This window comes from Pseudomonas sp. B26(2017) (genome assembly GCF_002113045.1).
Taxonomy (GTDB): domain Bacteria; phylum Pseudomonadota; class Gammaproteobacteria; order Pseudomonadales; family Pseudomonadaceae; genus Aquipseudomonas.
Genome location: NZ_NEJJ01000001.1, coordinates 1 through 57,671, shown reverse-complemented (window position 1 = coordinate 57,671; position 57,671 = coordinate 1). Strand labels below are relative to the sequence as shown.

The 57,671-nt window shown below is 61.7% G+C and carries 45 protein-coding genes and 2 pseudogenes (1 of these 47 running past the window's edge); 11 read left to right on the top strand and 36 right to left on the bottom strand.

Going from position 1 to position 57,671, the window contains the following annotated elements:
• Both CAF79_RS00235 and CAF79_RS00230 read left to right on the top strand, forming a co-directional pair.
• Positions 1 to 506 carry the end of an amidohydrolase family protein gene (locus CAF79_RS00235; RefSeq protein WP_085695900.1) on the top strand. 982 nt of this gene lie to the left of the window's left edge, so only the last 506 of its 1,488 coding nucleotides appear in the window; its start codon lies beyond the left edge, outside the window; the stop codon is at positions 504 to 506.
• 11 nt (positions 507 to 517) lie between these two features.
• Positions 518 to 1,177 (top strand): flavin reductase family protein, encoded by a 660-nt coding sequence (locus CAF79_RS00230; protein ID WP_085695899.1) that lies wholly within the window; start codon positions 518 to 520, stop codon positions 1,175 to 1,177.
• 187 nt (positions 1,178 to 1,364) lie between these two features.
• On the opposite strand, the gene CAF79_RS00225 is transcribed toward CAF79_RS00230, so the two are convergent.
• The 8 genes from CAF79_RS00225 to CAF79_RS00190 form a co-directional block, all read right to left on the bottom strand.
• Positions 1,365 to 2,024 (bottom strand): DUF799 domain-containing protein, encoded by a 660-nt coding sequence (locus CAF79_RS00225; protein WP_085695898.1) that lies wholly within the window; start codon positions 2,022 to 2,024, stop codon positions 1,365 to 1,367.
• Positions 2,021 to 2,383 carry a DUF4810 domain-containing protein gene (locus CAF79_RS00220; protein WP_085695897.1) on the bottom strand — a complete coding sequence of 121 codons (363 nt, stop codon included), beginning with the start codon at positions 2,381 to 2,383 and terminating at the stop codon, positions 2,021 to 2,023. Before CAF79_RS00220 ends, CAF79_RS00225 begins: the two co-directional genes overlap by 4 nt.
• A 29-nt stretch (positions 2,384 to 2,412) precedes the next feature.
• Complete coding sequence (locus tag CAF79_RS00215) at positions 2,413 to 3,099, bottom strand: CsgG/HfaB family protein (RefSeq protein ID WP_170929688.1); 687 nt, start codon at positions 3,097 to 3,099, stop codon at positions 2,413 to 2,415.
• Positions 3,100 to 3,382: 283 nt separating this feature from the next.
• Entirely contained in the window at positions 3,383 to 6,481 is a 3,099-nt protein-coding gene (locus tag CAF79_RS00210; RefSeq protein ID WP_218191874.1) for an error-prone DNA polymerase, read from the bottom strand.
• Entirely contained in the window at positions 6,457 to 7,872 is a 1,416-nt protein-coding gene (locus CAF79_RS00205) for a DNA polymerase Y family protein (protein ID WP_085695895.1), read from the bottom strand. The genes CAF79_RS00210 and CAF79_RS00205 overlap by 25 nt, the downstream gene beginning before the upstream one ends.
• 7 nt (positions 7,873 to 7,879) lie before the next feature.
• Complete coding sequence (gene imuA, locus CAF79_RS00200) at positions 7,880 to 8,497, bottom strand: translesion DNA synthesis-associated protein ImuA (protein WP_085695894.1); 618 nt, start codon at positions 8,495 to 8,497, stop codon at positions 7,880 to 7,882.
• Complete coding sequence (gene lexA, locus CAF79_RS00195) at positions 8,497 to 9,114, bottom strand: transcriptional repressor LexA (protein WP_085695893.1); 618 nt, start codon at positions 9,112 to 9,114, stop codon at positions 8,497 to 8,499. The genes imuA and lexA overlap by 1 nt, the downstream gene beginning before the upstream one ends.
• A 202-nt stretch (positions 9,115 to 9,316) precedes the next feature.
• Complete coding sequence (locus CAF79_RS00190; protein ID WP_085695892.1) at positions 9,317 to 10,234, bottom strand: LysR family transcriptional regulator; 918 nt, start codon at positions 10,232 to 10,234, stop codon at positions 9,317 to 9,319.
• 103 nt (positions 10,235 to 10,337) lie between these two features.
• Between CAF79_RS00190 and CAF79_RS00185 the strand changes: the two genes are divergently transcribed.
• From CAF79_RS00185 to CAF79_RS00175, 3 genes are all read left to right on the top strand, one after another.
• On the top strand, positions 10,338 to 12,092 hold the full coding sequence (locus CAF79_RS00185; protein WP_085695891.1) for an amidohydrolase: 1,755 nt from the start codon (positions 10,338 to 10,340) through the stop codon (positions 12,090 to 12,092).
• Positions 12,093 to 12,243: 151 nt separating this feature from the next.
• Positions 12,244 to 12,981: a TorF family putative porin gene (locus CAF79_RS00180; protein ID WP_085695890.1), complete on the top strand. Its 738-nt coding sequence runs from the start codon at positions 12,244 to 12,246 to the stop codon at positions 12,979 to 12,981.
• A 159-nt stretch (positions 12,982 to 13,140) separates the two neighbouring features.
• Positions 13,141 to 14,799: a phosphoethanolamine transferase gene (locus CAF79_RS00175; protein WP_085695889.1), complete on the top strand. Its 1,659-nt coding sequence runs from the start codon at positions 13,141 to 13,143 to the stop codon at positions 14,797 to 14,799.
• Positions 14,800 to 14,806: 7 nt separating this feature from the next.
• Here CAF79_RS00175 and CAF79_RS00170 read toward each other — a convergent pair.
• The 11 genes and pseudogenes from CAF79_RS00170 to CAF79_RS00120 all read right to left on the bottom strand — a co-directional run.
• A pseudogene (locus CAF79_RS00170) lies at positions 14,807 to 15,076 on the bottom strand (DUF971 domain-containing protein); the annotation flags it as partial.
• Positions 15,073 to 16,035: a HEAT repeat domain-containing protein gene (locus CAF79_RS00165; RefSeq protein ID WP_085695887.1), complete on the bottom strand. Its 963-nt coding sequence runs from the start codon at positions 16,033 to 16,035 to the stop codon at positions 15,073 to 15,075. The pseudogene CAF79_RS00170 and the gene CAF79_RS00165, both read right to left, overlap by 4 nt.
• Positions 16,032 to 16,241 (bottom strand): annotated as a pseudogene (locus tag CAF79_RS00160) (ABC transporter ATP-binding protein); the annotation flags it as partial. The pseudogene CAF79_RS00160 and the gene CAF79_RS00165, both read right to left, overlap by 4 nt.
• Before the next feature lie 5 nt (positions 16,242 to 16,246).
• On the bottom strand, positions 16,247 to 17,020 hold the full coding sequence (locus CAF79_RS00155) for an ABC transporter permease (RefSeq protein WP_085695886.1): 774 nt from the start codon (positions 17,018 to 17,020) through the stop codon (positions 16,247 to 16,249).
• Between the two features lie 125 nt (positions 17,021 to 17,145).
• Complete coding sequence (locus CAF79_RS00150; RefSeq protein WP_085695885.1) at positions 17,146 to 18,549, bottom strand: ABC transporter substrate-binding protein; 1,404 nt, start codon at positions 18,547 to 18,549, stop codon at positions 17,146 to 17,148.
• Between the two features lie 237 nt (positions 18,550 to 18,786).
• Positions 18,787 to 19,032, bottom strand: coding sequence for a ferredoxin family protein (locus CAF79_RS00145; RefSeq protein ID WP_003225615.1), 246 nt, complete (start codon positions 19,030 to 19,032; stop codon positions 18,787 to 18,789).
• A 25-nt stretch (positions 19,033 to 19,057) separates the two neighbouring features.
• Positions 19,058 to 20,788: a fumarate reductase/succinate dehydrogenase flavoprotein subunit gene (locus CAF79_RS00140; protein WP_085695884.1), complete on the bottom strand. Its 1,731-nt coding sequence runs from the start codon at positions 20,786 to 20,788 to the stop codon at positions 19,058 to 19,060.
• Positions 20,785 to 21,552, bottom strand: a complete 768-nt coding sequence (locus tag CAF79_RS00135) for a GntR family transcriptional regulator (RefSeq protein ID WP_085695883.1) — start codon at positions 21,550 to 21,552, stop codon at positions 20,785 to 20,787. Before CAF79_RS00135 ends, CAF79_RS00140 begins: the two co-directional genes overlap by 4 nt.
• 219 nt (positions 21,553 to 21,771) lie before the next feature.
• Positions 21,772 to 22,740, bottom strand: a complete 969-nt coding sequence (locus tag CAF79_RS00130) for a Gfo/Idh/MocA family protein (protein WP_085695882.1) — start codon at positions 22,738 to 22,740, stop codon at positions 21,772 to 21,774.
• A gap of 9 nt (positions 22,741 to 22,749) precedes the next feature.
• On the bottom strand, positions 22,750 to 23,637 hold the full coding sequence (locus CAF79_RS00125) for a Dyp-type peroxidase (protein WP_085695881.1): 888 nt from the start codon (positions 23,635 to 23,637) through the stop codon (positions 22,750 to 22,752).
• 56 nt (positions 23,638 to 23,693) lie between these two features.
• Positions 23,694 to 24,728, bottom strand: coding sequence for an AraC family transcriptional regulator (locus CAF79_RS00120; protein WP_085695880.1), 1,035 nt, complete (start codon positions 24,726 to 24,728; stop codon positions 23,694 to 23,696).
• Between the two features lie 211 nt (positions 24,729 to 24,939).
• Here CAF79_RS00120 and CAF79_RS00115 point away from each other — a divergent pair, with 211 nt between their 5' ends.
• The 3 genes from CAF79_RS00115 (at position 24,940) to CAF79_RS00105 (ending at position 26,609) form a co-directional block, all read left to right on the top strand.
• Entirely contained in the window at positions 24,940 to 25,887 is a 948-nt protein-coding gene (locus CAF79_RS00115) for a transporter (RefSeq protein WP_085695879.1), read from the top strand.
• Between the two features lie 253 nt (positions 25,888 to 26,140).
• Positions 26,141 to 26,335 carry a stability determinant gene (locus CAF79_RS00110; RefSeq protein ID WP_085695878.1) on the top strand — a complete coding sequence of 65 codons (195 nt, stop codon included), beginning with the start codon at positions 26,141 to 26,143 and terminating at the stop codon, positions 26,333 to 26,335.
• The gene (locus CAF79_RS00105) at positions 26,316 to 26,609 is read left to right on the top strand and encodes a type II toxin-antitoxin system RelE/ParE family toxin (RefSeq protein WP_323873466.1); all 294 of its coding nucleotides are present in this window, start codon (positions 26,316 to 26,318) and stop codon (positions 26,607 to 26,609) included. Before CAF79_RS00110 ends, CAF79_RS00105 begins: the two co-directional genes overlap by 20 nt.
• A 50-nt stretch (positions 26,610 to 26,659) precedes the next feature.
• Here CAF79_RS00105 and CAF79_RS00100 read toward each other — a convergent pair whose 3' ends face one another.
• The 9 genes from CAF79_RS00100 to gspG form a co-directional block, all read right to left on the bottom strand.
• Positions 26,660 to 39,172 (bottom strand): filamentous haemagglutinin family protein, encoded by a 12,513-nt coding sequence (locus CAF79_RS00100; RefSeq protein WP_085695876.1) that lies wholly within the window; start codon positions 39,170 to 39,172, stop codon positions 26,660 to 26,662.
• Positions 39,173 to 39,362: 190 nt separating this feature from the next.
• Complete coding sequence (locus tag CAF79_RS00095) at positions 39,363 to 40,472, bottom strand: substrate-binding domain-containing protein (RefSeq protein WP_085695875.1); 1,110 nt, start codon at positions 40,470 to 40,472, stop codon at positions 39,363 to 39,365.
• Positions 40,473 to 40,820: 348 nt separating this feature from the next.
• On the bottom strand, positions 40,821 to 42,032 hold the full coding sequence (gene gspF, locus CAF79_RS00090; protein ID WP_085695874.1) for a type II secretion system inner membrane protein GspF: 1,212 nt from the start codon (positions 42,030 to 42,032) through the stop codon (positions 40,821 to 40,823).
• Positions 42,032 to 43,438, bottom strand: coding sequence for a type II secretion system ATPase GspE (gene gspE, locus CAF79_RS00085; RefSeq protein ID WP_085695873.1), 1,407 nt, complete (start codon positions 43,436 to 43,438; stop codon positions 42,032 to 42,034). Before gspE ends, gspF begins: the two co-directional genes overlap by 1 nt.
• Positions 43,435 to 45,780 carry a type II secretion system secretin GspD gene (gene gspD / locus CAF79_RS00080; protein WP_085695872.1) on the bottom strand — a complete coding sequence of 782 codons (2,346 nt, stop codon included), beginning with the start codon at positions 45,778 to 45,780 and terminating at the stop codon, positions 43,435 to 43,437. Before gspD ends, gspE begins: the two co-directional genes overlap by 4 nt.
• The gene (gene gspM / locus CAF79_RS00075; RefSeq protein WP_085695871.1) at positions 45,777 to 46,322 is read right to left on the bottom strand and encodes a type II secretion system protein GspM; all 546 of its coding nucleotides are present in this window, start codon (positions 46,320 to 46,322) and stop codon (positions 45,777 to 45,779) included. The genes gspD and gspM overlap by 4 nt, the downstream gene beginning before the upstream one ends.
• Positions 46,315 to 47,466 (bottom strand): type II secretion system protein GspL, encoded by a 1,152-nt coding sequence (gspL, locus tag CAF79_RS00070; RefSeq protein WP_085695870.1) that lies wholly within the window; start codon positions 47,464 to 47,466, stop codon positions 46,315 to 46,317. The genes gspM and gspL overlap by 8 nt, the downstream gene beginning before the upstream one ends.
• Positions 47,463 to 48,416: a type II secretion system minor pseudopilin GspK gene (gspK, locus tag CAF79_RS00065; RefSeq protein WP_085695869.1), complete on the bottom strand. Its 954-nt coding sequence runs from the start codon at positions 48,414 to 48,416 to the stop codon at positions 47,463 to 47,465. The genes gspL and gspK overlap by 4 nt, the downstream gene beginning before the upstream one ends.
• Before the next feature lie 8 nt (positions 48,417 to 48,424).
• A complete protein-coding gene (gspG, locus tag CAF79_RS00060; RefSeq protein WP_011334561.1) occupies positions 48,425 to 48,883 on the bottom strand; it encodes a type II secretion system major pseudopilin GspG in 459 nt (152 codons plus the stop codon).
• Positions 48,884 to 49,030: 147 nt separating this feature from the next.
• Here gspG and gspI point away from each other — a divergent pair, with 147 nt between their 5' ends.
• Complete coding sequence (gene gspI, locus CAF79_RS00055; protein WP_085695868.1) at positions 49,031 to 49,411, top strand: type II secretion system minor pseudopilin GspI; 381 nt, start codon at positions 49,031 to 49,033, stop codon at positions 49,409 to 49,411.
• A 68-nt stretch (positions 49,412 to 49,479) separates the two neighbouring features.
• Here the strand turns inward: gspI and CAF79_RS00050 are convergent, their stop codons facing one another.
• The 4 genes from CAF79_RS00050 to CAF79_RS00035 all read right to left on the bottom strand — a co-directional run bounded on the left by CAF79_RS00050 (position 49,480) and on the right by CAF79_RS00035 (position 52,075).
• Positions 49,480 to 49,869, bottom strand: a complete 390-nt coding sequence (locus CAF79_RS00050; RefSeq protein ID WP_085695867.1) for a hypothetical protein — start codon at positions 49,867 to 49,869, stop codon at positions 49,480 to 49,482.
• Positions 49,870 to 49,923: 54 nt separating this feature from the next.
• The gene (locus CAF79_RS00045) at positions 49,924 to 50,304 is read right to left on the bottom strand and encodes a hypothetical protein (RefSeq protein ID WP_085695866.1); all 381 of its coding nucleotides are present in this window, start codon (positions 50,302 to 50,304) and stop codon (positions 49,924 to 49,926) included.
• A gap of 65 nt (positions 50,305 to 50,369) precedes the next feature.
• Complete coding sequence (locus CAF79_RS00040; protein ID WP_085695865.1) at positions 50,370 to 50,753, bottom strand: hypothetical protein; 384 nt, start codon at positions 50,751 to 50,753, stop codon at positions 50,370 to 50,372.
• Positions 50,750 to 52,075, bottom strand: a complete 1,326-nt coding sequence (locus tag CAF79_RS00035) for a hypothetical protein (RefSeq protein WP_085695864.1) — start codon at positions 52,073 to 52,075, stop codon at positions 50,750 to 50,752. Before CAF79_RS00035 ends, CAF79_RS00040 begins: the two co-directional genes overlap by 4 nt.
• A 559-nt stretch (positions 52,076 to 52,634) precedes the next feature.
• On the opposite strand from CAF79_RS00035, the gene CAF79_RS00030 reads away from it, so the two are divergent.
• Positions 52,635 to 52,997: a DUF6124 family protein gene (locus CAF79_RS00030; protein WP_085695863.1), complete on the top strand. Its 363-nt coding sequence runs from the start codon at positions 52,635 to 52,637 to the stop codon at positions 52,995 to 52,997.
• A 105-nt stretch (positions 52,998 to 53,102) separates the two neighbouring features.
• On the opposite strand, the gene CAF79_RS00025 is transcribed toward CAF79_RS00030, so the two are convergent.
• From CAF79_RS00025 to CAF79_RS00010, 4 genes are all read right to left on the bottom strand, one after another.
• The gene (locus tag CAF79_RS00025) at positions 53,103 to 53,489 is read right to left on the bottom strand and encodes a hypothetical protein (RefSeq protein WP_085695862.1); all 387 of its coding nucleotides are present in this window, start codon (positions 53,487 to 53,489) and stop codon (positions 53,103 to 53,105) included.
• An 84-nt stretch (positions 53,490 to 53,573) separates the two neighbouring features.
• On the bottom strand, positions 53,574 to 53,957 hold the full coding sequence (locus tag CAF79_RS00020; RefSeq protein WP_085695861.1) for a hypothetical protein: 384 nt from the start codon (positions 53,955 to 53,957) through the stop codon (positions 53,574 to 53,576).
• Positions 53,954 to 55,102: a hypothetical protein gene (locus CAF79_RS00015; protein WP_085695860.1), complete on the bottom strand. Its 1,149-nt coding sequence runs from the start codon at positions 55,100 to 55,102 to the stop codon at positions 53,954 to 53,956. Before CAF79_RS00015 ends, CAF79_RS00020 begins: the two co-directional genes overlap by 4 nt.
• A 438-nt stretch (positions 55,103 to 55,540) precedes the next feature.
• Complete coding sequence (locus CAF79_RS00010) at positions 55,541 to 56,971, bottom strand: IS1182 family transposase (RefSeq protein WP_085695859.1); 1,431 nt, start codon at positions 56,969 to 56,971, stop codon at positions 55,541 to 55,543.
• A 99-nt stretch (positions 56,972 to 57,070) separates the two neighbouring features.
• Here CAF79_RS00010 and CAF79_RS00005 point away from each other — a divergent pair, with 99 nt between their 5' ends.
• Positions 57,071 to 57,430, top strand: a complete 360-nt coding sequence (locus CAF79_RS00005) for a hypothetical protein (RefSeq protein WP_085695858.1) — start codon at positions 57,071 to 57,073, stop codon at positions 57,428 to 57,430.
• Positions 57,431 to 57,671: the final 241 nt, after the last annotated feature.

The window sequence follows — 57,671 nt, the reverse complement described above, 5'->3', positions numbered from 1 at the left end:
GCACCGACACCTGGCCAGCGGATTTGCTGGCAAACATGCGCCACGGACTGAACATCGCCCGGTTGATGGAGGGCGGGCCCACGCTGACCAGCTGCCTCGATCTGTACAACGCCGCCACCCTCGGCGGTGCCAAGGCCTTGGGCCGTGATGACCTCGGTCGCCTGGCACCCGGCGCCAAGGCGGATATCACCGTGTTCAACCTGCGCGGACTGCACCTGGGCCCGTTATTCGATCCACTGAAAAACCTGCTGCTGGCCGGACGCGGCGACGACTGCATCGCCAGTTTCATCGACGGTCGCTGCGTGATGCACGACGGTCAGGTCAACGGCGTCGACTACCCCACGCTGCAACGTCAGGCCCAACGCCAATACGAAAAACTGATGCGCAGCCACAGCGACCGGGCCTTTGGCCGACCGGACTGGAAAACCCTGTTCCAGCCGGCCATTCCGTTCGCCGACGACTACAGCGCCGAAGCGCCGTTGAGCGCCATCGATCCACTTCTTTAGAGAACACTGCCATGCACAGCTTCGATTTCAGCCAACTGAGCCCACGGGAAAAGTACAAGATTCTGATCGGCAGCGTGGTGCCGCGCCCGATCGCACTGGTCACCACCATCGACGGCGAAGGCCGGGTCAATGCGGCGCCGTTCAGCTTCTTCAATGCGCTGTCGGCGGATCCGCCCATACTCGCGCTCGGCGTGGAGAACTATGGCGACCAGAGCCCAAAGGACACCACGCGCAATATCCAGATGAATCAGGAATTCACCGTCAACATCGTCAGCGACGCATTGGTGGAAGCCATGAACGTCTGTGCCGTGCCGTTCGCGCCGGGTTTCGATGAGTTGACCGCAGCGGGCCTGACGGCAATTCCCGGCACCTCGGTCAAATGCCCGCGAATCGGCGAAGCACCGGTGGCGCTGGAATGTCGGCGGATGATGGCGCTGAACATCGGCCAGTCGCGGGAGATCATTTTTGGCGAGGTGTTGATGGCGCATGTGCGCGACGAGTTGATCGACCCGAAAACCCTGTACATCGATCAATTGGGGCTGGATGCGATCGGACGCATGGGCGGCCATGGTTATGCGCGGACCCGGGATTACTTCGATTTGCCGACCCGCTCGTTGCAAGCGTGGACGGAAGCGCCGGGAGGTGGCGAGCGGTTTTGGCCTGCCAGATAAAACAGCGGCCCACCGAGGTGCTGATCGTTCCCACGTCGAGGCGTCGAACCGTCCGCGTGGGAATGCATACCGTGACGCTCTGCGTCACAGTGGACGCGGAGCGTCCATGGCGGCATTCCCACGCAGAGCGTGGGAACGATCCCGAGCAGCCGCAGAGCGTGGGAACGATCAGTGCGAAACAGGTTGATCAATCAGTGCCGTACTTCGGCGACCGTGGCCCGTACAGCAGGCCCGCCGGATGTCCGGCCGACAGCAGTCGATTGCTGGCCACACCGGCAATCGGGTAGCCGGCATCGGTGGAGCTGTTGATGATCTGCTTCACCGCTGCGGTGATCAGCGCGCCGATCAGGCCGCCACCGCTGTTGTTGCCGCCCTCTTCGCTCGACGCCCGGGCCGCACCGGTCCACAGGGTGACGCCGGTTTTCAGGTCCACCAGCTTGGCGCTCGCGGTGACGGCAGTTTCGCTGCTGATCACCATGTAACGCGTGCCGTACTCGCTGACGGTGATGTACAGCGCCGCGTCGGCACCGAAGATTTCCTGCAGCTTGTTGGCCGGTGCCGCATGGATGTCATCCGGCGTAGTCAGGCCGTTCTGGCGGAACGTCTCGTCGACCAACGTGATCGGCAGCACGTAGTAACCGGCCTCGGCCAGCGGAAAAGTCACTTGCGACAACAGGCTGTAGGACGCCTTGACGTCCGGCGAGGTATTCAGCGGCGGCAGCACCAGAATGGATTTCGGCCGCGCTTGCTTGTACGCCGAGTAGTCCACGGTTTTAGGTGCAACGCAGCCACCCAGAACGGTCAGCGCCAGGCCTGCGGCCAGCCCTTTCAAGGCACGCGAGATCATTGCGCATCTCCGGTCTTGGCATTCTTGAGCAGAAAGTCCATGTACGTGCCGGACTCGGGGAACAGGGTCTTCTCGGTGCGCAATTGCTGCACCATCTGATCGTCCTTGCCCATGCTCAGGTACAGCAGACCAAGGTGTGCGTGGTAACCCGGCGGTACCGGCTTGCCACTGGCGCGGATCTTTTGCAGATCGGCTTCCAGCGCTTCGGCCTGGGCCTCTTTCGGCGTTTCGCTTTTGAAGTATTCGTAGACTTGTGGCTGGTAGCCTTCCCACTGGTACAGGGTTTGCGGGCTGCTGCAACCAGCCAGCAGCGCGCCGGCAGCCAGGGCCATCAGCGACCGGGACAGGGACAGATTCATGGTGTGTTGCTCCTTGCGATGGGCGTCTATCAGTTGCCCGGTTTCCAGGTGCCGGCGTTCATGCCATCGACCAGGCGATTGATCGCCTCGCGCATGGCCAGATCGAGGACTTTGCCGTTGAGGGTGGAGTCGTAGGCAGCGGTGCCGCCGAAGCCGATGATTTCGCGGTTGGACAAGGCGTATTCGCCGGCGCCCTGGGTCGAATACACCACTTCGGAGGTGCTGATGTTGACGATGTTCAGGTTGACCTTGGCGTAGGCAACCTGGGTCTTGCCACGGCCGAGAATGCCGAACAGTTGATGATCGCCGGTCTCTTTGCGACCGAACTCGGTGACGTCACCGGTCACGACGTAATCGGCGCCTTTCAGACGCTGGGCCTGGCCCTTGATCGCCGCCTCCTGCTGGATTTCGCCCATGTTGTCGCGGTCGAGCACGGAGAAACGGTTGGTCTGCTGCAAGTGGGTGATCAGGATGGTCTTGGCCTGGCCGCCGAGACGGTCGACGCCGTCGGAGAAGATTCCGCGCATGTAGCTCGAACGGTTGTCGAACTTGCCCACGGCCATCGGGATACGCACGCCGGACCAGGCCTGGGCGGCGCTTTCCACCTTGGCCACCGGCAGTGCGCGGGAGCTTTCGGTGGCGCAACCGGCGAGCGAGCCGGCCAGGGTGCCGAGGACGGCAATCGCAATGCCCGAGACCAACATCCGGGAGATCATTCTCACTTTGCATTCCTTCTGAAAATCGATGTGTCCCGGCACGGCGAAGTCGTGGGGGATCGGGAAAGGGGCGGCGTTATGCCAAAGTGCCATCAGTGAGGACAGGTTTTTTTGACGTCAGCAAATTGGCTTTTGAAGCGATCAGCTGCCGTCAGCGACCGAGCGTTCCCACGCTCCGCGTGGGAATGCATACCGTGACGCTCTGCGTCACAGTGGACGCGGAGCGTCCATGGCGGCATTCCCACGCGGAGCGTGGGAACGATCACTAATCAACCAGTTGCCGTCAGTGGAAATCGCGGCTTTGCACCCGAATCCCGTTGAGCAACGGACTGAGGTCGCTCAAGCGTCCGGCGATCAGATGCCGCACCTCGCCTTCCCGTTCCCAGCGGCCATCGACCTTGAGCAATTGCGAGCCCACCAGCACCTGACGCTGGCGCTCGGCCAGATCGCGCCAGACCACCACGTTGACGTTGCCGAACTCGTCCTCCAGGGTCACGAACGTCACGCCACTGGCGGTGCCCGGCCTCTGGCGACAGGTCACCAGCCCCGCCACGCTGACCGGCCGGCCATGCTCGACCTCCAGCAACTCCCGGGAGCTGCGGCAGCGCCGCGCCCGCAACTCGTCGCGCAACAACGTCAACGGGTGCGGCCCCAGCGTGGTGCCGAGGGTGGCGTAATCGGTGAACAGGTCTTCGCTGACACTCGGCGTCGGCAGCAGCACATCCGGCTCCTCCTGACTCGGCAATCCGGCAAACAGTCCAAGCTGTTTCTGCACCCCGGCCACTTCCCATCGTGCCCGATGGCGATGACCGGCCAGGCCGCGCAGCGCGCCGGCATCCGCCAGCAGCGCCTGAGCGCGACTGTCGAGCCCGGCGCGCTCGCCCAGATCGGCGACATCGACAAACGCGCCCCTCGCCCGAGCGCTTTCAATGTTCCGGGCATCTTCCTCGCGAAAGCCCTTGATCATGCGCAAACCCATGCGAATCGCCGGTTGCTCACCGGCAATCGGCTCCAGACTGCAATCCCAGTCACTGGCGCGCACGTCCACCGGGCGGATCTGCAAATGATGCCGGCGCGCGTCCTGAAGAATCTGATCCGGGCTGTAGAAACCCATCGGCCAGCTGTTGATCAGCGCACAGGCGAACGCCGCCGGTTCGTGGCACTTGAGCCAGCAGCTGGCATAGGTCAGCAAGGCAAAACTGGCGGCGTGGGACTCGGGAAAGCCGTAACTGCCGAAGCCCTTGATCTGTTCGAAGATCTGCGCGGCGAATTCCGGGCTGTAGCCGTTTTTCTTCATGCCGGCGGCCAGCCGTTCCTTGTGCGGTTCCAGCCCGCCGTGGCGTTTCCACGCCGCCATGGAGCGGCGCAACTGGTCGGCCTCGCCGGGGCTGTAATCGGCGGCGACAATCGCGATCTGCATCACCTGTTCCTGAAACAGCGGCACGCCGAGGGTGCGTTTGAGCACCACTTCCAGCTCCGGTGACGGATAGGTCTCCTCTTCTTCCTCGTTCCGGCGACGCAGATACGGATGGACCATCCCGCCCTGGATCGGCCCCGGCCGGACAATGGCCACTTCGATCACCAGATCGTAGAAAGTTTGCGGGCGCAGACGTGGCAGCATCGACATCTGCGCCCGGGACTCGATCTGGAACACGCCGATGGTGTCGGCGCGGCTGATCATGTCGTAGGTCGGGCGGTCGTCAGCCGGGATGGTCGCCAGGCTCAGATCCTTATGACGATGACGGCGCAGCAGATCGAAACAGCGACGAATCGCACTGAGCATGCCAAGGGCGAGGATATCCACCTTGAGCAGCCCGACCGCATCGAGGTCGTCCTTGTCCCACTGAATGATCGTGCGGTCGGCCATGGCGGCGTTTTCCACCGGCACCAGCGTGTCCAGCGGTTGCTCGGAAATCACGAAACCACCGGGGTGCTGCGACAGGTGTCGGGGGAAGCCGATCAGTTGCCCGGTCAGGCTCAGCACCCGGTGCAGCAGCGGACTTTCGGGGTCGAAACCGCCTTCGCGCAAGCGTTCCACGGGCGGTGTTTCATCGCTCCAGTGGCCGCAGCAGTCGGCCAGCGCATTGATCTGGTCCGGCGGCAAGCCCAGCGCCTTGGCCACATCGCGGATCGCGCCGCTGGCGTGGTAAGTGCTGACCACCGCCGTCAGCGCCGCACGACGGCGACCATAACGACGAAACACGTATTGCAGGACTTCTTCCCGGCGTTCGTGCTCGAAATCCACGTCGATGTCCGGCGGCTCGTTGCGCTCTCTCGACATGAAACGCTCGAACAGCAGCGTGGTGCGATCCGGATCGATCTCGGTGATGCCCAAGGCAAAACACACCGCCGAGTTGGCCGCCGACCCCCGGCCCTGGCAAAGGATTTTCTGCTTCCGGGCGAAGCGCACCACATCGTGCACGGTGAGGAAGTAGCTTTCGTAGCCGAGTTCGGCGATCAGCTTCAGTTCCTTGTTGATCTGCCTCAGGACCTTGAAGGGCGCGCCGTTTTCCCAGCGCCAGGCGATGCCCTGTTTAGTCAACTGTCGCAGCCAGGAACGACCCGAGTGTCCATCGGGCACCAGCTCTTTCGGATACTGATAACGCAATTGGCTCAAATCGAACGTGCAGCGCCGGGCCAGTTTCACCGATTCGTCCAGCAAGGTCTGCGGATACAACTCGCGCAACACATCGAGGCTGCGCAAATGCCGCTCGCCGTTGGGATGCAGACGCAACCCGGCCTCGGCCACCGGGACGTGGTGGCGGATCGCAGTCATGGTGTCCTGCAAGGCCCGCCGGCCACGGGCGTGCATGTGCACATCGCCACTGGCCACCGCTGGAATCTGCAATTCATCCGCCAGACTCAGCAGTGCGGCCAGCCGTTGCTGATCGTTCTGCCCGCGATGCAACTGCACGGCCAGCCACAGCCGTTCACCGAAGGTCTGCTTCAGCCAGCGGCCCTCTTCCACGTCATCGACCGTATCCGGCACCCACAGCACCCGCAATCCCGGCAATGACTCGCTGAAGTCCTCGCGCAGCACTTGATACTGGCCTTTCTGCATGCGCCTTCGGGCCTGAGTGATCAAGCCGCACAGCGCCTGATAACCCTCGATGTTCTCGACCAGCACCACCAGTTTCGGGCCGTTCTCGATGCGGATTTCGCTGCCGATGATCAGCGGCAACTCAACCGACTTCGCTGCCTGCCAGGCACGGACAATTCCGGCCAGCGTGCACTCATCAGTGATCGCCAGCGCCTGATAGCCGTGTTTTTTTGCACGTTGAAACAGCTCCAGCGCACTGGACGCACCGCGCTGGAAACTGAAGTTCGACAGGCAGTGCAGCTCGGCATAACCCTGATTCACGCGAACCAGCCTTGCAGCCACAACGGGCCGCCCTCACCCACTGTCCGGTACGCCCAGCCTTGCTGGCCGGCGCGGTTCTGGATCAGGTAATAATCACGGCGCACGTCATCACCGTCCCACCAGCCGGACTCGATCCGTTCCGGGCCCATGAGAATGCGCGCCGAACCTTCGGGCACGGACTGCGGCTCACCCAACAACCAGCCCGGACGCTGCCCCCCCGGCAATGCAGGGCAACGCTGTTTGTCGTCGGCGTTCTGCCACGCGCACTCCGGGCGGTGATCGGCCTGAAAGCGCAGGCCCTGGACCGCCTCATCCCCCAGCCGCGCGCGCAGGCGTTCGCGCAGTTGCTCCCACGGCAAGGTCTGCTGCGGGCGGTCGTCGAACAGTTCCTGAAACTGCGGCACGAAACTCGGCAGATCCTCGGCGCGCAGACGAAAGCCGCGCACCGGGGCTTCGACCTGCACCTGCTCCAGTCGGCCACGGGCCAGTTCAAAGAGCATCGCCGGATCGCGCTCGGCGCTGAGCAGGCCGACCTTGATCAGCGTATCCGGAAGCCCCGCATGTTCCAGATGCAGATCGAAGCGCTGCACGCCGCTGTCGCGCCCGCACAAAAACGCCGCCAGATCGGACGTCAGGCGGCGCAATGGAAACAGCAGCGCCTGATGGGATTGCACGTCGAAATTGAGTTCGATCCGCACGTCGAAACGGTCCGGCGGCAGATAGAAAGCCAGCGCCAGCGGCCGTGCGCCGAACAGCGTGTCCAGATGCTTGAGCATCGGCGCCTCGAAACGCCGGGCCAGGGCCTGACGCGGCAGGTTCTGCACCTGATGAAGGTTGCGCAGGCCCATGCGCGACAGCGCCGTGGCCACGCTCGGTTCCAGCCCGATACGGTCGACCGGCAATTGCCCGAGGTGGTGGCGCAAGGCTTCACCGTCGGGCACCACCAATCCGTCGTAGGCGTTGGCCAGTATTCGCGCCGCTACCGGGTTGGGCGCGGCGACGATCCGGTGACGAAAGCCCAGCTCGGACAGCTCCGTGCGCAACCGTGCTTCGAACTGCGCCCAGGAACCGAACAGCCCCAGGCTCGATTCGATCTCGAATACCACGGTGCGCGGGTAATGCACGCTGACCTGGGCGCTGAAACGATAGGCCCAGGCGGCGAGAAACTGCTGCCAGTGCTCGACCTCGGCCGAATCGTAATCGACAGTGGCGAATCCTTTGCTCATGGCCTGCGCGGCGGTCATCGACTGCCCCGGACGCAAGCCCAGCGCCCGCGCCGCCGGGTTGACCGCTTGCAGCACCCGGCGCTGGGCCGGGCCGCTGAGCAGCGCCAGGGGTTGTTCGGGATCGGGGCGCTGACGCAGCACGGCGTCGAGGGCCAATTGCGGGAACAGAATGCAAACCCAGCGCATGGCGACCTCAATGCCCCACGGCGAAGGCGATCGGTGCGCTGCGCGCCAGACCGCCCCGGCACTTGAGCACGCGCAATTGCGCCGGGCGGGCATCGATGGCAATGCGCAGCGCGGCCGGCGACGGGTTGACCGCTTCGCTCAAGGGGCGCCACGCGAACGCCAGGGTCTGGCCGGTTTCCGCCGCCACCTGCAAACGGCGCAAGGCACGGTCATCGGCCTTGTGCGGCCAGCACAGCACCGCGCCGCAACTGCCCGAGCGCAGACATTGTTCCGCCGCCCACAAGGCATCGCGTTCACTGGCCTGGATCACCGACAACTGGCGCAGATCGACCCCGGCATTGGCCCACGCCTGCGGGTATGGTACGAACGGCGGCGCCACCAGCACGATGCGTTCGCCCGCTGCCGACAGCCGCGCCAACGTCGGCCACACCAGTTGCAGTTCGCCAACGCCGGGCCCGGCCAGGAGGATTTCGCTCAGCGCCGCTTCCGGCCAGCCGCCACTGGGCAAGGCCGCATCCAGCGCCGCGTGCCCGGTGGGTTGCGGGCTGGCGGTGGGTGGCGCAGGCCGGCCCTTCCAGACCTGGCCGCCATTGAACAGCGTATCCAGCGCAACGACGGCACCCATCAGCCTTGCCTCACCAGACCGCAGAACACCCCTTCGATGGCCAGATCCTGATCGGCCCGCACCACAATCGGCTGGTACGCCGGGTTGCGCGGCAACAGGCGAACCTCATCGCCGATCCGCTCGAAGCGTTTGATGGTGACTTCACCGTCGAGTCGCGCCACCACGATCTGGCCGTTGAGCGCCTCGGGGTTGCGGCGTACGCCGACCAGATCGCCGTCGAGAATGCCGTCCTCGATCATCGAATCGCCCTGCACCCGCAGCATGTAGTCGGGCGTGCGGGAGAACAGTGCGGGGTCGAGCATCAGCCGATTGTGCAGGTCGGCATCGGCGCCGATGGGGGCACCGGCAGCGACCCGGCCGAGTACCGGGACTTCGAGCAGTTCCGGCCGCGCCGGCTGCCCGAGCAGGCGAATGCCCCGGGCCTGATGCGGATTGACCTCGATAAACCCGGCTTCGGTAAGCGCCAGCACATGCTTGCGCGCCACGCTGCGGGAGGCAAAACCAAAAGCCTCGCTGATTTCAGCGAGGCTTGGGGGCTGACCGTGTTCGGCGATGCGTTCGCGGATAAAGGTCAGGATGGCGGTACGGCGGGGAGTCAGATTTGTCATGGAGTACATTTGTACTCTTGTGGGAATTTCCTGACAAGCACCGCCAGTCAGCTCAAACCTACTGATGATCGTTCCCACGCTCTGCGTGGGAATGCAGCCCGTGACGCTCCGCGTCACTGGACGCAGAGCGTCCCTAGAGGCATTCCCACGCAGAGCGTGGGAACGATCAAAGCGGACGGTTCGGCGCCTCGACGTGGGAACGATCTCTCTGTCAGCTCAAACCGCGTTTGGCGAGAAACCCTGCGATGTAGTCGATAAACGCCATAACCTTGGCCGTCGCCCGCCGATGGCTCGGGTACACCGCCAGAATGTGCGGGCCAAAACTGTCCGGGTCGATCTCGTAATCGGCCATGACCCGCACCAGTCGCCCGTCGGCGATATACGGCGCGGCGCTCCACAGCGGCGTATGCAACAAACCGCGTCCGGCGAGAGCGCTGGCCAGCAGCAAATCGTAATTGTCACTGCGCAACAACGGTGCCGCCGGCTGCGCCAGGCTCAGGCGCTGACCGTCGCGCTCGGCCCACCAGAATTCGCGGCTGAGCAACGGATGCCGATACAGCAGCCACTCATGCTGATCGAGGGTCTGCGGTGTGACCGGCAAACCCTTGCGCGCCAGGTATTCAGGGCTGCCACACAGCGCCAGCCGATTGCTGCCGACCACCCGGGCAATCAGCCCCGGCAAATCATCGTGCCCTTCGCGCAGCGCCAGGTCGTAGCCGCTTTCCAGCAGATTGACGAATTCATCGCACAAATCCACTTGCAGGCTGATCTGCGGGTATTGCTGCAAAAAGCCGTCGCACACCTGATCGAGAAACGCCCGCCCGTAAGCCAGCGGCGCAGTGATTTTCAGGCTGCCGCGCAGGCCGTGCTGCAACTGCTCGATTTCCTCGCTGGCCTCGTCCAGCCGTTGCAGCACCAGGCGTGCGGTTTCCAGATAGAGCCGACCGATTTCAGTCAGCAGTATCCGCCGCGTGCTGCGCTCGAACAGCCGCGCGCCGAGCTCGGATTCCAGATGATTGACCGCTTTGGTCAGGGCCGACGGAGTCTTGCCCAGTTGCTCGGCAGCGCGGCTGAAACTGCCGAGCTGCGCGGTGACCACAAACATTTTCAGTGCACCCAGCTTGTCCATGCTTTTTCCATTCAGGCAAAAACGTTTTTCGTGAGGGAGGCGTTCTGTCGGGCGTTGGCAGCCACTAATCTGGCCATCAGACGCAATAACACGGAAATGTTCAATGAAAAGATTCATCCCGCATTTCGCAAAAAACGTGCTGATCGCCGCGGTGAGTTTTGCCTCGATGGAAGCCATTGCCGCGACCGATCTGGTGCTGCTCAATGGCAAGATTTTCACCGCAGACCGCGCTCAACCGAAGGCTCAGGCGCTGGCCGTGGAGAACGGCAAGGTGTTGAAAGTCGGCAGCGATGCGCAGATCAAGGCCTTGATCGAACCCGGCACCCAAGTGATCGACCTGAAAGGCCAGACGCTGATGCCCGGCCTGATCGACAGCCACTCCCACGCGATTTTCGGCGGACTGGAAATGGTCTCGGCCAACATGGAAGACGAAGTGGTCGGTCTGGATGAACTGGAAAAACGCCTGCGCGACTGGCGTGACGACGGCAAGGCCCGGCATGGCGACGTATTGAGTGTGGCCGGCATGAGTTCGGCGTACTGGGCCAGGGCTGAAGCGCTGGGCAACCTCTTCAACCATGGCGAATGGGCCGACGTGCCGGTGGTGTTCACCGGCAGCGATCACCACACCGCATGGGCCAACAACGTGATGCTCAAGCGTGCGGGGATCGACGCCGCGCTGCTGAAAACCCTGCCGGAGGCGGAAAAAGACACCATCGGCAAACTGCCCAGCGGTGAGCCGAACGGTTTTGTGGTCGATGCCGGCTGGGATCGCGTCGCCTCGAAAATACCGGCGCCGAGCCCGGCCGACCTGCTCAAGGCTGCGCAATCGGCGGTGCGTTTCAACAACAGCCTCGGCATCACCGCGTGGATGGACCCGGCCGCCAACGCCGCGCCGGGCGAGCCGGTGTTCGCCCTCAAGCCCACCGAAAAAACCGTCGGCGTATTGCCGGCCTACAAAGCCCTGTCGGAAAGCGGCGGCATGACCGCCCACGTCGCCGCGCTGCTGGTGGCCAACTCGAAAAGCGTCCCGGCCGATCTCGACACCCTCGACAAGGTTCGTCGGCAGTTCCAGGGCATCCCCAACCTGACGCTGCCGGGAATCAAGATCTTCGCTGACGGTGTGATCGAATACCCGGCCCAGAGCGCGGCGATGATCGATCCCTACAGCAACTCGCACAAACAGGGCGAACTGCTGATCGATCCGCAGCACTTCGGCGAACTGGTCAGCGCCATCGACCAGCGCGGCTGGCTGGTGCACATCCACGCCATCGGCGACCGTGCCGTGCGCGAATCACTGAACGGCATCGCCCAGGCGCGCAAGGACCGGCAGAGCGGCGTGACGCACTCGATCACCCACCTGCAAATGGTCAACCCGAAGGAGTTCGCCCGCTTCAAGCCGCTGAACGTGATCGCCTCGATGCAACTGCTCTGGGCCAGCGCCGACGACTACACCACCGACATGATCAAGCCTTACGTCAGCGCCCTCGCCTTCCGCTATCAATACCCGGCACATTCGCTGCTCAAGCAGGGCGCGACGATTGCCGGCGCCAGCGACTGGCCGGTGTCCTCGCCAAACCCGTGGAACGCCATGGCCCAGGCCATCACCCGCACCGGGCCGCTGGGCGTGCTCAACGCCGACGAACGCCTGGATCGCGAAACCATGTTCTACGCCTACACCGCCAACGCCGCGCGGACCATCGGCCTGGAACAACAGATCGGCTCGCTGAGCCCCGGCAAACAGGCCGATTTCATCGTGCTTGATCGCGATGTGTTCAGCGTCGATGACAAAGCCCTGCATGGCACCCAGGTCCTGCAAACCTGGTTCGCCGGCCGTCAGGTCTATACCGCCGCCCAATGACAACAACTGTTCCCCTGTGGGAGCGAGCTTGCTCGCGATAGCGGTATGACCATTAAAAATGATGGCGACTGATACACCGCTATCGCGAGCAAGCTCGCTCCCACAAGTTTTCTCTTTCTGCCCCATAACAACCACAACAACGGGACTTCACATGAAAGCCTTGCCCCTGTTCGCCCTCACTTCCTTGAGCCTGCTGCCCCTGAGCAGCCACGCAATTGCCCTGAACGACGATTTTGCGGTGCTGGTCGACCTGACCCTGGCCAGTGATTACCGCACCCGCGGCATCTCCCAGACCCAGAACGATCCCACCGTGCAGGCCGGTCTGACCCTGGCCCACAGCAGCGGCCTGTACCTGGGCGCGTGGAGCTCGAACGTCGATTTCGGCGGTGGCCTGAAAACCCGTCAGGAAGTCGACTACTACGCCGGCTGGCTGTGGCAGGCGACCGAAGCCGTGAGTCTGGATCTGGGCTACATCAAATACGCGTACCCCAAGGAGAGCCAGTTCAACCAGAGCGAGGTGTACTCGATTCTCAGCGCTTACGGCGTGAAACTCGCGGCGTATTACTCCAGTGACGCGCCGGGCATCGACAGCAAACAGAGCTCGCTCTACAGCTACATCGGCTATGAAACCGGATTGCCGTTCGATTCCGGGCTGAAACTGCGCTACGGCAACATGGACTTCAAGGACCCGCATATGTATTCGGCGTCCGGACACAGCGATGAGTCCTACCGGGAGTGGGAAGTCAAACTGACCCACAACCTGGCCGGCGTGGTGCTGGGTCTGAGCTACATCGACACCGATCTCTCGCAGAGCCAGTGCCTGAGCAGTTGGGGCTTCAAGGACGTGTGCACGGCGACGGTCGTCGCCAGCGTCAGCAAATCTTTCTGACCGAGCGCAAAACTCTGGTGGGGGCCAGATTGCTGGCCCCACATTTTTTGCACTCAGCGTGATTTTGTTACTGGATGTTTACGGAATTTTTACCAACGCCCTTCTACAGTTACGCGCGTAACCGCATCGGTTCCGACTGACGTAGAGGAAAGTATCGAAATGGCTTTGGGCAAAGGACTGCGTTTACCGTCCATCACTCCGACCCGGCTGGTGCTGCTGTTTTCGCTGGCCTTGGTGGCGCTGTACAACCTGGCGACCTGGAAGGCGCTGGGAACACTGATTACCCTGCAAGGTGCACAGAAACTGGCGTTTTTCGCGTCCTTCGGGCTGTTTCTCTGGGCGGCGATCACGCTGCTGCTGACCCTGGTGTCGTTTCGCTGGACGCTGAAACCGGCGCTGACGCTGGTGGCCCTGCTCTCGGCCTGCGCGGCGTATTTCATGAACGAATACGGGATCACCATCGACACGGTGATGATCCAGAACGTGTTCGAAACCAATCCCGAGGAAGCCACCGCGCTGTTCAGCGGCAAACTGCTGGCTTACGTGCTGTTGCTCGGCGTGTTGCCGGCCGTGCTGATCTGGCGCTGGCCGGTGGTTTATCGACCGTTCTTTCGGGGCTTGCTGAACAAGGTGCTGGTGATCGCGGCTTGCGTGTTGGTGATCGGCGCTTCGGTGGGCGCGTTCTATTCGACCTACGCGCCGATCTTTCGCGAGGAAGACAAGCTCACCCACTTCATCAACCCGACCAACTACATCTACGCGATCAGCAAATACACCAAGCAACGGCTGGGGATCAAAAAGCATTTCGTGGTGCAGGCCATCGGCGAAGACGCGGTAATGAGCGCCAAGGCAGCCAGTCGCGAGAAGAAATCGCTGATGGTGTTCGTAGTGGGCGAAACCGCCCGGGCCGACCATTTCTCGCTTAACGGTTACGAGCGCGAGACCAATCCGCAGCTGAGCAAACTCGACATCCTCAATTTCACCCAGGTGCATTCCTGCGGCACTTCGACGGCGGTGTCGGTGCCGTGCATGTTCTCGATGTTCCCGCGCGAGGACTACAGCGACAAGAAAGGCAAAACCTACGAAGGCCTGCTCGACATCCTGCAACGGGCCGGCGTGCAGGTGCTGTGGCTGGACAACAACAGCGACTGCAAGGGCACCTGCCTGCGCGTGCCGAACCGCGACATCGCGAAGAACCAGCCGGGACCGTTCTGCGACGGCAACAACTGCCTCGACGAAGCACTGCTGGCCGACCTGCAAGGCTACATCGACAGCCTCAAGGGCAACGCGATCATCGTCCTGCACGCCGACGGCAGCCACGGCCCGGAATACTACGAGCGCTACCCCAAGGACATGGAGCGCTTCAAACCGATCTGCCACACCAACCAGCTGGGCAGTTGCAGCCGTGACGAACTGGTCAACGTCTACGACAACACGATCCTCTACACCGACCATTTCCTGGCCAAGGTAATCGAACTGCTCAAACGCAATCAGGATCACCTCGATACGTCGATGCTGTACGTCTCCGACCATGGCGAATCGCTGGGCGAGAACGGTCTGTACCTGCACGCCGCGCCTTATGCGCTGGCGCCGGAAGCGCAGACCCATGTGCCGATGGTGATGTGGTTCGGCAACAACACCCTGGCGCAACTCGGCATCGACCGTGGCTGCCTGCAAGGCAAAAGCAGCCAGCCGGATCTGAGCCATGACAATCTGTTTCACTCGGTGCTGGGGTTGTTCGAGGTCAGGACGTCTCTGTATCAGCCTGGGCTGGATATTTTCCATGGCTGTCGGCCGGCAATGACGGCGGGACAGTGATCCCCTCCAGCTGCGCCAGATAGGCCCACGGGTAAATCCCGCGCTGATGGCCGTCGCTGAACACCAGTTGCAGACCGTACCCCTGAGCGTTCAATTCGATGACCCGCACACGCGGGTCAATCATTGGCGGTGAGCCCCGCTGGCGAAACGCCCGGCATTGCGAGCACGGGCATTGGCGGCGCAGTTCGGCATGATCCAGCAGCTGCTCGCGGCCATCCGGCCAGCTCAGCCGTAACCGGTGCTCACGTTGGGAATTGCCGACCGACAGCGGATTCATTGCAGCTGACTCAAGGCAATCCGCACGGCTTTGCGCACTTCCGGGTCGCCGTCGTCCTGCGCGGCCTGCAATGCCGCCACCGCCCCGCGATCATTCAATTCGCCGAGGGCCAGCGCGGCTTCCTTGCGCAGGTTGCTGATGCGATGGCCGAGGGTGTCGATCAGGGCGTCGAGTGCCGGCACATAGCGCAAACGGCCGAGGCTGCGGGTCGCGCGCAGACGAACCTGCCAGTAATCGTCATCCAGGGCTTCGATCAGCGCCGGGCCCGCATCTGTATGGCCGACCTTGCCAAGGGTGGTTGCGGCTTCTTCGCGTACTTGCCAGGCCTGATCCTGCAAGGCCTGACGCAACGCGGGCAGCACCTCGGCATCACTCGCCAGGCCCAGCGCGCCGGTAGCGGCGCGGCGTACTTCGGTGTCCGGGTCATCACTCGCCAAGCGGGCCAGGCCCGGCAGTGCGTCGAGCTGCTTGAGCCAGCCGAGCACCCCGACAGCTTCGCGGCGGACACTGGCATCGGCATCGTTCAGCGCCTGAATCGCGGCCGACGCAGCGCCGGGGAAACGCAACTCACGCAAGGCCCGGAACGCGGCAATCCGCACGCCGGTTTCGGCATGGGCGGTCCACGGCAGAATCACCCGGCCCGCCGCTTCGGTCTTGAGCAGGCTCAGGCTCTGCGCCGCAGCGGCCTGCACCGCCGGCGACGGATCCGTCAGCGCCTGGCACAGCGCTTCAACCACCGGCTCATCTTCCCAGGCCTCCAACAGGCGCGCCGCTTCGGCACGCACTTCTTCGGCGGGGTCTTCGGCCAGGCGCTCGACCAGCCAGAGCAGACCGTCCGGTTCTTCGAGGTCGGCCAGGTCGATCAGGGCAATCCGCCGTACCCCGGCGTCATCGGCCGTCAGGCGCGGTTGCAGGGCGAGAATGTCGTTGTTATCGGTCACCGCAAAAAATGAGGTCATAGGGCAAATCTCGGCAAGGGGTTTTCAGGAGGCAAGCCGAGCGGATTGAGGCGCGGCAGCGGTCGGTCGTTGTCGTGGCGCAGCAGGTCGAGGCAGTGGCGCTTGAGGCGCGAGAACGCATGTCTGGTCACCAGTGCAGTGGTGCGTGGCCGGGGGAAATCCAGGCGCAGGTCTTCGATGATCCGCCCATCCGGGGTTTGCATCACGCTCATCAGGCTTTTCCTCGTGGTCGATGCCAGGGCGTGAACAGCCCGCCCAGGCGTTTGATCAGCAGGCTGCTGCCCATGCCCAACACGCCGATCAGCAACATGCCGACCACGATGTCGGCGTAGTTCTGAATGGTGTAGGACTCCCAGGTGTAGTAACCGATGCCGAACTGGCCGAAGATCATTTCGGCAGTCACCAGACAGAACCACGAGGTGCCCATGCCGATGGCGAGGCCGGTGATGATGCTAGGCGCGGCGCCCGGCAGAATCACTTCCAGCAGGATCGCCCGGCGCGCGGCGCCAAGGCTTTTGGCCGAGGCGATCAGGCGCGGGTCGACGCCTTCGACGCCGTGCACGGTGTTGAGCAGGATCGGGAACAGCGCGCCGGTGAAGGTGATGAACACCATCGACAGTTCAGACGACGGGAACATCAGGATCGCCAGTGGAATCCAGGCGACGGCGGGGATCGGGCGCAGCACTTCCAGGGGTGGTAGCAGCAGGTCTTCGGCCCACCTGGAACGGCCGATGGCCAGGCCCAGGGCGACGCCGGCCACCATTGCCGCGAGGTAGCCCGCGAAGACCCGGCCGAGGCTGGCGCTCAGGTGCTGAATGAGCTTGCCGGAGTCGCCGAGGCCGAGGGCGGCTTCGATCACGGCCAACGGGGTCGGGACGTTGGCGAAGGTGACGAGGCCGAGGTTCCAGTGATGGCTGGCGGCGAGTTGCCAGAAGAGCAGGCAGAGCAGCAGTGAGGCGGCTCGGGGGATCCAGCGTGAAAACATATATCACCTCTGATCGTTCCCACGCTCTGCGTGGTAATGCCGCCATGGACGCTCCGCGTCCACTGTGACGCAGAGCGTCACGGGATGCATTCCCACGCAGAGCGTGGGAACGATCTTCGCTTGAGTTAACGGGTGGCAACGGCCTGGGTCGTGGCGTCGGTGAAATCAAAGACTTTCCCGCCCTGAGCGGAGGCAAATTGCTGGGCCTGGCCTTTGAGCAAAAACGCGCTCAACCGCCCTTTCGCATCACTGGCAAACCACGCCTGCTCCGCCAGCAATTTGATCCCGCTGTCACTTGCCTGCGCATACACCGCCCGGATGCTCTTGCCTTCCGACTTCAGTCCCGCCAGTGCGGTAAACGCCTCTTCTGCCGAGGCATAGCGCCGGACCTTGTCCTCACCCCGCACCCAGATTTCCGCGACATGGCTGAAATCGCTGATGGTTTTTTCAGTCGCCGCATCGACAGACTTCAATGGCGTCTGCGCGTAATTGTCCAGTTGTGCCGTGTAATCCAGATTCGAGGCCTTGAACGCCGCACGGATGTACTGATCGTCGATAAAGGTGTTCAGATCGAGCCCGCGATCGGCCTTCTTCAGCAACTTCAGCGTGTCGATCGCGGTGCCCACAGCCTGGCGGTATTCCGGCTTCCAGCTCAGGTCGCGGGTCTGCACGCCGAGCGGGCCGTGGAACAGATAATTGACCTCGGCATCGACGCCGGTGACCCTGGCGATCAGTTCGCTGTACTTCTCGGGCTCGGCGGCCAGCAGTTGATTGGCCTCGATGCTGGCGCGCAGGTAAGCGACGACGATTTCCGGGTACTTTTTCGCGTAGGCCTGATCCACCAGTGCACCGTGGAAGGTTGGCGCATTGGCCTGGGCGCCGTCGTAGATCTTGCGGGCGAAGCCACGGCTCGGGAACAGTTCGGCGAACGGTACGAAGTCGGCGTGTGCGTCAATCTTGCCGGCCTGCAACGCGGAACCTGCGACCTCCGGCGGCTGGGCGATGATGTTCACATCTTTCAGCGGATCCCAGCCCTGCTCTGCCACGGCGCGCAGCAACATGCCGTGGGCGGTGGAGGCGAACGGCACGGAAATGGTCTTGCCCTTGAGCTCGCTCAGCGACTGCACGCCGGACGCGCTCGACACCACGATCCCGTTGCCGCTGCCCTTGATGCTGCCCGACAGCACGCTGATGAACAGGCTGTGTTTGCCGGCAGTTTCAAACGCCACGCCGTTGAAGGCACCCGGGAAATCAGCCATGGCGCCGAAGTCGAGTTTGCCGGCGACCATTTCATTGGTCAGCGGTGCGCCGCTGGTGAAGTTCTTCCACTGCACGTCGTACTTGGCGTCTTTGTAGGCACCGTCGTGAGGCAGGTATTTGTCGAGCAGGCCCAGTTCACGAATCAACAGCCCGCCAGCGGCGCAGTTGATGGTGGTGTCCTGGGTGCCGATGGCAATGCGGATGGTTTCGGCCGAGGCCGACAAGGTGAACGAAGCCAGTACCAGACCGGCGATTGCTGCACGCAACATGGTTGAATCCCCTCGAATCATTTTCAGGATGTTCGTCTCCGCCGCGATCAGGGCGCGGTGGGAAACGAGGGGTGTTTGGTGAATCCAGCGTCCGGGGTTTACGGATGGCTTTGGGACTGTCTGTGCGGGCATCTTCGCGAGCAAGCTCGCTCCCACATGATCGTCGGTTTACTCATTATTTGCGGCTGACTTCTATCCACTGTGGGAGCGAGCTTGCTCGCGATAGCGGACGACCGGTCAACGCAGTAAGTAAGGGATGTCCACTTTGACGGCACCGGTCGGGCAGTCCTTTTCGCACGGCATGCAGTACCAGCATTCATCGAACGCCATGTAGGCCTTTTGCGTGGCCGGGTTGATCGCCAGCAGGTCCATCGGGCAGACGTCGACGCACACGGTGCAGCCCTTTTCGGCGATGCATTTGTCCTCGTCCACGGTGACGGGGGCATTGGAGCGGAAGAAGATTTCCTGGGCTTGATAGGCCATGGTTCGGACTCTCTCTGGTGATGCCTCAAGCGGCGAAAGCGCCAACCCGAAGGCGGTCGTAGGCCTGCATTTCCTCGGCATCGAGCGGGATGATGTAAGGCTCGACGGCTTTCTTGAAACTGGTCATGCGCCCGTCTTCGCCTTTCTTCAGGTGGCAGTGGCAGAACCATTCGCGGTCATCCCGTTGTGGGTGATCGACGCGGTAGTGGTACAGGCCCCAGCGGCTTTCGGCACGGAACAGCGAGGCGCGGGCGGCCATTTCGGCGCAGTCGCGGATCACGCTGGTTTCCATCGCACGCATCAGTTCGTGGGCGTTGTTGGCCTTCATCTCGTTGAGATCGCGTTCGATGTCGCTGAAGCGTTGCAGGCCGATTTCCATCTTCCTGGTCACTTTCGGCGGTTGCAGGTAGTCGTTGACGAAGCGCCGCAGCTTGTACTCGACCTGGGCCGGCGGCAGGCCGTGCTCGCGGTCCAGCGGTGCGTAGACCCGGGCCTTTTCCTTCGCGATCTGCTCGGCATCCAGCGCGGAGAACTCGCGCCCGGCGACAAATTCCGCCGCGTTGTTGCCCGCGAACCAGCCGTAGGTGAACGCGCCCAGCATGTAGTTGTGCGGCACGGCGGCCATGTCACCGGCCGAGTACAAACCTTTCACCGAGGTTTCGGCGCGCTCGTTGACCCACACGCCGGACGCCGAGTGGCCGCTGCAAAAACCGATTTCCGAGATGTGCATCTCGACCATCTGCGTGCGGTAGTCGGTGCCGCGATTGGCGTGGAACTGGCCGCGACTCGGGCGCTCGTTGCTGTGCAGGATTTCCTCGATGTTCTGGATGGTTTCTTCGGCCAGGTGATCGAGCTTGAGGAACACCGGGCCGTTGCCACTTTCCAGTTCCTGGTGGAACTCCCACATCATCTGCCCGCTCCAGTAGTCGCACTCGATGAAGCGTTCGCCCTTGTTGTTGGCGGTATAACCGCCGAGCGGGCCGGTGACGTAGGCGCAGGCCGGGCCGTTGTAATCCTTGATCAATGGGTTGATCTGGAAGCACTCCAGGTTCGCCAGTTCGGCGCCGGCGTGATAGGCCATCGCATAACCGTCGCCGGCGTTGGTCGGGTTTTCGTAGGTGCCCATCAGGTAACCCGAGGACGGCAGACCGAGACGCCCGGCCGCGCCGCAAGCAAGGATCACAGCCTTGGCCTTGATCACATGGAAGTCGGCGGTACGGCAGTCGAAGCCCATCACGCCGTTGACGGCGCCCTCCTCGTCGGTCAGCAAACGGGTGCAGACAAGGCGATTGGTGATGTTCACTCGCGCCCGTTTCAACTGGCGATAAAGAACCTTCTTGATGTCGTGCCCTTCCGGCATCGGTAGCACGTAGGCGCCCATGTGGTGGACTTTCTTCACCGCGTAATCACCGGTTTCGTCCTTCTCGAACTTCACGCCCCAGCGGTCGAGCTGCTCGATGGTTTCGAAACTGTGGGTGGCGTAGGCATACACCGCCGCCTGGTTGACGATCCCGTCGTTGGCGATGGTGATTTCCTTGGTGTACTGCTCGGGCGTCGAGTGGCCGGGGATGATCGCGTTGTTCAAGCCGTCCATGCCCATGCTGATGGCGCCGCTGCGCTTGACGTTGGCCTTGTCCACCAACAGCACGCGCAGGTCCTTGTTCTTTTCCTTGGCCTTGATCGCGGCCATCGGGCCAGCGGTGCCGCCGCCGATCACGACGATGTCGTATTCCTGTTCGAGTGTCGTTCGACTCATGCCTGCTCCCCTTTTTGCCGGTCGATCCGCAGGCGGTACTGGAACGCATCGCCACGGTAGTAAAGGTGTTCGAAGTCCAGCGGTTGGCCATGAGCGTCGTGGGTCAGACGCTCGATGCGCATGATCGGCGAGCCGGCCTCGACGTTCAGCGCCTGGGTCAGGTCGCTATCGGCCAGCACCGCGTCGATGGCCAGATCGGCATGGCCGAGGGCAATGCCGCAGTCGTTTTCCAGGATCAGGAAGATGTCGCGGGTCACCAGATCGGCCTTCTCCAACCGCTCGCCTATGGCTTTGGGCAGATAGGTGATTTCCAGCGAGATCGGCTCGCGGTTGATCAGCCGTACGCGTTTGATCTGGGCGACGATTTCGCCTTCGGCGACCTGCAAGCGCTCGGCGACCCGTTTGTCGGCGGCGATGAATTTGAAGCTGCGCAGGCGGTTGATCACCTCGTAGCCACGGCCGGTCATGGACTCGGCGAGGCCTTGCAAGGTGCTGACGTTTTGAAAAGTCTTGGGTTTGGCGACGAAGGTGCCTTTGCCGTGGATCTTGAAGATCAGCCCTTCCTTCTGCAGATCGCCCAGGGCCTGACGCACGGTGATGCGGCTGACCTTGAACAGCGTGCCGAGCTCGCTTTCGGACGGCATCTGGCTGTCTTGCGGGTATTCGCCGTCGAGAATGCGGGCGCGCAGCACGTCGCGCAGTTGGGTGTGCAGCGGGACACTTGATAAGGAGAGCGGGCTTGAGGAGAGAGCGTTATCGGTCATCACGGGATCACTTGTTATAACGAGTTATGACGTGATCTTAGAGACGTTATGACAAGCTTGAGAAATACCGAATGAGCATAAGGTTAGATGCGCGACACCATCCCCTGTGGGAGCGAGCTTGCTCGCGATAGAGGTGTATCAGTCACCCAAGTTATTGACTGACAGGACGCTATCGCGAGCAAGCTCGCTCCCACAGGGGGGACGGTGTGGTCTGGGAAATTACTGGCGCTTGAGAATCTGATCCATGACCCAATCGGTCTTCAGCGCTTCGGCGGCGACTGCCGGGTGCTGCGACTCACCGCGAATCTGCGCGTTCATTCCGAGTACGTGGTGCCACTGGATGTGCTCGTGATGGGGGATTTCCAGGCTGATGTCTTCGTCGGCATGCAGCTCGACCGGATGCTCGTCGAACACCGAAAAACCGATCCGCCCTTGGCTGCCGATAATCTCGACCCGATCCTCGCGCCGATCCGCAACAAAGCTCCAGCAGCCCATGCCCAATGCGCCCGAGGCGAATCGCCAACTGGCGCTGACCGCATCTTCCGCCGCGTACAGCCCGGCCTGACGCGCCGTGAAACCTGCGACTTCCACGATGTCACCGAGCAGATACTGGAACAGGTCGAACCCATGGCTGGCCAGATCCGCAAAATACCCGCCACCCGCCACCGTTGGATCGGTGCGCCAGTTCGCGCTGCCGTCCAGATCCTTCGGTGAAGGCGCTTTGGTCAACGTCCAGCTCAGGTGCCGCACCTCGCCGATCCGCCCCTGCTCCAGCCATTGCCGAACCTGCTGGAATCGCGGCAACGAACGGCGGTAATAGGAGACGAACAGGTGCAGACCGGCCTCGGCGAACACCTGCTGCATCTCACGGCTTTGCCCGGCATTGAGGGCCATGGGTTTTTCTACGCAACAATGCTTGCCGGCGGCGGCGACTTTCAGGCTGTAGGCGTGATGGCTGTCGGGGGGTGTGGCGATGTACACCGCGTCCACTTCAGGGTCGTTGATCAGGGCATCGACGTCGGTGCAGGTCCGGGCGATGCCGTGGCGCGCGGCGTAATCGGTCACGGCTTCGAGGCGTCGCCCCATCACCGCCACCAACGCCGAGCCGGGCGCCTTGTAAAAGGCCGGCCCGCTCTTGCGTTCGGCGACGCTGCCGCAACCGATCATGCCCCAACGCACCACCTTCATTCTTGTGCCTCAGCCAATGCGCAGTGCGCGCAAGTCGAGGTGACCGTTTTGCAGCGGCGGACACCAGTAGTAGCCGCCGGTGATCGGCCGGCTGATGCGATACAGGCCGTCAGTGATGCCGTCCTCCAGACCGCTCATGCGGCGCAGTTGCGCTTCGAACGCGTCAAGGGAGAAACCGAACGCGAGGAACATCAGCCCGGCACGGTCGCCTTCGATCCACGGCATCGAACGGCGCAAGACGAAGGCTTCCGGGGCGAAGCTTTCCTGGGCGGTGCGCTTGACGTGGGCGGACACCGGGGCGTCGTCGATCTCTTCGTTGTCGCTCAGGCGACGGCCCATGATGTTGTCCTTGTCTTCGGCGGACAGCGCATGGAAACCCTTGAGGTCGTGCTGCCATTGCTGGATCGCGGCGAAACTGCCACCCACCAGACCGTCCGCACCTTCACTTAGCAGTGCGGCGGCGATGGCGGCTTCGTCGTGCGGGTTTTCAGTGCCGTCTTCATAACCGGTGAGGTCATGGCCGTCCTTGTGGCGGAAGGTTTCCTGCATCTGCACCAGACGCAGTGCCGGGGCCAGTGCGGCCTCAAGTGCGGTGCTGCGGTTGAGCAGTTCGCCACGGTCGACGCCGTGCAGCCAGACCCACAGGGCGTGCTGGGTCGACGGGTTTTCCACGCCGACGCCGGTCAGCGCCGGGAAGCTGCGCAGGCCGTCGATCTTCACATTCAGAGCCTTGGCCAGGGATTCACCGAAACCGACCACCGCCGACTTGCCGTCCACCAGATTCAGCAGGTTGTCGATCGCCTGCGGCAGCGCTTCAACCGACTCGAGGGCGAAAAACAGGTGACGTGCTTGCGGCGGAACTGGGGTGGCGAGGATGCCCGGCTGGTAGTAACTCATGTCGACTCCTTGGAAAGAGCGCGGAGTTTAACTGTAGGCGGAAGATTTGTGTGGGATCAGATGACGCACTCGCTGCGCCACGCACTCGGACTTTTCCCCGTCCAGCGTTTGAACGCCCGCCGAAAACTGCGCACGTCGCTATAGCCGACCTCCTCGGTGATGCGTTCGATCGGCATGTCGGGATTGGCCAGCAGGCTCATGGTTCGCGCCTGGCGCACTTGCTCCAGGAGTGCCTCGAAAGTCAGAGAGTGCTCGGTCAGCCGCCGACGCAAAGTACGGCTGCTCATATTCAAGTCGCCAGCGATCTTTTCAATGTGGCTGCCCCGGCTCAGGTCCCGGGCAATCGCCCGCTCTACTGCCTGGATCAGATCAAGTTTCTGATGAACCTGCGCCGCTTCCAGTTCCAGCAACTTGACCGCCTGACGCAGCGCCAGCGAATGGTGGTTGGGCAAATTCACATCCAGCCACTGCACGTCGATCAGCATGCGATTGTGCAGGCAGCCGAAGCGCACGTCCGGCCCCAGCAGCCGCCGGTATTCATCGACGTAATCCGGCGCGGCGTGCATGAATTGCACGGCAATCGGCTTGAACGTCTCGCCCACCAGCGCCCGGCCGTAGACCAGCAGGCTGGCGAAAAACTCTTCGACCGCGAACACCTGCACCTCGGCAAACGGCAACCGGCATTCAACGTCGACATACACCTGATCACCCACCACATCGACGCTGGAAACCACAATCCCGCCGGACGTGTGCTGATGCCGAACCCCGATTTCGAACGCGTCGCGCAAAGTCTTGCACAGCGACAGCACATGCCCGAGCAGCCCCAGCGTACCCAGCACATTCTGCGCGCCGACCCACAGGCCCAGCCCCTGATTGGGTAACACCTTCAGCGCCCGCTGGATCATGGCCACGGCCTGCCGGTAGGAAATCCGCTGTGCCGGATCCTGCAGGTCTTCGAAATCAAAACCCAGGCCACGGCACAGGCTCTGCGGCTCGATGCCCTTGCCGGCGACGACTTCGGCCAGGGTCTGCAACAGAAATGGCGACACCAGCGCCAGATCGAAGGTGGGGTCTTGGAGTTTTACGTTCATGGGGGCTGACATTCCGGATCACGTTGAATTGTTATTTTTGTAACCGGTTATGTCGAAGGAAGTTAGCACAGGGTTGACCGACTGTCCGCAGAAGCCCCCTTCCGTGTCCGCCAATACCCTGCCCCGGCGTGCGCCAAGGGCTTATTTCTATAGTGGCCAGGCGCCCTGCGCGCCGGCGTTGCGCCCAAACACAATAATAATGAGGACGGCCATGACCCCGAACCGCGCGACTTTCCCTGTGCAACTGGCGCTGAGCCTGCTTGGCTGCGCCGCGACCCTGCCGGCGCTGGCTACCGAAGCCGGCGTCGACAACATCGGCCCCGGAACCGACGGCTTCTTCATGTTGCCGCTGGAAGTCGACAGCCTTCCGGAGAACATGGTCGCCTTCAACCTCTACTACAACCACTACAAATCGACGAAGCTCAATATCAGCTCACTCGGCGGCAAAGTGCCGAATGTCGAGATCGAATCCACCGCGGTCATCCCGCGCCTCGATTACCTCAGCCCGGTGCGGATCTTCGGCGGACGCCTGGCCGGCTACATCGCCCAGCCGTGGCTCAAGCAGGAGGTTTCGGTATTCGGCCTCAGCGACACCCGCGAAGGCATGGGCGATACCACTATCGCGCCGATCATCCTGTGGGACATGGGCAAGAACCTGACCCTCGGCGCAGCCGTTGAAATCACCTTACCCACCGGCGAATACAGCGTCGATCGGCTGGCCAACACCAGCAACAACTTCTACACCTACAAACCGCTGTTCTCCTTCACCTGGTTGCCGACAGAACGCACCGAGGTGTCGATGAAAACCACCTACAGCTTCAACGAAAAGAACAAGGACACCGACTACAAGTCCGGGCAGATCTTCCACTTCGATTACTCGGCCAGCTACAAGATCACCGATGACCTGATGCTCGGCATCAACGGCTACTACCTCAAGCAGACCACCGACGACAAACAGTTCGGCCACACCGTGCAGTTCGCCGGTCAGGACGTTGATGACGGTGTGCGCGGCAAAGTCTTCGCCATAGGTCCCGCGCTGCACTTCACCTTCCTCAAGTACGCCAGCGCGGAGATTCGCTGGGCCAAGGAATTCGACGTAGAGAACCGGCCGGAGGGGGAAATGTTGTGGGCGAAGGTGAGTATTCCCTATGCGTTCTGAGTGCATTTGTAGGAAGGCGCACACGGATTTGTAGGCTGGAAACCTGAAAAACAGAGGGTGGGAATAGGCCTACAGCGGTGGTCGAGATTGCCGGACAACGGAGGGAAACGTCCGGCAGATTTCAAAGGGGGGCTTGCAGATACTGAGTCCCGCTACCTCATGGTTCCTCAAGGGCTCATGGGGTGCATCGTCTGCCAGTGACGACAATGGGCCATTCCCCCTTAAACTGCCGAGATTGAACACGGAGATCACTATGAGCATATTGCATTCCCCGTTTTATTCTGACTTTGAATCCGAAGAAGAGGCAGAGAGCTACGATCGTTGGTTTCGCGCCAAGGTGCAGGCTGTACTGGATGACCCTCGCCCGGGCATTCCCCATAAAGAAGCCATGGTGCGGCTCGACCAACTATTAGAAGAGAAACGCAAGAATCGACCCGCTGCCGCTTGAATGGAGCAATCAAGCTCTGGACGATCTGGCTGGCATTATCGACTACGTTGAACAATACAACTCAAACGCTTCAACGGCTCTGCAGCACAAGGTTGGTGCAGCGACGCAAAGGCTTTCATCAATTCCCTATGGTTACCGGTCCGGTCGAGTGCCAGGCACTCGGGAAATGGTGGTCAATCCAAACTATCTGCTGGTCTATCGAGTGAACGGGCACATCAAAATACTGACGTTAGTCCACACCCGACGACAATACCCACGAACCTCATCAACCTAAAAAAAAGGGCGGCCAAATGGCCGCCCGAAGCGTACTGCACGAGAGTCCTTTTACAACGTCAGCTGCCCCCGCTCCTCCTCGGTCAACTGCTGTTTCGCCTGTTCATCCAGGGCTCCGGCGCCCAGCACCTGCACCGGGCTGTTGGGGTTGTAGCCCGGTGTCGGTGCACGGCTGGCGCCATCGCGGCTTGGGGCCAGTTGTTCGTTGCCGAAGCTCAACACCTGCACGGTGAACACCGAGGCCTGGTTCTGTCGTGACGCGGCCTGTTGCTGACGGGCGACGTCTTCCGCCGCCTGGGTGGCCGACGACGCAGCGGAACTGGCCGAGGTGATCGCCCCGGTATTGACCGCCGAGACCACCGGCACGCCGGTCGCCTTGCCCTGCACCGAGATGTTGGCGGCGTTGACCACCGTCAGCGCGGCGATGTTGACGTTGCCCGAGACGCGAATCCCCGCCTCGCCCGCATCGATGGTGCCCAGCGGCGCAATCAGGTCGATGTCGCCCGGGGCCACTTCGGCAATCGGGTTGAGCGTGGCGATGCCGGCGCCGGTGCTCGGCACCGATGGCGACAGGGTCACGTTGCCCCAGGTGTCGTACACGCGTTTCGGCGGCGTGTAGACCACGGTGGTTTTCGAGCCGCGACCGGCGTTGATGTCGCCCTCGGCCGACCAGCCCAGAATCGAGCCACCAAACGTGGTCATGATCCGGCTCTGCCCCAGCAAAATGCTGCCCTCGGAGTAGAGCTGAATGTTGCCCGAGCCCTGGGTGATGATCCCCGCCGTCGAGGGCGGCGCCGCGCCTTCGATGCCGAACACCTGACCGCCACCCGGCGTGAGCATCTGGATGTCACCGCCGAACAGCGTCTTGACCCCGGCGCCCCCATAAAGCGTGATGTCGCCGTCATAACGGACCGGATTGCCGGCCACATCGGTGGTCGGGAACAGCGAAGCAATGGCGTTGCGACCCCGCAGATAACTGCCTTTGCGTGGGCCGTCGACATCGTTGTACTCAAGACCGCCAGCACGCAATTCGGCGAAGTACACCTGGCGGGCGAAGATCGCTTGTTCGGCACTGGGCAGCGCAGCGAAGAACGCTTGCGCCTGTTCGGCGTTGCCGCTGAAGCCATAGCCGAGGGTCAGCCAGCTCTGCAGTTCGTCGAGGTAAGTCTTGACCACTTTGCCCGGTTGCCCGTTGAGGGAAGCATTCGGGTCGGCGAGGTTCTGCGGGTTCAGGTAACGGGCGATGAACCGCGAGTAATCCGGCCCCTGCGCGCCCGCACCGGCCTGCAACACCACACTGGCACCCGGTCGCGGATCACCCGCCACCAGCGATCCGAGGCTGGTGATGCTGGCACGATCTTCCATCAGGATATTGCGCCCGGCAGTGATATCGAGGACGCCGGGGCCGGCGATATCGAAGCTGCTGTAGAGGATGTCACGCCCTGCCGAGACCCGCGAAACATCCCGAGGATCGTCATGCACGAACAGGTTGCCGGTCGACGTGATGCTTTCTGTCGTCGGTACGCCCATCTCGGCGTCAGGCACGGTCGTCGGATTGCCCAGGAAAGTACCCGACGCCACGATGTCGCGCCCCGCCAGCATCCAGACCGGGCCTGCCGCTTCGTGCCAGGTACGTTTCGACAGGCTGAACGTCAGCGTTTCACCGCTGCGAACGCCCACCAGATCGCCGGTCAAGGCATAAAACCGCGCCGGTGTCTGGACGTCATTCAAGCCCGAGTAACTGTTGGCGCCGAAAGCGAACAACGGATAACGCAGGTTCTTGTCCGGCGCGATACCGTCGCTGTTGCGGTTGCTCATGATCGGCGTGGCCGACGTGTTGTTGCCGTAACCGTTGAAGGCTGGCGCGAACGGCGTGGCGATGGCCAGCGGACTGGCGCCCGACTGATTGATCGCATAGCCGCCGGCGTAGATCGAGTCGTGTGCCAGCAACTCCAGTTGCCCGGTGCTGGAAGGTGCCAGCAACAGCGAATACCCGGTTGCCGGCACTGTTCCGCTGCCCTGGCTGTAGACCGCTGAAGGTCCGGCATAAATCGAACCTTGCGCCGCCACCGCCCGCAGGATCGACGGGTACAGGAAGCGCCCGTCGGTCGGCGACGTATTGCGCCCGGTGACAGGCCCCTGGCCGGTGACTTCGCCCAGTTGCGTACTCGGCGTCAGATTGCCCCCTGCCGAAAACAGGTCGATCGCGGTGTGGTCAGTCCACAACGAGAAGCCCGTCAAACCGCCGCCCTCGTGGACGACACCGTCGTCAGTGGTGAACGGTGTGGAGTTCTGCAGCCGCACCCGGCCCGGATCCGCCGCCCCGCCCAACACCAGATCGCCACGGGTGCTTAGGCTCATCCCGGAATCCCCCGGAATCAGCACCAGCCCGCCGGAGGCGCTGCCCATCGTGGACGTGAACGGGTCAAACGGACGCACTTCGCGAGGATCCTGGGTCGAGGCTGCGGCGCCGTATTGCAGATTGATCCCGCCCAACGCGCCGCCGGCCAGTCGCGCAGCACCGCGCAGGTTGATCAACGCGCCTTGCAGGTCGTGTTGTGCCACACCGATGCCATTCTCTCCGGCCCGGGCCTGCAATGACGGGTTCACCGATCCGCCGATGCGGATGTCCATGTCACCGCCACCGGTCAATTGCAGGCTGCCGTCGCTGCCCACGCGACCGGTGCTGCCGACCGCCACGACCAGCCCCTGCCCGCGCGGATAAAGATTGACCTTGTTACCGTCGCCCATCGCCTTGAGCATGCCGGCATCGCCCCCGGCACGCAGGCTGATATTGCCGCCGCCCAAGGTGCCGAAACCGGTAAAACCGACCAGATACGGGCCCGTATCAACGCTTTGATCCGGCAACGGTTGCGTCGCATAGCTGCCGAAGTTGATCCACCACGCAGTCGGCACATCGCTGTTGCCGGTGCCCTGGCGCCAGAGCCAGTTGCCCACGGCCACACTCGGGACTTGCTCACGGGTGTCCATGGTTTGCGACAAGCCGCGACGGCCCAGTACATCACCCGAAATCGAGCCACCGGCATTGATGGTCAGGTTGCCGCCCATTTGCGGGTACCAGGCCTGATACAGGCTGTCGCTGCCACTGACCCATTTTTCGTAATCGCCGCCGGCACTGCCCAGCACCGAGCCGTTGTCCGAGAGTTTTCCGCGAGGCTGATTGAAGCGCGGATCGATGTCTGGCGATTGAGTGCCAGCGGTGTAGACGCCGTACGGCGAATCCATGCTCAGGTGGCCGGCGGCGAGCACGTCCAGATCACCGGTGCCGGTCCGCAGCACGCTGAACATCTGGGTGTGGGTCTTGACGGTGGTCCCCGGTTTGTTTTCCACGCACAGTTCCGGGAAGGCGCCACACCAGGCGAGTACATCATCGTCGGTCATCGGCGAGCCGGGCGGCATCCCCATCCAGTTGTCCGGTGCCCAGACCCAACGCGGCGCCGGCACACAGGAATTCGGCGCCCAGTCGCACCACATCATTTGATCCTCGGGGACAGGCTCGCCCGGCGTGAAACCGCCCAGGTTACCTTCGCCCCAGACCAGGGTCGGTGGTTTTTCGGTGACGGTCAGGCCGTAGTGAGTGTCGGCCAAGCGCAGGTTGCCATCGCTGGACACCGGTTTGATCGCCCGACTGTCCGCAGCGCCCAGATCGGCCCCCGCCACCACGCGCATCGACCAGGACGCGCTGCCCGCCGGCAACATGCTGGCAACCGCCCAGTTGCGCCCCTGGGTCGTGCCGGTCAAGGGTCGCAACTCGATGAACGACGTACCGTCAGCCAGCACGACATTCGTCATCGACGGTATCAGCGAGCCGCGCAACAGAGCCAGAGAACCGCTCAGGCGCACGCCCTTGATTCCGTTGTCACCAGCCTCGACGCTGCCCGGCAGCGGCACGCCCTTGGGCCAGCGCAGGGCTTGCAGCGCGGTTGCCTCGTTTAAACGGATCCCCGCTCCCAACCGGCTGCCCGCCGGCAAGGTCACGCTGTCGGCGAGCAGCGTACCGGCGGCATACAGCAGATTGCCCGAGGCATCGCGCACCGAACCGGCGAGCACCGTGCCGGCGCCGAATGTGTACGGCGCCGCCAGTGTCGCCTCGGTGGGCAACAGCGTGCCGCTGGCCAGCGTCGTCGCTTGCAACGGGAGGTCGTAGTTCAACGTGGCGCCCACCGGAAATACCGTGCCGTCCGCCAAGGTAACGCCCGCCCCCGGCACGATCAGATCGCCACCGAACGGCTGAATCCCCGGCAGCAATTTCCAGCCAGAGTCGTCCACGGTCTCCGGTGGCGGCGCGAAACCGTCGTTGAGACTGCCGTGGATATCAAGGTTACCGCCGGCGCGAATCACCAGGTTACCGGCCTCGCCCGAGCCGTATACCGAAGTCTTTTGCGTATGCGGATTCAGGCTGGCATAGCGATAACCGGACAAGTCCACATCACCCTGCACCACCAGATCACCGTCGGCGGTTTTGCTGGCGATCTCGACACCGGGCCGCAGATGGAAGGCGTCGGCGTACGTGGCGTTGTTCAGACCGGCCAGTTTGTTGTTCAGCAAATGACTGTTGGCCAGCGCCGCGTCGATGAACGCCGTGCTGTCGCCGTGAAGGCGATCAAGATAAGCCTGATCGATCACCTGATACGGACGTCCGCTGGCCGCCGGGTCCGTGCCGTCACTGGCATCGGTATAGCGGCGCGTGGCGTTGAGACCAATCGAGCGCGCACCCTGAATGCTCAGCGCGCCGCCGGCATCGATGGCAATGTCATCCGCCCCCAGACGCGGCGCATTCAGCTCAAGCGTGCCGCGCAGCAGTCCATCGGACTGCCCCGGCAGTGAACCGCGAACCGCTTCGGTGCCATGGCGCACGTCGATGCGCGCGCCAGCGCCGAGGGTCAGCACACCTTGTCCGGAGTTGAGTTCGACCATTGCCCGGTTCGGTGCATCGATGATCTTGCCGTAGCTGTCGACCCGCAGCACGCGACCATGGGCATCAAGCACGGCATTGCCCGCCAGGGTCAGGCCGTTTTGCGCCGACAGGCGAATACTGCCGACCCGCTCGCCGCTGGCATCGATCAGACCGGCCACCGTCAGATGGCCGTTGTCCACCGACACATTGACCTCCCCCGCCATGAGCCCGTCGCCGATCAACAGATCGCCTTGCTTGAGCTGCAAGCTGCGGCTGCCGAAGACCTGCCCCGCATTCAAGCGCTGATTGAGCGCCGCGAACTGCTGGCTCGCATCACCGTTCAGGTGCTGCGCGCGGATATCCACACCACCGGCCTTGTACGGCACAAGCGTGCCGCCGGCATCGTAATAACCGCTGCTGGCACCGAGGATATCGCCTTGCAGATCGACCATGCCGGCATCGGCGGCCAGGGCGACCGCACTCAGGTTACCGGCCTGATTGTTCTGCGCCGACAGATCGATACGCGAACCCGCCGCCTGACGAATGTTGCCCTGGCTACTGTACAGCGCCACGTCGCCGCCCCAGCTGTACTTGTTCACATCGTTGAACGGCAAGGTACGACCGGCCATGTCCAGATACGCGCCACGGGTGAGGGTCAGATCGCCCTCGGACTTGACCACCAGTTTGCCGCTAGCCAGAGCGATGCGACTGTCCAGCAAGACACTGCGAGCATCGAGGGTCAGTTCCGCTCCCAGGGCGTTGGCGGCTGTCGCTGCACCGCCCCCCGTCAGGGTCAGGTTGTTACCGGCCTTGAGCCGGTTGACCGAGCCCGACTCTCCCGTCAGCAACGGCGTACGCAGCGTGAGATTGCCGCCGCTATAGGCATAACCGTTGACCGGATCGAAAGCACCCTGCGTCTGGTACACCGCCAGGCTGCCCTTGTGGTTGGCGGTGATGCGATCACTGGCTGCGAGATTGACGTCGGCAAAACCCAACACCAGACGTTTGTTCTGGTCCAGACCACTGGCCTGCGGATTGGGGCCGTAGCCGAACTCGATGCGTTGCGCCTCAATATTGAACGCGCCCCGGCCCGTGCCGGCACCATCCGTGATCACCGCACCCGGATCCTGAGTTGCACCGTTCCAGATCAGGTTGGCGGTGCGAATGGACGCCACGTCGCCGCTTTCACCCAGGCCGTAAATGGCCGGGGTGCTCAGTATCAGGTTTTGCAGTTTGCCGACGCCGGTCTGCGGATCCCGCGTATCGAGGCTGACGTTGCCGTAGAAATTGAACGCGTCGCGGCTGGTCAGGCTCAAGGATTCCAGCGTCGGCGCGCCGTACTGGGTATCGCCCCGCAACAGGCGGTTCAAGACATTCTGGTTCAGGGTCAGACCGGTCGGCACCCGGTTGCCGGCGGCGCTCAAGGCCTCGGCACTGCCGGCGTTGACGGAGCCCACGGCCAGCGTCAGATGACGGGTGCCGAAGCGCACCGACTCGTCGAGTTCGAACTGCCTGTCGGTGGCGGCGGTAATGCTGCCATTGGAATAGAGCACTGTCGGGTTGTTACAGGCTGTCGTCGGGCAGTTGCCGATGCGGATGTCGCCCGAGCCGGATGTCCTGACCGAGACTTCGGGCGCGAGCACATTGGTCCAGCCGTTCGACACCACCAGCAACCCCGCCGCACCCGGTTTGTAGATGAAGCCGGTGCTGGAATCGTAAGGCGCGTTGCCACGCCCCAGCGTGTTGATGCCCGAACCGGCCTCGATACTGATACCGCCATCGGTCCGGGTGGTGCGCAACAGCACTTCGGGCGCCGATAACACAGCGCCTTCACGCAGGGTGATCGTTGAAGTATCACCGCTGAACGCGATGATGTTGCCCGACGTGTTGTAGTCGATCGTCGGTTGCGCGCCGATGGTCAATCGGCCAGCGTTTAGCGCGTTGAGGCTGTCGGCATACAGCGACACCCCCGCAAAACCCTCAGTGCCCGAATGCCCCGCGCCGAGAATTTCGAAGTTCGCCGCGCCGTTCACCACCGCCGTCCCGACGACGCCGCCCGTGGCGGGCTTAAACAGCGCCTGACCATTGAAATCCAGCGCGTTACCCGCTGCGGCGCCACGGGACAGATTCAGTCTCAAGGATTTGCCGTCCATGGGCGCCAATGCCCGAGGCACGCCCCGGCGCGTCGCATCGCTCTGGATGAACTGACTGAACGAGGTTTCGTTGTATTGCGAGTAACGGCGCAGCACATCGGCGGATGTCAGGATGACCTGGCTCGCCAGGCTGTCACGCAGGCCGGTATTGGCAATCGACATCCGCCCCGAACTGGTCCACGAACCATTGCGCAGTGGCAGCGCAGCGTTGGTCGCACCCGCTGCCGCCTGGCCATTGACCTCGACCCGGAAAGCCCCCGGCAACAGCGCAAAAGTAGAAGGCAGCAGCGTATAGGTGCCCGCCGCCAGCCCCGGCACGCCGGCCCCGAGAGTGATCTGCTGGCCGATACGCGGGTCGACCGCCCCCGCCTCGGCGAGCATCGGCGCATAGGCACTCTGATTCCCCGGCACGATGGCGTACACCGGGTTGCTGGCCAGCCCCGGCAGACTGAAAGTGCCGTCACTGGCGTTGCGCACCAGCGGGTTGTAGCGGGCATCGGTGGAACCGCCACGGCCGGAAACGAAACCGGCACCGCGCAAATCGCCGCCGCCCGAAAGATCGATCAACGCGCCGCTTTGCACATCGACATATTGCGAGGTAAGCGTCACGCCAGCGGTTTCGGCGGTGATCCCTCGAAGCAGCACGGACTTGTCGTTGTAGCGATAGTCGATGCCGTCGGTGGTGCCGCCATAAGGCATGACCAGTCCGGCGGCGCTGGCCGAGGTGATGCTGCCTGGCAACAGATGCAATGCCTGAGTATCGAGAACCAGGTTGTCACCCAGATTGATCATGCCCAGCGGCGCACGGATCACCCCGCCCTGCTCGATATGGCCGGCGGCCAGCGTCAGGCTGCCGAAGACCGAGTAAGGCAACGCCGCAGGCGCGGCCACGGAACGGCTGATTCGCAGGGTCCGCGCCGGGTTGGCGCCACGCTGGACACTCTGATACCCCACGCGCACCTCGGCGGTGACATCGCTGGCGGGATAGATCTGCGCGGCACGCAGATTCAGGTCGCCCGGTGTCCAGAGTTCGGTTTTCTCGACGTTGCCGGTGGGTGCCAGAAAGCGCAGATCACCTCGGCTATCGAGCGTGACCTGTTCAAAACCACGCCGCCCGACCTCGAGCGCCGGACCGCTGAGCTGCACGATTGACCCGGCCGTGCCGAACGACAGACTGTTGCCCAGATCCAGCAGATCCGCCGTGGCAGTGAACTGTGACGGTGCCACGGCGTGGGTCGGATTGTTCAACACTCGCGGCCGGATATTGCCGGGGGCCTCGAAATATTTGCCCGGCCCCGACAGGCGAACGTAAGACGCAGACAGATTGATCCGCGCGCTTTCTGGCGAGCCATCCGCCAGCGACAAGGCCCCGGCATACAGGCTCAGGCTTTGATTCATGTGCAGATCGACGTTGCCGTCGAACGACAGCAGACCGTTGCTCAGCACGCTCAGGTTGTCGAAGCCGCCGGCCATCAACTGATCGGCCCCCAGACGGGCGCGACCATATTGCAACGCAGGGGCGGCGTCACCCGCTTGCAGACTGGCCGGCAAGAGCGACGGGCCGGCGTCCTGGCCGATGACGATTTCGCGCGGCACACGAACAGCGTTGCTCGCATCGCTGCGCAGATAACTCGGCGTCTCCAGTGCGATGTCCAGTCGACCGCCCGCCGCCCCGGCACCACCGGCTGCGGCACGCAGGTCGCCTTCGATGAACAGGCCGTTGTAGGAACTCAGCGAAATGCGCCCGCCATCAGTGGCAACCAGCGTTGGCCCCTGCCCGGCGATATCCAGCATCGCCTGTGCGCCGGAGGCGTCCAGGCGCGCACCGTTTCGCACGATCACATAAGCGTCGGCCGACGTGGCCGTGGCTTTCTTCGCATCGGTTTCACCGCCAATGACGATCGAGCCGCCCTTGCCGACCTGGCCATACACCCGCCCCAGCGCATCGATGCCGGTGGCCACGCGACCGGCCACATCCAGCACCGCGTGCTCGCCAATCCAGATCGAACGGTTGTGGGTTTGCTTGTCTGCCGTCTGCGAGGAATCGGCGACATTGATCGAACCGAATTGCTGCTGACGGATATCGATCGTGCCGCCCCAGGCATTCAACTCGCCATCGAGCGTGAGCTGACCGGCGCTGCGCAGATTGATGCGCTGCCCCGGATCGACACTGATCCGCGAGCCCTGGCCCAGGCTCAACGTGTTGCGAGTCGGGTCCACCAGCGCAATCTCGCTGGAACCGGCCTGCAGGGTCAGGCTGGCGCCGGCGCGCTGGGTCAGTTGCGCCTTGAGCGGGTTTTCCTGGTAGAGCGTGGGCGTCCAGAGTTCGAGTGCCTGCCGTGGCGCCGTGCCGCTTACATGATTCGCTGCCGCGTCACCAAAACGGTAGACCGGCATCAACACGTCAATAAGGGTGTTGTCCGCTACATCGAGGCGATTGAGGCCGATCAGGCTGTAGGCAGAGAAGCCTTTGTCGAACAGATCCGGTTGCAGTTGCAATGTGTTGTCGGCGAGGGGTTTATCAGCCTGCCCGATGAGGATGTCGCCCGCCTGAATCAGCAAGCGGCCGCCGCCGGACACACCGTAACCCCGCAGTTGCCCGTCAAGGGTCAGGTGGGTGTCACCTGGCGCGGACAAGGCGCTGGACTCCAGTGTCAGGTCGCCGCCCTTGCCACCGCGGGTCTTGCCGTTGGCCAGAATCGCGCCGCCGGACGACACGTCCAGCAGGCTGCCGGCACCGATCTCGATATCGCCGCTGCTGCGAATCGACACCGACCCACCGTCCAAATACGCCAGGCTCGCGGCATCGTCCGGGTTGGTGCGCAGGTTGCTCCACAGACCGCGAGTGTCCAGTTGCACGCCTTCAGCCACGCTCACGCGGGTGGCCTTGCCGGTCGGTGCGACGAGTCGAGTGTCGGTGAGGCGATCGGTGCTGAGCTGATTGAGCACGTTGCCCAGATGCAGGCTGCCGCCCCGGGCGGTCACGTCGGCGTTGACCTGTACGTCCGGCCCGTAAAGGGTGATGTCGCCGCCATTGGCGAGCGTGACCGCGCCTTGCACGTCGATCCGCTCCTTGGCTGCCACTTTCAGCGCGCCCAGTTGCCAGTCGCTGAGTTGCCCGGCATCGACAAACAGCTTGCCGTTGCGCGCATCCGATACGGCACCGGTCAGATCCCGATCATTGCCGGCGACCGGGCGCTCGCCGCCGATCTGCACCTGATCGAGCAACGGATTGAGGCCATAGAGCAAGCCACCGGAGGCCGCCACATACGCCGGGTCATAACTGCCGACAATCAATTGCCCGCGCCGCGCCAGCGCCGTCTGGCTCTGCGCATAGCCATCGAGTACGGCACGCGGTGCCTGGGTCTGGCGGTCGCCCTGATAAACCTCGCCGAGCATCTGGCCGTCGAGCACGGCGTTGCGGGTGCCGATCACCAGTTGCCCGGCATCGCGCCCCACGGTGTAGCCGGACTCCTGACGGCTGGCCGGCGCAATCAACGGGTTGTAGTAGTAATTCGTCTGACCCCAGCGCTGGCTGCTGTCTTCATAGCCCTTGTACAGCCCGGTGTAGAGCAGATCCCCCGGCGCTTTGGAGACCTCATACAGGCGCCCGTCGGCACCGCGCAGCCAGCTCTGGCGAATCTCGCCACTTTGAACATCCAGCGTGCCGCCGGAGAGGTTGATCAACGATCCCTTCTCGGTGACCACGTCATTGCCGGCAAAACTCACCATCCCGCCCTGAGCCATCCATTCGCCGACGCTGTGGCCCTGGGTGCCGAGGTAACCGCCGACCTCCAGCAAACCGCCAGCGGTGTACCAGCGATCCGTCGCGTAACCATTGGTGCCGGCCGGGACGTACACCAGTTCACGCACATCGACCCAGATGTCATTGCTGTTGAGCGCACCCTTCTCGCGATTGACCGACGCATCGCGCTGCTCATTACCCTGGACGTTGATCTTGATGCTGTTGGATTCCATCGCGACCTTGACGCCGATGGCACCGGAAACATCGATCAGCGCGCCGTCACGCACCAGGCTGCGACGCTGCGCCGCCACCGCAACCTGCCCGCCGGTGGCCAGGGTGATCGAGCCATTCTGGAACTCGACGCTGCCACCGCTCTGGATCTCGATACGTGACTGATCGCCGCGAATTTTGTTGTTGGGCGTAACGCCGGTCAGGGCGGCCTGGTGCTGACTGTCGAGGGCGGTCAGGTCGCTGCTGTCGAGCAGGATCGCCGTCGCACTGCCCTGCCCCAGCGTCACGCTGCCCTGAGTGTCGGTGGCCGGGTTGAGCAAATGGATCGTGCCGCGAGTGGCGACCGAGGTGCTGGCCAGCAACACGCCGTTTTGCACGACCTGGTGGCCGGTCAGGGTGATGTCGCCGGTTGCGGCCTGAATCAGGCCATTGTTACTGACCTTGCCAGCCGCGCTGCCGGTCTTGAAGCCCGGTGTGACTTCGTTGCCGAACGTCGTGGAGAAAGCATTGCCTTCAGTACCCGAGCCTTTGCGAATGTAAAAACGATCGCCCGCGCCGAGCACGGTCTGGCCCTTGGTGGTGTTGATGCTGCCGTCGTTCTGCACCTCGCTGCCGAGCAGCAAGGCATAGCCGCCGGCATCGGTCGATTTGGCTGGCCGCGCCGTCTCGATGGACGCACCGCGCTCCACCAGCACTTTGCCGGCCGCCTCGGTAAACGTCGGCTGACTGCCGGTGCTGTCGAAATACAGGCCCCGGTCGCGGAACTGAATGTCCGTGATGTTGGCCGCTGCGGCCACCAGGTTGCGTACGTTGACCTGGCTGGTGCCGCTGAACACGATGCCGTTGCGGTTGATCAGCATCACCGTGCCATTGCCTTTGATCTGGCCCTGAATCTGGCTGGCCCGGGCATTCGGATCGTTGACCCGGTTGAGCACGGCCCAGTTCGACTGCTGGGCGAAATCGACCGTGGTGTTGCGCCCGACGTTGAACGTCTCCCAGTTGAGAATCGCCTTGTCGGCGGTCTGTTCGATCGTCACCGTGGTCTTGCCATCGACCTGAGTCTGCTGCGGGCCTTTGGCGTTCTGCCAACCTTGCGTCAGGCTGTTATCGACCTTCAGCCCGCCCTCGCCCAGACCGTCAGGCACCCACTGCACCGTGCCCAGCGCCGCCGCACGCCCGGCGGCCTGCGCCGCCTGTTGGGCAGCAATGGCGGCCACCGTGTTGTTCAGGGTTTGAATCGAGCGCTGCAACTGCGCATTGGCCTTTTGCTGCTGGGCCAACGGTGGGGTCATGCCCGGCAATCCGCCCACGCTCGGGCGTGACGCGGCAGCCTGTTGCGCGGCGCCCTTGGCGGCAAACCATCCCGAACTGAACGCAGTCGCCGCCTCGGCACTGCCCGCCACCAGGCACAAGGCAACCGCCTGCGCCAAGGGCTTGAGCAACCACAGCGCCGGATCGGCGGCCATACGCTGCGAGAGCTGGACACGGGTACTGCGACGGGATGGGCGAGCGAGCATCACTGCGAGATCCTTTTTGTTTGCCACATGAGGCCGCAGGTCGGCTTGCCCCTGCTGTTACGACATAGGCGGTTGGCGAGGGCCGCGACCGAACGGATGTCACACAAACTTCATGAATGAGGAGTAGATCGGCCAAAAAAAATGGCAGCAGCCCGAAGGCTGCCGCCATTTCATTGCGCTGAAGCGAGGCTTACAAAGGACGGCCGACAGCGTTGCAGACGCTGGCGTTGTTGATGTCCAGGTTGTTGCCCGAGGTGTTGGTGACGAAGTTGGCAGTCACAGCGGCTTTCCAGTTGGTTGGAACCGGAGTGAAGCTGTGCGCCACGGTGGCAGCGTTGTTGCCCGGGTTGCTGTAGTGAGTGGTCAGGAAGGCTTTGACATCAGCGGCCACCGAGGCGTCCTTGTAGCACTGACCGAAGATGAAGTTGGTGTAAGCCACAATCGGGTAACCGCTGGCCGGGTTAGGAACGACCGGTACCCACTGCGAAGGGTTCGAAGGAGTGGTTGGCAGAGCAGCCGAACCCAGGGCCAGCGAAACGTTGGCGGTGGTTGGCTGTACGCCGTTGACGCGAGCAACCACTGCGTTGCTGGCGGCGTTCACACCGTCCGGACCGACGTAACCGATGGAACCGTCAACCGCGTTGACTTGAGTGGCCACATCAGCGGTACCGGCAACGCCTACCCAGTTCGAAGGCAGGGTCGAACCGGCTGGCAGACGAGCGCTGGTGAACGTGGAGCTGGTGGTGAACTGAGTCGGGCAGACCGAGTTCAGGTGGCGGGTCAGGATTTCCGAAGTGCCGCTGGACACGTTGCGATAAACAACACGGATCGGCGTGGTGTCGGAAGTGCCCAGCAGAGCGCCCCAAGTGGTTTTGGCGCCGGAGAAGGCGTCGCACAGCTGAGCGCTGGTCAGGTTCAGAGCGGTCTGGCCGGATTTTTTGTAAGGAATGGCAACCGAAGTGGCCACCGAAGGCAGTTGAATCAGCGGGCCGTACGAAGCGCCGAAGTTGGCGTTGTAGGTGCTGATTTCCGAAGCGCTGAGGATCGAGTCGCTACCGGCGAAGTGAACCGAACCGGTGGTGCTGAACAGTGCCGAGTTGTTGGTCAGGAAAGCGGTCTTGCCAGTGCCGCTACCGGTACCCACGTAGCTGAAGTTGGCTGGCAGGATGCTGTTGCTGGAACCTTTGTACAGAGCGGCAGGCAGAGTCGCGCCACCACCGGTGACGTTGGCGGCCATGGCCTGGGCGGAAGCCAGGGCGGCGACGGTCAGGGAAGCTGCGATCAGAGTGCGCTTGAACATGAAGAATCTCCTTTTCAACGTTGGTTGTGAACACAGGTTTTCAGGGGACTTGCATGACACTGGGAAGACTCACCGCTGACCTTCGCAAGCGGGGTCCGTGGTTAAGTCGCACTGAGAAATTCGCAGTTTCCGGTGACAGATAAAGGAAAAAACCTCGGGAGGTGCGGGGTGATTTTCAAGGGATTTTCTCGGGTGTTCCGGGGGCTATCCGGACTGTCTGCGGCGGGCTTTTCGAGGGAATCGGCCAGAGCCCTTGAAGGGCCGTTGCAGATGACAGAAAGGAGAACCCGAGGATGCTGGTTTTCGCGCTCGGGTGAGATCCGGGCGCCGGCAAAAAAGTTGAAAAAACTACTGCACGAGTTGGTTGATCTCGATGATCGGCAGCAGCACCGCCATCACGATCACCAGCACCACCCCGCCCATCACTACGATCATCAGCGGCTCAAGCAACGCAGTCATGCCCATCGCCCGGCGTTCGATATCGCGGGACAGGGTTTGCGCCGCACGTTCCAGCATCGGCGGCAGCGCACCGGTTTTCTCGCCGCTGGCGATCAGGTGAATCAGCACCGGCGGGAACACGTTCTCCACTTTCAGCGCAGCCGCCAGGTTGACGCCCTCTCGCACCTTGGCGGTGGCCTCATTGACGCTCAAGCTCAAGCGATCATTCGACAAGGTCTGCCGCGCCGCTTCCAATGCTCTTAACAAAGGCACCCCGGCGCCGCCGAGAATTGCCAGGGTCGAGGCGAACCGTGCGGTGTTTAGCCCCAGCACAAACCGCCCGATCAGCGGCAACTTCAGCACCCGATGATGCCAACCCAAGCGCGCTGCCGGGTTGCGCAGATACAGGCGCCAGCTCCAGAACGCGCCAGCCATGATCCCGGCGCACAACCAGCCCCAGGTACGGATGAAATCACTGGCATTGAGCATCGCCAACGTCAGCCCCGGCAGATCCTGCCGCGCCTGGGAAAACGCGCTGACCACCTGCGGCACCACGTAGCTCAACAGGAAAATCACAATGCCGATCGACACCAGCCCGACCACGCCCGGATAGATGAACGCGGTGAGAATCTTGCCGCGCAGGTTGTTGCGTTCCTCGATGTAATCCGCCAGCCGCTCCATCACCTGCGCCAGATCGCCTGACTCCTCACCCGCCGCAATCAGCGCCCGGTAAATCTCCGGAAAATCCCGTGGCCGCGCAGCCAATGCTTCGGCCAGGCGCATGCCGCTGCGCACGTCGGCGCGCACGGCACTGAGGGTGTGGGCGATGTGTTTTTTCTCGGCTTGTTCGACCGTGGCGCTCAACGCAGCTTCCAGCGGCAGACTGGCGCCGAGCAAGCTCGATAGCTGCCGCGTGGCCCACGCCAGATCGTTGTCCGACAGCTTGGCGCTGAACAAGCCACCGCCGCCATGCTGGGAGACATTGCTTTCCTTCTCCACCGACAACGCCGTCAAGCCACGACCGCGCAACACGCCAAACGCGGCGCCCTGACTCTCCGCTTCCAGATGCCCGGATTCGATCTTGCCGCTGGCATCGGCGGCTTCAAAACGATAGCGATTCATCAGGCGTCCCGTGTCACGCGAAGGATTTCTTCCGGCGCCGTGGCACCGCTGCGGATCCAGCGCTCGCCGTCCTCGCGCAGGCTGAACATTCCGGCCTTGCTCGCCGCCGCACGCAACGCCTGCTCCCCTGCCCCTTGGTGAATCAGGGTGCGGATGTTGTCATCGATGCAGAACAATTCATGAATGCCGGTGCGGCCGCTGTAACCGGTGTGATTGCACGCCGCACAACCCACCGGGCGCCAGGTGCCGGGCGCCGCCGGATCTTCCTGTTTGCACTGATTGCACAGCCGCCGCACCAAGCGCTGTGCCAAAACGCCGAGCATCGACGAGGCCAGCAGAAACGGTTCGACGCCCATGTCGATCAAGCGGTTGACCGCTGACACCGCGTCGTTGGTGTGCAACGTCGCCAGCACCAGGTGACCGGTCAGCGAAGCCTGCACCGCGATCTGCGCGGTTTCCAAATCGCGGATCTCGCCGATCATGATGATGTCCGGGTCTTGCCGCAGAATTGCCCGCAGCGCCAGGGCGAAGGTCATGTCGATCTTGGCGTTGACCTGAATCTGGCTGATGCCCGGCAGGTCGTATTCCACCGGGTCTTCCACGGTGAGGATGTTGCTGGTGCTCGCATCGAGTCGCGCCAGTGCCGCGTAAAGACTTGTGGTTTTGCCGCTACCGGTCGGGCCGGTGACCAGCACGATGCCGTGGGGCTGGCGGATCAGATTATCGAGTTTGGCCAGCACCTGCGCGTCCATGCCCAGGGTTTCGAGATGCAGGCGTCCGGCCTGTTTGTCCAGCAAACGCATCACCACCCGCTCGCCATGACCGGTGGGCACGGTGGAAACACGAATATCGATCGGCCGCCCGGCTACGCGCAGCGCAATGCGGCCGTCCTGAGGCAAGCGTTTTTCGGCGATATCGAGCTGCGCCATGATCTTGATCCGCGACACCAGCGCACCGTGTAACGCTTTGCGCGGCGAGACCACGTCGCGCAGCGTGCCGTCGACCCGGTAGCGCACCACCGAATGGGTTTCGAACGGTTCGATATGAATGTCGCTGGCTTCGTCCCGCGCAGCCTGAGTGAGCAAGGCGTTGATCATGCGGATCACCGGCGCGCCGTCCTGGGTGTCAAGCAGGTCGGTGATTTCCGGCATGTCCTGCATCAGGCGGTCGAGGTCGACTTCGTTCTCCGCCGCACCGACCACCGCCGCCGCGCTGCCAGTGTCGGCGTAGGCTGTGGCGAGCAAGCCGTCGAGTTCGTCGTCGCGCACCCGCTCCAGTTTCGACGCGCCGAACTGCCGGCGCACCTCGCTGATCGACCAGCCCGGCGTCGACGGGCACACCGTCAGCACGCCGTCGCGCAGCAGAATCCGCTGCGCTTTGGCCCAGGCGTAAGGCAATGCGCTCATTGCAGCGGCACCGCTTTGATGGTCGCGCGCGGGCCGGATACCGGGGCCGGCACGCCTTGGGCAGTGGCCGGCAATTGCGGCGCCTGCATGTCCGGCATCGCCCAGCTGCGTTCCGGTTGCAGGCCGCCCTGAGCGCGGCGCATGAAGTCGTAGCGGTTCAGCGTGATGCTGCGCCCCGCGGCGCTGTCGCGAATGATGTACGGGCGCAGGAACACCATCAGGTTGGTCTTGGTGATCGAGCGGCGTTCGTTGCGAAACAGCGCGCCCAGCCCCGGAATGCTCGACAGCCATGGCACCGCGTCGTTGCTCTGGCTGTAGCCGTCCTGCAGCAGACCGCCGAGCACCATGATCTGCCCGTCGTCCAGCAAAATGCTGGTGTCGAGCGCGCGTTTGCTGGTGACGATCCCCGCCGAGGTCGACGCCGCCGAAGCACGCTCGTCGATGCTGCTGACTTCCTGATAGATGTCGAGCTTCACCGTGCCGCCCTCGGATATCTGCGGCCGCACGTTGAGCTTCAAACCGACCTCTTCACGGGTCACGGTCTGGAACGGGTTGTTGCTGGTGCCTCCGCCGCCGGTGACGTAGCTGCCGCTGACAAACGGGATGGTCTGGCCGACGAAAATGCTCGCGGCTTCGTTGTCCAGGGTCAGCAGGTTCGGCGTCGACAGCACGTTGGTGCCACCCTTGCTCTTCAGGGCCCGGGCCAGCACTTTCAGGTCGAGAATCTTGCCGATGCCGGGGATGTCGACGGTGCCGTTGACGTAGCCGAGGTTCAGGCCTTGCGGCAGCACATCGAGGCTGGTCTTGCCGTTGAGGTTGATCCCCGAGCCGCCGAGGTTGGCGCCGCCGATCACGCCTTTGCCGCCGAGGTTGCCAGTCTGCCATTGCACGCCGAATTCGCTGGCGTCGTCCTCGCCGACTTCGACGATCAGGCTTTCGATCACCACTTGCGCGCGGCGCTGGTCGAGCAGATCGATGACTTCGCGCAGGTTGCGGTACAGCGGCTCCGGCGCGGAAATCAGCAAGGTGTTGGTGGTCGCGTCCGCCTGAATGGTCACACCGCCGGCGCTGAAGGCAACGTTCTGTTCGCTGCTTTGCGCATTGCCGCTGCCGGTGCTGCTGCCCTGCGCATAACTGCCGCCGGTGCTGCCGCTGTTGTTGCTCGAAGTGGAGCCGTTGGTTTGCGTACCGCTCTGGCCGTTCTGCCCACCGCCCGATTGGGTGGAGCTGCCCATGTTGCTGAGTACCGAGCGCGCATTGTCGCTGGTGCCGCTGTCGCTCTCGCCGGTCAACAATCCGCGCAGTGCCTGGGCCAGTTTGCCGGCCTGGGCGTTGCGCAGATACACCACATGCAGATTGCTCGGATTGCTCTGGGCGTTGTCGAGTTTGTAGATCAGATTGCGCGCCAGCTCCGTGCGCTCCGGGCTGCCGGCGCGGATGATGATGGTGTTGGAGCGCGGGTCGCCGATCACCGCGATTTTCTGGGTTGGATCATTGCCCGGTGCATCGAGCAGGTCGGCGACCATCGGCGCGATGTCGGCGGCGATGCCGTTCTGAATCTGCACCACGTCGGTGTCGATGGCACTCGGGGTGTCGATGCCCTGAATCAACTGCGCGACCCGCGTGAGGTTCTCGGCGTAGTCGGTGACGACGATGGTGTTGTTGCCCGGATAGGCGTTGATCGGGTTGTTCGGCGAGACGATCGGGCGCAGCACCGGGATCAGGTTCACCGCGTTCTCGTATTGCAGGCGGAACGTGCGAGTGAGCATGCCGTTGCCGGCCGGTTTGTCGGCGCTGTAGATCGGCCCGCCGAGCAACTTGGCGTCGGCCTCCGGCACCACCTGCGCCACGCCGCCGACATCCACCACGCTGAAACCCTGCATGCGCAGCGCCGCGAGCAACATGTCGTAAGCCTGATGCGCCGGCACCTGGCCTTCGGAGACCAGCGTCAGGTTGCCCTTGACCCGTGGATCGACCAGAAACTGCTGACCGGTGGAGCGCGACAACGCCCGCACCACCGCTTGAATATCCGCATCGACAAAATTCAGCGTCACCGATTGATCGCCCAACGGATTGACCGGCAACGTCGTGCCCCGCGCCGAACCGCCGCTGCGGGCGCGTTCGGTGATGTTGTGCAATTGCTTCGGTGCAGGTCTTGCCTGAGCCTGCGCGCGTTCGCGGTCGAGCACCGCATCGCCACTGCGCTGAGTGTTGGCCAGCGGCCGGCCGAGTTCGCTGTCCACCAGCAGCGGCGGTTGATTCGGTGGTGTGGTGTTGCTGCACGCGCTCAATGCCATCAACAGCATCGGCAACGCCATGCGTTTGGAGCCTGACCCCTTCATGAAGCTTCCTTAGCGCCCAGCGCCTGATCCATGCGTACGGTGCCCGACAGAGTGCCGGCGGTGTCATCGGTCGCGGCATCGTCTGCGCGTTGCAGACGGGCCTCGCCCACTTGCAGTGAAAAAATCCGCGGTTGGCTCAGCAGCCAGTCGAGCACGGCGTCGGCGGGCGCGGCGTCGAAGGTCAACTGCCAGCCGGCGGACGCGGCCGCCAATTGGTAATGCCCGCCCAGCCCGCTGGCCTGCAAGGTCTGTTGCAGCGACTGCTCCAGGTTTTGCCCTTCCGGGCGCACGCTGACCTCGCGCAGCAGCACTTCCAGCGCTTCGGCCTGAGCGCGCAATTTCGGCGTTTCGACTTGCGAGGCGGCGATCTTCTTCAGTGGCGGCTGAACCAACGCCACCCACACAAACAGCCCCAAGAGCAACGCAACCATGCCACCGACCATGCGTTTTTCCCGCACAGCCAACGGCTGCCAACGGGCCTGCAACTGAGCATTGAAGCGCTGCCAACCGGCACGGTATTTCGCAAGCGAGGGGCTATTCATCTTCGGCTCCGCTGCTGTCGTCGTTGTCGGTGTCAGTGGCCGCGGTCGCCTCGCCGGCCGGGCGCAAGACCCAGCCGTCGTCATTCGGGCTGATGCTGATGCCGGCCTGGGCCAGCGTGCCTTGCCAGTCCTTGTCGTTGCCCGAACGCCGGGCCTCGGGCAGCAAACTCAATTGCAACGCACCGTCAACAAACTCCAACCGCTGCACCGTGCCCGCCATCGACGGCATACCGCTGCCGGCCTGCAACACCAGCCGCGTGAAATCCTGACCCGGCGCATCCACCGCGCCTTGCTGGCGCGCCGCGATTTGCTGACGGGCCTGTTGCAGCGGATTGAGGATCACCGGCAACTCGGGGAACGCCTGCTTCACCCGTTGCGCCATCTGCGCCTTGAGCTGCTGGACCTGCCCGGCCTCGCGGGCGGCGTACAGATTCAAACCGATCACCCACACCGCCAATGCCAATGCACAGCAACCGAGCGCCCTGCCCCAACCGCGATGTTCGGTGCCCGGTTGCTGAAGGCCGCCGTGCAGACCCCAGTTCGGTAACGGGCCGGCATTGCGCTGCGTGTCGGGCAATATCGATTGCACCGCTTCAGGCGTGCCGTCACCGATCCAGTGCGCCGGCAGACCGGTTTCCAGCAGCCATGCTTCATCGATCATCGGCTGCACCTGCGCCGCATTCGGGCCGTGGCGCAGCAATAGATGCTCGTCGTGCAGGCAGCCGACGCCGCCGGCCATTACCGGCAAACTGTAAGCCGCCGGGTACAGGCCTTTGAGGTTCAAACCGAATTGTCCGAGGTGCTGCAAATCCTTGCGTGCGACCCAGGCAATCTGCACCTGGCCGCTTTCATTGCGCGCACTGTGGGCGATGTGCATCTCGGCGCTGTCGCCGAGCATCAAGGCCTGCGCCGCACATTGCACCGCCGCAGCGGTTTTGCTCGCGGGCAACGGCGGCAGATCAATACTCGCCAAAAGGCTGTCCGACGGATGCAGAAAGCACACCAGCGGCTGCTTCGGCAGCGCGCCAAGTCGCACGCGTTCCTGGCGAGTGACCTGCCCCTGACGATCCAGCCACGCACAACCCACTTCACTGTCGAGACTCAGCTCCGCCAACGGCGGCAAACTCACGCGCAACTGGCTCATACGCCCACCCGCGACCAGATCACTTGCGGCAACCGATCCTGACTGCGATGCAACAACGCATCGAGGCTCACTCGCCGCTGATCGCGCCGCGCCTGCCCGCGCAGCCGGAACCAGTCGCTGGTGATACCGACCTTGACGCTGGTGATCTCCAGTTGCGGCAGTCGCAGGCGATTGACGAAATCCCCGCGATTGATAAACCAGCGCCCGGCGTCACGCTCATTGATCAACGCCTGCGCCCGCTCCAGCGACAGCCCCGGCACATAAGCCGCCAGCACTGGCGCGGTGGCCGTGTTGCCGTTGAGCCAGGTGGTCGCCGGAATCACCGTCAGGTACGGCGCCAGTTTCGCCAACAGCGCATCGTTGACCCCGTCGACACTGCGCAAATCGTCAAGCGTGCGCAGCATCGGCAAGGTCGGCGATTGCGGTTTGCGCGATGCGGACGGCGACGTGGCGCGCCCGCTGTCGAAGGTGTTTTTCGCCACAGGCTTGTCCACCACTTGGGCATTCAACAGGTGCGGATACGAGCCAATCACCCGCTGACTGATGCGCCGGCTCAAGCCGCTGCTGACACCAATCAACTCGCACAACCGCTCGAACGCCTGCACCTGCGTGTCATCAATCCGCTCGTTGGCCACCAGATTGCGCAGGTTGAACTTGCCCTGCTCGTCCTCCAGCCGCCCCTCGAAACCCTGAGTGTTCAAGCGCTGCGCCCACGGCTGATCGAGCCGGGTCAGCGGATCGCGCTGCCGCGCGTCCCACAACAATTGCCGGCTGATCTCCAACCCGCCGTGCAGAACCCAGCGGCCCTGCACGCGCAGTTGTTCGGCTTCCAGCGCCCGGGTCGAAACGCTCTGGCGCGTCAGCATGCCGGCGGCGATCACCGCGACCACCGCCGCGATCAGCAGCGCACTGATGATCGCCATCCCCTGCTGGTTCGATTGGCTGTTCATGACCGGCCTTACAACTGCCAGGAACCGATGTCGGCATTCACGCCATCGCCGTCAGGCTGGCCGTCGGCGCCGAGGGAAAAGATGTCGATCTCACCGTTGGCACCGGGATTGAGGTACTGATAAGGACGACCCCACGGGTCATTCGGCAGGCGCTCCAGGTACGAGCGCCAGTTGCTGTTCTTCGCATCGGCCGGCCGCTCCACCAGCACTTTCAGACCCTGGCTCTGGCTCGGGTAAGTGCCGTGATCGAGGCGATACAGCTTCAGCGCCTGCATCAACCCGCCAATGTCCTGCTTCGCCGCCGTGGCCCGCGCCTGATCCGGCCGATCAAGCACCTTGGGCACCACCATCGCCGCCAGAATCCCGAGAATCACCACCACCACCATGATCTCGATCAGCGTGAAACCCTGCTGCCCACGGGGCATGCGGCTCGGTCGACTGGGCTGTTTGAATTGCGCGATATCCATCTCGTCATTCCCTGGCTTGATTCGATTCGACGCGCAGTGTTGCAAGAAGATATGTCAGGGATGTTGAAAATCCTCGGGTGTTTTCGTCGTCAAGCCGTCAAGCACGGGGGTTAGCGTCGAGGGCTGTGTTTTGCCTCTGGGCCACTTATGCGAGCACGTTCCCGAGAAGCGGGTTTCACCCTGATTGAAGTGATGGTGGCGCTGGCCATCATTGCCGTGGCCATGTCCGCCGCCGTGCGCGTGGCGGGGTTGATGACGCAGAGCAGCGGGGTTTTACGGGATCGCTCGATTGCGATGATTGCGGCGCAGAGCCGGATGGCGGAATTGCGGCTGGAGGGGCGATTGCCGATGGGGGTCAAGGCGGTTGAGTGTGATCAAGGGCGGTTGTTGTTGCGGTGTGAGCAGGTGATTGGTACGGCAGAGAATGGGCGGTTGCTCAAGGTTGGGGTGCAGGTTTTTAATCGCAGCCAGGAGGCGCCGCCGCTTGCGCGGCTGGAGACGTTGCTTAGCCGGCCGGAAAGTCCTTAGCCCTACCCCCCCCTCGAAGCGTCGGACCACCAAGACCCTTTGATAGACGACCGGCTTCTCAACGGCACTTACTCGAACAGCCCTAGATATTCCGCCCAACCATACAAGGCCAGAATTCCCAGCAGAGAAAATGCATTCAATCGATATGGAATTTCGATCCACCGCCGCAAATTCAGCGGAAGGCGCCGGACATCTTCGAGGGCGTTCGGATTATCCAGCAACAGGCGCGAAGGACGCTTGCGAAGCAAAGCAGTGATCAGATTGAGCCTGTGCCTGCGCGCCCAAAAACCGGCACTTCCTTTCTGCGGGCAATTCTGGAGCAGATAACAATTTTCAAGGTGCGACTCGATTTCGGAAAGCTTGAAATACCCGACATAAATCATCACCAGAACGTTGGAAATGATCAGCACCAATAACCCAATGCCAGTGGCGGCGAACAGAAGTTTGATTTCAGTCATGGGGAGAGACTTCGTAAACCACTTCACCGAGGGATTGTTTTTCTCTTTGCCCCATTACAAAAAACCTCTGTATTTCCCGTAATGCCAAAGCACCGCAGTCCCGCCGCACACAAAATAGCCGACATGAAACGGACACGTAGCCCAGAACCTGAGTCCTCTGGGAAGGCGTTCAACGGCGTCGATCAGCAACGGTTCCTGCCGTTGGATACTCTTGGAGGTAATCAACCGGCTGACCTCTGCCATTCGAAGAGTTCTCCAGTGAAAACTCCCACCTGAAGAACGCCAGTCCGTGATCAGGTATAGCCAATCGTCAAAGTGGTTTTCCAGCGCTTCGAGTTTTGTATAAACGGCGTAGAAAATCATTGCGCAGTTGATGATGCCCAGCAGGATCAGCGTTCCACAGGCCCAAGCGAATGCTGATTGGGTGATTTCCATTATTCGGAATACTCGTAGATTTTTTGTCCTGAAAACTCACCACCACAGTTTTTCGCTTTGCCCCATTACAAAAAACCTCTGTATTTCCCATACAGCCAAAGCAGTGACGTCCCACCGCAGACGAAATAGCCGACATGAAACGGACACGTAGCCCAGAACCTGAGTCCTCTGGGGAGTTGTTGAACAGCGTCGATCAGCAACGGTTCCTGCCGTTGGATACTCTTGGAGGTAATCAACCGGCTGACCTCTGCCATTCGACGAGATCTCCAGTGAAAACTCCCACCTGAAGAACGCCAGTCCGTGGTCAGGTAAAGCCACTCGTCAAAGTGGTTTTCCAGCGCTTCGAGTTTTGTATAAACGGCGTAGAAAATCATTGCGCAGTTGATCACTGCGAGCAGGATCAGCACTCCCCAAGCCAAGGCATATACCGTGCTGTTGACTTCTATCATTCGGAATACTCGTAGATTTTTTGTCCTAAATACGCGCCACCTTCAGTCATCTGAGTTCCTGCCTCCACGGACGCTGCCGCACCGACCACAAGCACACACACCAGTTTTCCCATTCCTTTCAACTTCGCACATACCGCCGAACCTACTTTCTCGCCGAAATATCCACCAGCGAGAGCTCCGGCGGTACCGCCGACCATTTTCCCTCCCTCAACAAACCTCACTTGCCTGCATTCTGCCTCGCGGTCGGACGCGCATACCTCGTAGATTTTTGAGCTGGACGCGCCCAGTTGCAGACCTATGCCGAGATAGCCACCTCCCTTCATGAACTTCGCTGCTCTGGCAACGCCCGCAATGTTGGTTGCATATCCGGGCAGTTGTGCCGGTGCGCCTGCCTTGCCCCACCGGTGAACAATTCGGCGGCTGGACAATCCCAGTGCACGTTTGAGTTTTGGATGATCTGGCAGACCGGTGCCTTTGCGTACCAGCGGCCCAAGGCTGGCGTCCAGTTTCGCCATCAGACGCTTGCGTTTGGCAAAGAACTCCGGGGAATGCAGATGGCGATGTTGGGTGTATTGCTGCTGATGCAGTTGCTCCAACTCTTTGAGGGTGTTTTTCAATCCTTCCAGATGATGGCCGATCATGAATGACGCCACGCCCAATGTGCCCGCCGACACCTCCAGAAACGGCTCAATGACTTCATGATGCTCAACCATGAACGAAGCCTCTTCATCCGAGAGATCTTTCAACGCCTCGTTCACCTTTTCCGCAGCGGCCATCATCTGTGCTTCTTCGTGCCGGCACATGTAGTTGCGTGAATCGCTGAACAAGACCATTTGCCCTGGCTTGACCTGCTCACCGAGATGTCGATTGAGTGACCGGAATTCACGACGCAGTGATTCACCGGGCCTGACTTCGTACAACTCCCGTTCAAGCGCTTCGAGCGTCATGGATTTCTGAACAATGTGAAAACCCGATTCAGCGGGTTGCGGCAAGGTGTAGGCGTGTTCCTCCACCAGGTGTTGTGCGGGAGGTGGCTCGGGTTTGGGTTTGAAGGCGTTCCAGGAGGCGCCGCCGCTGTCTGTAGCCGTGCGCGGTTTCACCAGTGCCCACTCACCGTTACGCACAGCATCAATGAGTTTTCGCTCATTCGCGCCTTGCATGTAGTTCGAACGATGCAGGCCCATGGCGTTTAACAGGTCATCGAATCCGGGCAAGTCGTCCGGGCGATTCAATGCCTGTCGGAAGTCTTCCAAGGCTTGGTAGGAATCGAGGATCTGGTCGCGCTGGCCATGGAGTTCGCTTTGCGGGATAAGTCTGGTCACGTCCGTGTCCCGTTCTGAAAACGGGGGACTTTGGCGAACGGGCTCAGGTTTGAATGCAGGATGGATCGGTGTTCGTTGTAGGGAAAATCCGGATTTCTAGCTACGGGTTCCGGACCCGAATCATCAGTGCTATGCGCCAGCAGAGCCCAATAAAGACGACGCGGGTTAGTTACTGGTCTGTGAAACTCCGTCTGTTTAAGCGACTTTCTGAATACTGTTTAAAGACATCCACCGTTACTTCCTCAAGGCTACAACGCCTTGCGCCATTGCCTACGACTACGCCAGAATCCGCCGGCTTGTGCGTCTGGGGTGCGGGTTTTATCGTTTCCGGGTCACTGAAAAACAGTGATCGGGTTTGGTAGCCCGACCTCCCATATGACGCATTACGTCACCTAGCTCAGATACCTATTCGGCATCCGTTTTATGGTGGCCATGCGCAGGGCGCCCTCGGGCGCGCCGGATTTTCCATATGGGCCGGTCTACCAACCTTCGTATGGCCACCACCCCTCGTTTGGTAGCGAGAGTGATGGCTCCTTAAGTCCCATATGGAGATACATCTATGTTCAAGCCAACACCCAATCCCCCCGAAACCGACCCGGTTTCACCCTACAAATTTCCCGATTCCCGAACCCTCAACGAAGCCGCAGAACGCGCCCTCGATCACTACCTCACCCCGCAACAACGCATCATGGGCAGCCACACCAAGCACGATCCCATGTACCTGGCCAACCCGGCTTACAACACCGAATCCCTGCTGGCAAACGCCAGCGAATCATTGGGATCGGCGAGCGAAATGCTCAACAACTTTGCAGCCACGCTGGAGCCTGGTCATCGCAAGACGGCGATCGGGATTGCGCAGTTGGTGATGTTGAGCGAGCTGGCGGTGAATCAGGCGTTGGATCATGTTGAGGTGAAGACGTAAGCGGCTGGGCGCTGTAGATCAAAAGCCGGAAAGAAAATGGCCGAGGTTGTCAGGTGTGACTGACGACCTCGGCCAAATGAGCATTTTTTATTGTGTGCAGCAACGCTAGACAAAGCCGGACTTAACTGCGATCCCAAAGCTGATCATGACCAATAACAGAGAAATCACGCTCCATTGCAGCACTACCAGCTTGCGTTTAAGGGAGGCTGGGAAATTGGCTAGATCTTGAGAGTTCAGCTCGCCCCTTTTCAAATAAAAACTGGGGAACGTCACAATTCCCGAGATACCGCCTACAAGAAGAAGCTTTCCCCAAGGCCCACCATGCCGAAGCGGAGCGCGAGTCATGATGACTGAGCAATTCTTCAGATGCTCCAACATCAGATCCATCTTCGTATACGCAAGGTGCAAACAGACTCCTATCCAAAGAACAAGTCCTGCAAGATCCACGATGGCAATGAACAGAAGCACCTTATCAACAACGTTTAAACCCATTTACCTGCCTCGTAGATCTTCTCACCAGCCCATACGGCTGCGGTCTCCAAGGTTCAAACGGGGCTGAACAAGCACCTCATTCGGTTACCTGAGTACACCTGATTTCCCCAAAGCAACCAGCACAACCATCGCAGAAAGCAACAAGATTGCACTCCATTGCATCAATACAAGTTTCTGCTTGAGAGAGCTGGGAAAGCTCTCCACATCATCGGCGCTGAGCGTGCCGCGTCTCATATAGAAATTCGTGAATGTAACGAGACCAGAGGCGCCACCCACTAAAAGCAGCTTCCCCCACGCCCCACCGTGCTTTAACGCAGCTAACCTGGTGCCGGCAGAGCTGTTTTTGAGGTGTTCAAGGATCACGTCCATCTTGATGTGTGCGATGTAGAGGGCAATCCCGATCCAGATGAACATCGAGATAATCACTACGCCACACAATCCTCCGACTATCAGTTCAGCGGTATTCATTTAGTCACCTCGTAAATCACTTCGCCGAACATTTCACCGCCGGCGCCTCCTAACGCCCCGCCGGCAAATGAGCCTCCAGCTACGACTACCACGCCGCAAGCGAGGGTGCCTAATCCACCCGTAGGCACGCCAAGCCCCACACAGATTGCACCTACTACAGGCGCAGTCAGTGCTGCACCTGCCATCGCGCCACCGGCCACCCCACCAACGAAGCTACCGCCCTCCGTGTATTTAATCTTTTCACAGGCATCTTTATTACCAGCTGCACAAACTTCTTGAACCTTCATGTAAGAAGCCCCGCCACCTACGGCTGTACCCACCCAGCCGCCATACTTCACAACCTTGGCTGCTCTGGCGACACCTTCTGCGTGAGTGGCATAACCGGGTATCTGTCCCGGTGCACCGGCCAGAGTCCAGTGATGCACCAGGCTTTTGCTTGAGATACCGAGAGCTGATTTCAGACTTGGATGATCAGGGAAACCGATGCCCTTTCTGGTTAACCCGGTGAGCTGTCTATCAAGCTTGGCAAACAGCCGTGCACGCTCGTCAAAAAACTCCGAACTACGCAAGTGACCGTCACGCTGAAAACTTTTCTGATGCAGCGTTTCAATTTCCTTTAGCGAAGTTTTCACGTCTTCAAGATTCTTGGCGAAGATCGATTCACCGACACCGATTGATGTAGAGCCTTGCGAAAGAACGGATTCTATCTGGCTCCGATAGCGGACCATGAAACTCGCTTCTTCGTCGGACATGGGCTTGAGTGCCGCGTCCACTTTCTGAGCCGCTTCCATGAGCAACGCTTCTTCACGTGTGCACTGGGGATTGTTCGGATCGCTCAACACGATGAGCTGCCCGGGCTTGGCGTAACCGGTGACGTGAGGATTGAGGCGCGAGAATTTCTCAAGAGTTACGCCATCCGGCTTATCGAACAACGCTGCTTCCAGAGCAGAACGCGGCATGACTTGCTGAACGATGTAGAAACCGGGTTCCGCTATTGTCTTCGCCGCAGCCGGTTTCTCTGCCGGTGCCTCAGGGTATTCGGCCCAATACTTGGCGTGCAGATCGGTCGGTTCTACGCCACGGTAGACCTTTTTTCTTGGCGGGTTAGGTTGCGCGGGCCTCGGTACGTTTCCAATTTCACTCATGAATCATCCTTGTTCACTTCGGGAATCCCGGCTTGGGTTTCTGACAGTCCGACGCTATCGAAAAAGCCCAAATGCTGGCTGTAGGACAAAACCTAAAAAGCTGTGCCCAAACGGCTGATTCCTGCCATTCGCGGGGTGCGCAGGATAACTGGTGAGGGAGGATCGTTGTATGGCAGCAGATGGCCATCCACAGTGATTGCGGCCAGGCTATTCTGTGTTTAGCTGCCATCACGTCCAATAACGGCAGCTACTTTCGGCCAAAAAGGACGTACGCAAGTGGCCCAGAGTGTGTAAAAACGCTCATTACCTCATCGTCTTGGAGCAACAAACTTCGTCGGCTGAGCGATCGCATGGTTAGAGTCAAGGCTTGCATGGGTGACGACCTGGAGCACACCAATACTGTTTTACAGCCTCTGACCGGGTCAAAACCGGCCTTTTTTAGGCTGACAGCGCTTTCATTAAACCATTGGCACCAATGATTTTCATGACCCGTTTCAAGTTATAGGCGAGCACGTTCAAGCTCATCTCTGCACTCACCCCTGCCAGCTTTCGCGTCAGGAAATGCGTTGCACCCATCCATTGTTTAAGCGTCCCGAAGGGATGCTCAACTGTCCTTTTGCGGATTCGCATCATCTCCGGCGCGTTGCGCAGCCTGTCCTGCATTTTTTCCAGTACGGCTTCATGTTCCCAGCGTCGAACCCGTCGTTCCGTGCTCGGTGTGCACTGCGACTTCAGCGCGCAGCCCTGGCATTTCGAACTCCAGTAACGGTGCAACTTCAGACCTTTTTCAACGTTGCTATAGCGCCAGATCAGCGCTTCGCCAGCCGGGCATATGTATTCGTTTTTTGCCGAGTCATAGATGAAGGCATCGTTATTGAAACGCCCGTCTGCCTTGGCTCCAGAGGTCATTGGCTTGGGCACATAGGCGGTGATGTTGGCATCGTGACAAGCCAGGATTTGTTCGCTTTTGAAGTAGCCTCGATCAGCCACTACCGACAGCATTTCCGATGCCATCGCCTCGCGGGCCTGCTTGGCCATTGAGCTGAGTTGATCGCGGTCGGAGCCGACGTTATTCACCTCATGTGCAACGATCAAATGGTGCTGAGTATCGACTGCCGTCTGCACGTTGTAACCGACGATTCCAGTGCCGCGCGTCATCATGGAACGGGCGTCTGGATCGGTCAGTGAGACCTGTTTATCCGGAGATTCGTTGAGCTGGATTTCAATCGCCCGGAGCTCCTTCATTTGTATCTTCAGCTTGGCAATTTTCTCTTCCAGTCGCGCGGCGTTGGGCTCGGAAGCTTCGGGTTCTTGCCGATCGGCAGCATTGAGTACCGTCAGGTAACGATTAATGCTCGATTCAATTTCTTCCATTCGCCGCTTCAGTTTGGCGCTGGTGAAATTGCGATCGCGGTTGTTGACTGCCTTGAATTTACTGCCGTCGATGGCGACCAGATTTTCGCCGAACAGTCCCAACTGCTGACACAGCACCACGAACTGGCGACAGACGCCTCGGATGGCCTTGCTGTTGTCTTTCCGGAAGTTGGCGATGGTCTTGAAGTCCGGCATCAAACGCCCGGTCAACCACATCAACTCAACGTTGCGTTGAGCTTCTCGTTCCAGCCGCCGGCTCGACTGAATGCGGTTGAGATAGCCATAGATGTAGATCTTCAGCAAGATCGCGGGGTGGTAAGCAGGCCGCCCAGTATCGGCTGGAATGGCACTTTCAAAACCCAGATTGACCAGGTCGAGTTCGTCGACGAAGACGTCGACTACGCGCACCGGATTGGTATCGCTGACATAGTCATCGAGGCTCTCGGGAAGTAAAGTACTTTGGCCTCGATGTTCACCTTGAATAAAGCGCTTCATAGGCGATCCTTGCGATGATTTCCGAGGAAATTATAGGTGGTCGCGCAAGTTCAGAGAGCATTTTGGTGCAAAAATGCCAACAGAAAGTAGGGAATCACAATGGCTGAATACCGTTACACGAACGCGGACAGATTGAGTCAGCTTAAGAAACTAGAGTCAGCACTGCCCGAACTGATACAGATCGCTAGTTCCACTCCAGCGATGACTTACGTTGAAGATTATCGTGTGGCGCTGGCGAAGGCCGTTGAGCTTCAAAAAGAGGGCTTTACCCAAAATGAACTATCAGCCCTAGCACGAGCCATCCCGGATGTTTTCGATCGACATAAAGATTGGATGCCACCCATGCACCAGATAGAGACTGGTGAATGGGTTGAGCACGAGTGGTGGACGTTGCTTGATGAAAAATTACAACCTGTCCTGAATCTTGCCAGAACGTTACAAACGCTTGGGTACTACTAGTTACCTGCGGCAGCAATGTAGATTTATTCGCTTCCGATTTTGACGGCTTTCGTTTTTACACACTCTGGGCCGAAAGCAGACATTTACGACACATGTCCTTCAGTTGATCAAAAGCAATCAATCACGTCCCAGGCGATCCATACCCACCGCCCAACTGAACCATCCAAATAACTACCCCCTATAAAAATCACGGCCTAACCAACCTAGGCATCTCCACCCCCTCCCCCAACCTCTCCACCCC

Bases quoted from the DNA above. Each gene is read 5' to 3' on its own strand.
- CAF79_RS00220 (WP_085695897.1), bottom strand. From the start codon at position 2,383: ATGAATCTGTCCCTGTCCCGGTCGCTGATGGCCCTGGCTGCCGGCGCG.
- CAF79_RS00180 (WP_085695890.1), top strand. From the start codon at position 12,244: ATGAAAGCCTTGCCCCTGTTCGCCCTCACTTCCTTGAGCCTGCTGCCC.
- CAF79_RS00140 (WP_085695884.1), bottom strand. From the start codon at position 20,788: ATGAGTCGAACGACACTCGAACAGGAATACGACATCGTCGTGATCGGC.
- CAF79_RS00120 (WP_085695880.1), bottom strand. From the start codon at position 24,728: ATGAACGTAAAACTCCAAGACCCCACCTTCGATCTGGCGCTGGTGTCG.
- CAF79_RS00150 (WP_085695885.1), bottom strand. From the start codon at position 18,549: ATGTTGCGTGCAGCAATCGCCGGTCTGGTACTGGCTTCGTTCACCTTG.
- CAF79_RS00100 (WP_085695876.1), bottom strand. From the start codon at position 39,172: ATGCTCGCTCGCCCATCCCGTCGCAGTACCCGTGTCCAGCTCTCGCAG.
- gspG (WP_011334561.1), bottom strand. From the start codon at position 48,883: ATGGATATCGCGCAATTCAAACAGCCCAGTCGACCGAGCCGCATGCCC.
- CAF79_RS00190 (WP_085695892.1), bottom strand. From the start codon at position 10,234: ATGGACAAGCTGGGTGCACTGAAAATGTTTGTGGTCACCGCGCAGCTC.
- CAF79_RS00025 (WP_085695862.1), bottom strand. From the start codon at position 53,489: ATGGGTTTAAACGTTGTTGATAAGGTGCTTCTGTTCATTGCCATCGTG.
- CAF79_RS00125 (WP_085695881.1), bottom strand. From the start codon at position 23,637: ATGAGTTACTACCAGCCGGGCATCCTCGCCACCCCAGTTCCGCCGCAA.
- CAF79_RS00155 (WP_085695886.1), bottom strand. From the start codon at position 17,020: ATGTTTTCACGCTGGATCCCCCGAGCCGCCTCACTGCTGCTCTGCCTG.
- gspE (WP_085695873.1), bottom strand. From the start codon at position 43,438: ATGAGCGCATTGCCTTACGCCTGGGCCAAAGCGCAGCGGATTCTGCTG.
- CAF79_RS00115 (WP_085695879.1), top strand. From the start codon at position 24,940: ATGACCCCGAACCGCGCGACTTTCCCTGTGCAACTGGCGCTGAGCCTG.
- gspI (WP_085695868.1), top strand. From the start codon at position 49,031: ATGCGAGCACGTTCCCGAGAAGCGGGTTTCACCCTGATTGAAGTGATG.
- lexA (WP_085695893.1), bottom strand. From the start codon at position 9,114: ATGTACTCCATGACAAATCTGACTCCCCGCCGTACCGCCATCCTGACC.
- gspL (WP_085695870.1), bottom strand. From the start codon at position 47,466: ATGAGCCAGTTGCGCGTGAGTTTGCCGCCGTTGGCGGAGCTGAGTCTC.
- CAF79_RS00225 (WP_085695898.1), bottom strand. From the start codon at position 2,024: ATGATCTCGCGTGCCTTGAAAGGGCTGGCCGCAGGCCTGGCGCTGACC.
- CAF79_RS00095 (WP_085695875.1), bottom strand. From the start codon at position 40,472: ATGTTCAAGCGCACTCTGATCGCAGCTTCCCTGACCGTCGCCGCCCTG.
- gspD (WP_085695872.1), bottom strand. From the start codon at position 45,780: ATGAAGGGGTCAGGCTCCAAACGCATGGCGTTGCCGATGCTGTTGATG.
- CAF79_RS00145 (WP_003225615.1), bottom strand. From the start codon at position 19,032: ATGGCCTATCAAGCCCAGGAAATCTTCTTCCGCTCCAATGCCCCCGTC.
- CAF79_RS00050 (WP_085695867.1), bottom strand. From the start codon at position 49,869: ATGACTGAAATCAAACTTCTGTTCGCCGCCACTGGCATTGGGTTATTG.
- CAF79_RS00010 (WP_085695859.1), bottom strand. From the start codon at position 56,971: ATGAAGCGCTTTATTCAAGGTGAACATCGAGGCCAAAGTACTTTACTT.
- CAF79_RS00030 (WP_085695863.1), top strand. From the start codon at position 52,635: ATGTTCAAGCCAACACCCAATCCCCCCGAAACCGACCCGGTTTCACCC.
- CAF79_RS00215 (WP_170929688.1), bottom strand. From the start codon at position 3,099: ATGATCTCCCGGATGTTGGTCTCGGGCATTGCGATTGCCGTCCTCGGC.
- CAF79_RS00165 (WP_085695887.1), bottom strand. From the start codon at position 16,035: ATGACCTCATTTTTTGCGGTGACCGATAACAACGACATTCTCGCCCTG.
- gspK (WP_085695869.1), bottom strand. From the start codon at position 48,416: ATGAACAGCCAATCGAACCAGCAGGGGATGGCGATCATCAGTGCGCTG.
- CAF79_RS00230 (WP_085695899.1), top strand. From the start codon at position 518: ATGCACAGCTTCGATTTCAGCCAACTGAGCCCACGGGAAAAGTACAAG.
- CAF79_RS00185 (WP_085695891.1), top strand. From the start codon at position 10,338: ATGAAAAGATTCATCCCGCATTTCGCAAAAAACGTGCTGATCGCCGCG.
- gspM (WP_085695871.1), bottom strand. From the start codon at position 46,322: ATGAATAGCCCCTCGCTTGCGAAATACCGTGCCGGTTGGCAGCGCTTC.
- CAF79_RS00020 (WP_085695861.1), bottom strand. From the start codon at position 53,957: ATGAATACCGCTGAACTGATAGTCGGAGGATTGTGTGGCGTAGTGATT.
- CAF79_RS00110 (WP_085695878.1), top strand. From the start codon at position 26,141: ATGAGCATATTGCATTCCCCGTTTTATTCTGACTTTGAATCCGAAGAA.
- imuA (WP_085695894.1), bottom strand. From the start codon at position 8,497: ATGGGTGCCGTCGTTGCGCTGGATACGCTGTTCAATGGCGGCCAGGTC.
- CAF79_RS00130 (WP_085695882.1), bottom strand. From the start codon at position 22,740: ATGAAGGTGGTGCGTTGGGGCATGATCGGTTGCGGCAGCGTCGCCGAA.
- CAF79_RS00205 (WP_085695895.1), bottom strand. From the start codon at position 7,872: ATGCGCTGGGTTTGCATTCTGTTCCCGCAATTGGCCCTCGACGCCGTG.
- gspF (WP_085695874.1), bottom strand. From the start codon at position 42,032: ATGAATCGCTATCGTTTTGAAGCCGCCGATGCCAGCGGCAAGATCGAA.
- CAF79_RS00135 (WP_085695883.1), bottom strand. From the start codon at position 21,552: ATGACCGATAACGCTCTCTCCTCAAGCCCGCTCTCCTTATCAAGTGTC.
- CAF79_RS00015 (WP_085695860.1), bottom strand. From the start codon at position 55,102: ATGAGTGAAATTGGAAACGTACCGAGGCCCGCGCAACCTAACCCGCCA.
- CAF79_RS00175 (WP_085695889.1), top strand. From the start codon at position 13,141: ATGGCTTTGGGCAAAGGACTGCGTTTACCGTCCATCACTCCGACCCGG.
- CAF79_RS00045 (WP_085695866.1), bottom strand. From the start codon at position 50,304: ATGGAAATCACCCAATCAGCATTCGCTTGGGCCTGTGGAACGCTGATC.
- CAF79_RS00040 (WP_085695865.1), bottom strand. From the start codon at position 50,753: ATGATAGAAGTCAACAGCACGGTATATGCCTTGGCTTGGGGAGTGCTG.
- CAF79_RS00005 (WP_085695858.1), top strand. From the start codon at position 57,071: ATGGCTGAATACCGTTACACGAACGCGGACAGATTGAGTCAGCTTAAG.